The following is a 57,671-nucleotide window of genomic DNA, read 5'->3' on the forward strand; positions in this document are numbered from 1 at the left end:
TGACCCGGTAACAAACGGGCATATAGATGTAATCACCAGGGCAGCGGCTATAGTTGATGAGGTCATTATAGGGGTGCTTGTAAACAAGAAAAAGTCTCCTTTTTTTACTATGGAAGAAAGATTTGAGATGCTTAAAAAGGCGGTAGCAGATATACCGAATGTGACTGTAAAAACTTTTGAGGGCACCACCGTAGACTTTGCAAAGGCAAATAATGCAAGAATAATAGTAAGAGGCTTAAGGGCAGTTACAGATTATGAAAATGAAATGCAGATAGCACAGACAAACAGACAGATATGTGAGGAGATTGAGACGCTTTTTCTTATAACCTCACTTGAGTATGCATTTTTAAGCTCTACTATAGTAAAAGAAATCGCTTCCTTTGGGAAGGATGTATCTAACTGGGTACCTAAGGTGGTTGAAGATAAGCTAAAAGAAAAGTTTGGCACAAGCTTATTGTAAAAGAGTCGTAAAAGAAGTATACTGTAGGTAATAATAAAGGCAGGTTAACTAACGCAAAAAGGAGGAAGGTTATGAACAAAGTAATAACTATAAGCAGACAGTATGCAAGCGGAGGACGCGAAGTTGCGGAGAAGTTAGCTAAGGAGTATGGTATTCCGTTTTACGACAGGGCTCTTATAGCCAAAGCGGCGAAGGAAAGCGGATTTGCAGAAGCAGCCTTTGACAATGTAGAGATGAAGGCTACCAACAGCCTCCTCTATTCCATAGCAATGGGTATGAATGCTTACGGAAGTCCTGATTTGGGCTACACACATCTATCTCTTGACGACAGGATATACATAGCACAGTCTGATATTATAAGAAAGGTGGCTGATGAAGGGCCTTGTATCATAGTGGGACGCTGTGCCGACTATGTACTTAGAGAGAGAAAAGATACAGTTAATATTTTCATCTGGTCTTCTATGCCGTTTAGAATCAAGAGAGCAATCGAAAGAGACGGAGTCGAGCCGGATAAGGCAGAAGAGACAATAACCAGGATGGATAAGCGCAGGGCAAACTACTACAACTACCACGCTATCGAGAAGTGGGGCGTAGTTACCAATTATCATTTATCAATTCAGAATGATTTTAGAGGTGTGGACAAGACAGTTGAGGTTATCAAGCAGTTTATCAACAACCTTGACTAACATAATTTTACAGGTGATTTAAAAAAGGGGTTTCTCTAGTTGCATTAGGAGCCCCTTTTTTAGAACCAATTGTAAGGATAATTTAATAAAAAAGATACTCATGGCTTAAAAAATGGGTGTTATACTACGGGTATATGTAGCAAAGTAGTTAAATATAGGTATCAAGCGAGTTTGATACACGTATTAAAAGTATAGGAAAAAGAAAATCTGGTAAAATTATGGGAAAAATCATCGAATTGAAAAATGTGAAGAAAGTATATCACATGGGAAATGAGAGGATTAAGGCGGTAAATGGAGTCAGCTTTGAGATAAACAAAGGAGAGTTTTGTTGTCTCCTTGGTACCTCAGGCTCAGGAAAATCCACACTGCTTAACCTGATGGCGGGCATAGAAAAGGCGTCATCCGGTGAAATCCTCTTAAAAGGCTATGATATAAGGCATATGAGTGAGAAAAATCTAGCCGACTTCAGGCAGCATTATCTGGGATTTGTATTTCAGGCATACAACCTCATTGGTTCTATGAATGCTGTTGAAAATGTGGAATTGCCTCTTGTATTTAAGAGGGTGGATGCAAAGACCAGAAAAAGGCTTGCTGAGCAGATGCTAAAGCAGGTTGGACTTGGAAGCAGGCTTACTCACAAACCAAAGGAAATGAGTGGTGGTCAGCAGCAAAGAGTAGGTATTGCAAGAGCCTTTGTTGCAAAGCCCGAAATTGTATTTGCGGATGAACCCACAGGAAACCTTGATACCAAGACTACTATGGAGGTTATGGAGCTTATACACGCGATGGCAAGAAGAAACAGGCAGACCATTGTTATGGTAACTCACGATCCGAGACTTGCGAGCTACGGAGATAAGATAATCCACATTCTAGATGGAAACATTCAAAATGTTGAAGTGATTAAAACGGCTGAACAGATTGAAGAAGAGAGCAGGATAGAGATAGAGAAGTTTAAGGAACTTCAAAAGGAACAAAAGAAGGCAAGGGAAGAAAAACTTGCTAAACTAATGGGTAAAAAGACGGAGGAAATAAAAGATGAAGCCAACAAAGATAATTAAAAAAGGTGCAGCACTAGTCCTTGCGGCAGCCATGATACTTACCGGGGCTACAGGCTTTTCCGGAGGCATGAGTGTTGTGGAGGCATCAGAGATTGATTTTAACAACCTAAAGCCTTTAGTGCCAAAGGCGGTACTGGCAGATGTACTTAGGCCTTACAACGTAAAGCCCGGTGATGTGGTAAATGTTACCATACCTGTCAAGGCTTCAAACTACAATATAAGAAAGCCTGTGGTAAATGTTGACCTAAGCAAGACTCCGGGCTTTTCCCTTGCTTCAGATGTAACCATAACAGATGATAAGGGCAATAAGGTTGAAAGCATATTTGTAAGCAATACAGCCTATGTTAAGTTTGCGGTAAAGATTCCGCTTAATGCAAAGAAGGGCAGATATAATGACATCCCTGTTACCTTTATTACAACAGATAGTTACGACAACTATCAGGAAGTGGCTCTAGAGCAGTCAAGTAAGCTTACCTTCGTTGTTGACAGCCAGAAGAAGAATGCTAAGCTTTCCCTTTTTGACTCAGACTATCCAAGGAATGTAAGGGATAACGATGATGTAAACATTAAGCTTACCTTCCATAATGACGGAGAACTTAACGCAGATAATGTAACCGTAAGCCTTTCGGGATATGAGAGCACTCTTATACCTAACGACCAGCCTACAGCTAATATAGGGACCATTAAGGGTGGTGAGGATGGAACTGTTGATTTTGATTTTGATGCAATAGAGAATCTTGCTGCAGGAGTTACAAAGATAGACGTAACCGTAAAATACGATAACTCAGACGGCACAGCGGCAGATCCTCAGACCTTTACACTGTCTATGCAGACTATACCTAAGAAGACTGAAGCTGAGAAGCTTGAGGTAAGGCCTGTACTTCAGGTAACAAGTGTCAACTATCCTCATTATACTGTGAATGTAGGAGACCATTTTGATGTGGTTTATGAGTTTAAGAACATCGGTAAGGTTGACGCCAAGAATATAGTTGTGGATACAACAGGATATTCAGAGGCAGGCTTCAAGCCTGCTACAGCCTATGATAAATACAGACTTGCTTCACTTAAGGCAGGTGGGGTATTTAGAATCAGAAGAAGCTTTACGGCTATAGAGACAATTACAGACGGAATGAAGCCTATTACCGTAAACTACTCATATTATTCTGTTAAGGATAAGACTCTTGCAGCCCAGATTACTGATACAATGAGTATCTACATCGATACGAAGGGCAAGGAAGATTCAGGCGAAGTAGACAACAGTATGCCTAGACTTACCGTATCCAAGTATAGTACAGGTAAGGGTAAGATAAAGGCGGGAAAAGAATTTGTTTTCACCTTCGATGTGAAGAACCCACATCCTACAGCATCAGCAGACAACATAGTTGTTACCATATCATCAGCTGATAACAGCTTTGCTATAGTTGAAGGTAGTGCAAGTATGTTCATCAATTCCCTTAAGGCAGGGCAGAGTGAGACCTTAAGCATACCTCTTAAAGCAAAGGGAGATATAGCAACAAACGGATACGACCTTACAATTACCTTTGATTATGAATACCTAACCAAGGATGTTGCAAATAAAAACGCACTTATAAAGAAGCAGAATAAGATTGAAGAGAAGTTAAAGCTTCAGGTATACTCTGATGACAGGCCTATGGTCGCCAATATTTCGGTAGGTGCGGGAGATACGCCTGTGCTTAACGAAGCAACATCACTTTCATTTGACTTTAACAACATGGGTAAGTCTGTACTCTACAACGTGACTGCTAAGGTTAAGGGAGATTTTAAGTCTACAAACGAAGTCCTTATTATCGGTAATGTAAATGCCGGCGAGGGAAGATCCTGGTCTATGGATGTAACCCCTCAGGTGGATGGAATGGGAAAAGGAGTACTTACCATATCTTACGAGGATAGTAATGGCAATGTAAATTCCTATGATACAAATTTTGAAAGTATGGTAAGTGCCACAAACCCTGACGAAACTCCTGATACTCCTATTGACCAGTTGCCGGTTAACGAAGGACCAAAGGAGATAATTCCTCTTTGGGCTTTCATATGCGGGAATGTGATTATATTCATTGTCGGAGCATTGGTAGCAAGAAATGTTGCAATAAAGAAGTACAAGAAGAAAAAGATAGATGAAGCAATGCGTGAAGATGAAGAGTTATAATATAGGAAATTGAGGTGATTATATTGAGCGAGAATTTATTTATATTAAACGGAGTACTTACAGCTACTGCCGGTAGCGCAGCTACAGCTGAGCCACTTCCTGAAGCAAATGTGGATGCAAACGGCAAGGTTACAGTTGTGCAGCCGGGGGGAACAGGTAATGCTACATCTGCAACTGACAATACGCAGACAGACGCAGGAACCACGGCAGGTGATACAACAACTTCAGCAGGAGGTTCGACGGGCGCTTCACAGACAGGGATGACTTCAGGGACAGGAACTGAAACAGCTGGCTCCGCGGCTTCACAGACTTCTGGAAATACAGCGGTTGAAAGCGGTAATGAGGCAACAGGAGCCGATACCGGTATGGAGGGCGGAGACGTTGGCAATATGACTGGAGAAGCCGGTATGACCGGTGGTGGAGATGCTGCCATGGACGGTGCAGGCGGTATGGATGGCATGGGCACTGAAACAGGAGCCTCCTTCTCCGTGACAGAGAGTGTGCCCGCCATGATAGGTATAACTGCGGGAGTGCTTGCACTTTCTATATTAGCGGGAATAGTCCTTGCTAAGTTAAAGATAAAAAAGGGTATTAATTTATATGAAGATTAGTGATCTTATGAAGATGGGCCTTAGGAATCTGGGAAGAAGAAAGGCCAGAACTGCACTTACAGTTGTCGGCATTGTCATAGGAACCATATCTATAGTTGTAATGATATCCATCGGTATAGGCATGAACCAGAGCTTTAGAGAGAATCTTATGCAGTATGGAAGCTTTACCGTTATAAATATGGAAAAGAACCAGGTAAGCATTGATGACAAAGGAAACTACTCTGAAAAGAAGCAGAAGTTAGATGACAAGCTGATAGCAAAGCTAAGAGAGATTCCTCATGTAAAGACAGTGTCGCCAGTTATTACTTTTGCAGCAAAGCTAAAGTATGGAGTATATGAAAACACTGTTCAGGTTAATGTAATGGATTCGGACTCTTTTGAAGCCCTTGAATTTCCTAAGCTAAAAGACAACAAGACATATAAGAAAAGTACCAATAGAGCTAAAATCAAGCTTTGGGTAGGAGCAGAAGGCTTCCAGGGATTTTACAATCCCAATTCAACGTCATTCCAGCCAAAGACAGTTGATCCTCTAAAGGACAGGGTTACTCTTACTATAAATGAGGAGGAGTCTCTTCCTCGTGATGACAAAGGAAACCTAAAGATTCAGCTTAAGGACTATGCTACAGACCTTGCGGTATTTGACACGGAAGGCTACAGTGAATACTCTTTCGGTGTATATATGGATATGGGGCAGTTCTTAGAGATATATAAGGATTTTGTAAAACAGCTCCCTGCTGACAAGAGGAGGATAGCTGAAAAGAAGCTTAAAGAGTATGGCGGCATTAAGATAAATGCAGACAGTGTAGAGAATGTTCAGGATATTCAGGATACCATTAAGGAAATGGGCTATAAGTCAAGCAGTATGTCAGACTATACCCAGCAGATTGAAAACTTCTCAAAGACCATTCAGATGGTACTGGGCGGTGTAGGAGCCATATCTATGCTTGTTGCGGCGATATCTATTGCTAATACCATGATAATGTCCATCTATGAGCGTACCAAGGAAATTGGTGTAATGAAGGTACTTGGCTGCCAAATAGTTGACATCAAAAAGCTTTTCCTTTTTGAGGCTGCCATGATGGGACTAATCGGAGGCGTGATTGGAATAACGCTTAGCTACGGAGCTTCTTACCTGTTAAATACCTTTGGCGGAGCCTTAGGCAGTGCACTTAACATGATGGGCGGCGGTGATGAAGGCGCGGGTGGAAAACTTTCTGTTATCCCACTCTGGTTGCCATTACTTGCTTCAGGTTTTGCTATTTTAATAGGTATCATATCAGGATATTATCCTGCAAGCAGGGCTACTAAGATATCTGCTATAGAGGCAATGAAGAATGAGTAACTTTATTGGTTAAGAAGATATTGGTGTCAAATACTTTTGACACCCACATCATTTAATATCAGATTTGTATGCTAAAACTTCCTTTGGAGAATGAAACTCTGAAGGAAGTTTTTTTGATAGGAAATAGCTCCAAAATTCTCTATCAAACAAAAATTCTCCTATCGGAAAATATCTAGAAATCTTCTCTAATAAAACTTTCCTAAGTAACGAACTGTAGCTTAGAGAAAGTGAATTTTAATTGACAAACGATATTATATATTATATAATATACTATTATAACCAATAAATAAGGAGACAATTATTTATAGAAAGGAGATAACTATGACTTTTCAGGTAACTGCTCCACTGCTGGACGCCTGTGTGCTGGGTATATTGGAAAAGGAAGACTTCTATGGATATACACTTACACAGAAGGTGCAGGAAGTAATAGATATATCTGAATCCACTCTTTATCCGGTACTTAGAAGGCTTCAGAAAGAAGGAGAGCTTGCAACTTATGACAGTCCCGTACAGGGACGAAACCGCAGGTACTATAGGATAACAACGGAGGGGAAGGAAAAGCTTAAGTTCTACAAGAAGGAGTGGAAGTCCTATAAAGACGGGATAGACAGACTTCTAAGAGGAAAGCTTAATGTTGATTTTTCATTTTCAGTAAATATCAATAATGGCAAGGGGGACAAAGAGTAATGAATAAGAATGAATTTATGGAAAGCCTGAAAGCAAAGCTTGCCGGAATTAACCCTGAGGACAGGGAAGATGCCATCAATTACTATTGGGAATATTTTGAAGAGGCAGGCTTTGGAGAGGAAAGTGACGTAACTAGAAGTGTAGGCAACCCAGAAGATGTGGCAGCAAAGATAATAGGGGCATCTGCATATATGAAAGAAGACCAGGAAGTTAATGAAAAAGCTGAAAAAGCAGATAGTATAATAAAAGAAGATATTCCCCCAAAAGAGGCTTCAAGCACAAAGGATGACAATTCATCTTTTGCTGGCGCAGACTTTTCAAAGTCAGATGATGCCGATTCTTTTAAGAGTGATGCCAAAGTTGTATGTGAAAGTACAGCGGTGGAGCTATATAAGGATATTACACCAGATGCCTTTGATTCCATAGAGATAGATGTATCCTCCCTAGATATAATCATAAGAACAGGAGATGAGTTTGGCATATATCTTAATTGCAAGGAAACGGATCCTATCATCAAAAAAGAAGGCAATAGCCTGATTATAAGGGATAAGCGCAAATCAAAGGTATTTGAGTTTAATTTTAACTTCAATATATTTAACAAGAAAAAAGAGTTTGTTGAAATAGCAATCCCAAGAGATAAGAAGCTTTCAGAAGTGCGTGGTTCAACTGACATGGGTAAGTTATCTCTCTTTGCAATATCAGCTGATTACCTTAGGCTGGAAACCAATCTTGGCTCGCTTGAAGTCGTTGGTGTGACTACATCGGAGGCAAAAGTAAAGGCTGATATGGGACATGTTTCGGTTAAAGACGGAGATATAAAAAGGCTGATTGTAGACAGCTCTACAGGGGCGGTAAATGTGAACTGCTTAGAAAGTGAGTTTGCAGATATTTCCACAGATACAGGCTATATTTCTTCAGAGGATGTAAAGAGCAAAGACTTAAAGCTTAAATCAGCTACAGGCTATATAAAAGTTAAAAATGCCAAGGCTGAAAGACTGACAGCGAGAACCGATACGGGACTTGTAAAGCTTGATGGTGTGGATGCAGACTTCATAGACACAGGAAGTAATACAGGAAGCGTAAATGTTAGACTTTCAGGAACAAGGGATGATTATAGCCTTGACCTCACCAATGACCTTGGAGTCATAGTGGTAGACGGAATTAATAACGGAAGAGGAATCTTTAATAATAGCTTCAGAGAAGTTAGAGGAAGCAGGCAGTTAAGAGCTGATGTAGACACAGGAAAGATAAATGTTGACTTCTTTGGCAGATAATAAAAAAGATTCTCAATAAGTTTACGAAAAAAGTTTAAAATATCATTTGACAATTGTTCTCATTTATGGTATATTGTATATTATAATATTGTACGCAATCAAATCATTAAAAAGTAGTCGTACACTATAATTAACTCACAATTGAAAGGAGATTTTGAACATGTCATTAATTAACAAAGAAGTATCAGATTTTACAGTACAGGCTTTTGAGAATAATAACTTTAAAGAGGTAAGCAAGAAGGACATCTTAGGAAAGTGGAGCGTATTCTTCTTCTACCCAGCTGATTTTACATTTGTTTGCCCAACAGAGCTTGAGGACCTTCAGAATCTTTATCCAAAGTTTAAGGAAGTTGGCTGTGATATCTACAGCGTATCTACAGATACTCACTTCGTACACAAGGCATGGCATGACAGCTCAGAGAGAATTTCTAAGCTTACATATACAATGCTTGCAGATCCTACACACGTACTTTCAAAGGATTTTGAGGTATATATTGAGGAGAACGGTCTTGCTGAGAGAGGAACCTTCGTAGTTAACCCTGAAGGAAAGATTGTTGCTTACGAAGTAAATGCAGGTAACGTAGGACGTAATGCAGATGAGCTTTTCAGAAAGGTTCAGGCTCTTCAGTTCGTACACGAGCACGGCGATGAAGTTTGCCCAGCTAAGTGGACTCCAGGTGCAGAGACATTGAAGCCAAGCCTTGACCTTGTAGGACAGCTTTAATTCTAAGCATAGACTCTGAGGATTGTGATAAGTAAGCTCCAGTCCTATTCAAGTGTGTGACATATAATTTTGTCGCATACGAGTGTAATAAATGGTAATAATCAGGCTGTCGTATTAAGCGTACACTGCGAGATGTGGTGGCGAGATACGACAGCCTTTTATAGCGTAATGTACATTTGCCTGGTTTATCTTCGCCCTGCAAAAATATTCGCAATCTGCTTATTATTGCTAAAAAATAGCTGACTACGCTAGGTTTATGCTTTTGCCAGTTGCATTACAAAAAAACGGATTTTGATATTGAGATTTTTAGATAAAAAGGTTAGAATAGAAGAGATAGAGACAACTAACCAGATTTAATTATATAAAGAGGAGGATACATGGATAACAAGAACTTATATGATGTTGCAATCATCGGCGGCGGCCCGGCAGGACTCACTGCGGCTCTTTACCTTGCAAGAGCCTGCTATAGGGTAATAGTGCTTGAAAAGGAGAAATTTGGTGGACAGATTACCATTACTTCTGAGGTGGTAAACTATCCCGGCATTGAAATCACAGATGGAAAGACACTTACCGAGAAAATGCGTGTACAGGCACAGAACTTTGGAGCAGAGTTCAAGCTTGCCGAGGTAACATCTATAAATATGGATAATGATGTAAAGGAGATAGAAACCACAAAGGGCAAGATTCAGTGTCTTGGCGTACTTCTTGCTACAGGTGCTCACCCTAGGATGATTGGCTTTGAGGGAGAGGCAGAATACAAAGGTCATGGCGTGGCTTATTGTGCTACCTGTGACGGTGAGTTCTTTACAGGAAAGGACATCTTTGTAATAGGCGGTGGATTTGCGGCTGCGGAGGAAAGTGTATTCCTTACAAAGTACGCAAAGCATGTCACCATTCTCGTAAGGGAAGAGGACTTTACCTGTGCCAAGGCTACAGCAGATGAGACCAAGGCCAATAAGGATATAACCGTACTTTACAACAAAGAGGTTGTAAGGGTTGAGGGTGACGGAGTACTTAGAAGCATTACCTGGAAGGATTTGGTTTCAGGAGAAGAGACCACCCACAAGGTAGAAGATGATACCTTCGGTGTGTTTGTATTTGCAGGCTATGAACCTGAAACAAGCCTTGTAAAGGGACTTGCAGAGATTGATGAAAGAGGCTACATAATTACAGATAAATCTCAGATGACGACAAGAGAGGGACTTTTTGCAGCGGGAGATGTGTGTATCAAGCCTCTTAGACAGGTAGTAACTGCAGTTGGCGATGGAGCTCTTGCAGCTACCGAGCTTGAAAAATATGTAGTTAAGATGCATAAGAAGACAGGACTTGTGCCAGAGCAACCAGTAAGAGAGGGCAGTGCAAGCAATCACAATATCACTCCTGCAAGTATAAAGCCAGCCGCAGAGGACAATGGCAATGCACTCTTTACTTCAGATATGCTTGCTCAGTTAAATGCTGTATTTGGCAAAATGGAGAGCAAACTTGTGCTTAGTCTCGGGCTTGATAGCAGAGATTCATCAAATGAGCTGAAGCACTATATGGAGGAGCTTGTAAAACTTACAGATAAGCTAAGCGTAAGGCTTGAGGAAAATGTAGATGAAAAAGAAGCCCCTTATGTGAAGGTGTGCAGAGAGGATGGCAGTTACTCAGGACTTGCATTCCACGGTATACCTGGAGGACATGAGTTTACATCCTTCATCTTAGGTCTTTACAATGTGGCTGGACCGGGACAGCAGATAGAGGATGACATCAAGTCTAAGATAGAGGCAGTTGACAAGGAGACAAAGATTAGGCTCTTGGTTAGCCTTACCTGTACCATGTGTCCTGACCTTGTTGTTGCGGCTCAGAGAATTGCTTCTCTTAACCCTAAGGTAAGTACAGAGGTATATGATCTAAACCACTTCCCTGACCTTCGTGACAAATATCAGATTATGAGTGTGCCTTGCATGGTAATAGATGATGGCAAGCCTAATTTCGGTAAGAAGGACATAAGTCAGGTGCTGGATTTAATTTAAATATGCAAGTGTCAAAAGTATAAAAATTCGATTGGTGCTTGTTTGCAAGAGAATTTATTATCTCTTGGCACCTACATCATATAATTAATAAGTTTTAAAACATAAACTCCGTAAATCTTATATAATAGCATAAGGTTTACGGAGTGTACTTTTTAGAGGAAATTTAACATTTATTTCTTCTTTTTATTCCCCATTGAATAGGCATTTAGTATTAAGATACCGCCTATACCTATGAAGGCTGCGTACTGATTGTTGTTACCCTTGTAATACATATAGCCTGCAAATATCAGGATGATGGCACCTGCAATCAGCTTTATGTAAAAAGGCGAAAATTTCTTAGGCTTCATAATCCCTCCCCAAAGTGTTTTAAGATATTATAGTGCTTTTTTGCAGGAAGGTAAAGAGTGAAGTGAATGAAGTTTGGTGTGAAGTTTCGTGTGAAGTGGAGTGAAGTTTCGTGTGAAGTGGAGTGAAGTTTCGTGTGAGGTTAGGCAGGTCTTATCACACGAAACTCACTTGTATCAAGGTGAAATATACTCCATGACAGGAGTAATCTCTACTATAGTTCCTTCCGAAAAAGCAAACAGGATGAAGCTTACTATAAATAAGACTGCAATATATCTGATTCCTTCAAACTTCTTATACAGTCTTATAAGCATAAGTATGGCGGCGGTAAACATAACCAGGAGAAACCAGGCAGCTACCAGCCTCCTAGATGTAAAGCCATAGCTTGCCACATATAAGTAAAGCTTGAAATAATCAAGTATGGCAAAGCAGATACCTGTGGAGGCAAAAAGCGTGGCGAAAAACTTCACCCACTTGTCCTTAAATTCTACAAGGCTATCAGGTGCGAAGAAGAAAAATACACCGAAAACCGAGAAATTAAGCACAAGTATCTGGATAAGTTCATAAAAGCCTTTTACTGCAAGCCTTGAAGCCTCGGGAGCAGTAAAAGAATCAGAGCTTATAACCGGAATCATTGTACGAATCTGGAAGATAAAAAATATTATGTAAATGGTACTTAGGGCAGCAAACACTGTAATTACGGCAAACTTTGGTATGTGTCTGTAGTCTGTAAGCCCGTTAACTATATTTTCTTTCTTAAATTCAGGCTCATTTTTGATGGCTGAACCTCCGATAAGCCCCATAAGAAAGGCTCCTACAGGTATGGTAATAATGATTCTTGGCAGCATAGTCATAAAGAAATAGTTGTTAAACAAAGGATCAAATCCCGGCAGCAAGCGGGCAATTCCGCTCATTAAGTGAGCAAATCCGCTGTCTACATCAGAAAGCAGGGAAGAAGCAAATAATACAAGCAACAATGTTGAAGTTATTGTAAGAATTATAGGCAGATGCTTCTTCTTGCTAAACTTAAAGCTATGCCTTTTTATGGCATTTACAAAGACAATCACTCTTAAGCCTAAATTAGAAAAAGGGATGATGATAAAGGCTGAAAGTAAGTCAAAGAATACCATAGGACCGGTCTTAGCTTCTGCTGTCACACCCATCCTCATAATTACATAGTAGGCTGCATTGCAGTGAAGGAAGAGGAGCAAAAATGGCGAGAAGGAGCTTTCGCTTTCAAAAGTCCTCATACACCATAGGATGGAAAGCAGTATAAGGGTTATAAGCCAGAAAATGCTCTCTCTATTTCTTGCTTTATTGTATTTCACAGCGGTAAACTCCGTAATTCCAATGAAGACAAGTGTAAATATAAAAAATCTTAGGTTAAAGTCAAAGCCTCCAATATGAAGAATGATGGAGCGCTCGCCCATGATATCAGGATAAAAATAGGCAAGAACATAGGTAACAAAGGTTAACAGCAGTAAAAATGGTCTATATACAAATTTTTTCTCATTCATTTTCTTCATCCTCCCTGTATTCTATTATGTCGCCCGGTTGGCAGGAAAGTGCCTTGCAAAGCGCCTCAAGAGTAGAAAAGCGGATTGCCTTTGCCTTGTTGTTTTTAAGTATCGAGAGATTGGCGTTGGTAATGTCCACCTTCTCTGCAAGCTCAGAAAGGCCTATATTACGCTTTGCCATCATCACATTTAAGTTAATATGAATTCCCATAATCGTCCTTTCTTATATGGTTAAGTCAAGTTCTTCCTTCATTGCGAGAGCCTGTTCAAAGGCATTTTTAATCACCATCACAATGAGCATCATAAAGAGGGCTGCTAAAGTAAGCACAAGGAAATACTTGTCGTAGAGTACAGTTACAATAATTAGAAGTGAACCTGCTGCAAGACAGCCAAAGCTAATGTACCTTAGCCACTTTATATTCTCGGCGGTAAATACCTGGTCCTTTTCGAGGTTGCTAACCAGCCTGAACATACAAAATAGCGTGCATAGAGCAATTATGCCCAAAACATAGCTTATAAAGGTGATGATATAAAATGACAATTCTTTGCTTATATTTATCCTTGCTCCGCCAGTCATAGCTAAAAATCTTGTTATAAGATAGTTGCCAAAGAACATCATTACTACAGAAATAAGCATAAGTGCGATTATGCAAAACTTGGTTAGAATTATGCTCTTCTTACTGCTTATAAGTGAATCTTTCATACTGCCTCCTTAGGGATAATTGTTATAAGCGGATTATATCAGGGTGGGTATTGAATGTCAATAGAAATTTATCGAAAAACAATAAATTAATAATGATAAACGGTATGGAACCTTGACTGTATTTGAGGGAAACAAAATATAGAACTTTAATAAGCCAAGATATTGTATGTGTTTTAATAAAAGTATGGTCTATGATCGTGGATTCAGGCAAATATCTAAGACTTAGCGAATTTCATTAAAATAATCCGTATAAATCTTGAAAAAAAGCCTGAAATTGCTTATAGTATAAGTAAGAGCAATAATGTAAATCTAGTCACAGGAGGTGTGGTATGTTTTCAATAATTTCGGGAGTAGGGGCATTTTTAGCAGACCAGTTCTTAAAGGGACAGGTTGAAAAGGATAAGATAGAGACTGGAAGGCAGTATTTTGGAGACCTTATTACCATCAAAAAGTCTGTAAATAAGGGACTAATTATGAACAACCTTGAGGAAAAGCCTAGATGGGTGCTTTCTTGGGTGTCTGCAATGTTTGGTATGACTGCTTATATATATCTGCTTACCCTTGGCAAGAAGCATAGAAAGATAAAGAGACTGGGTCTAGCCCTAATGGTAGGTGCAGCAGCCTCCAATCTCTATGACAGAATCACAAAGGGCGGAGTCACTGATTATTTCGTAATCAAGGGAATTCCTAAGATTATCTTCAACCTTTCTGATTTGGTGATTATCCTTGGCGCTGTGATATCGGTGCTTGGTGAGATAGTTGGGAATGATGAGTAAAGGATGTGAAAAAAACAGGTGGAAATCCACCTGTTTTTTTTCGTACACAGGAAGGCGTGTATGTATAATGATTGAATTTTTGAGGTAAATTTGAATTTCTCATTCGGAGCTGATATCATAAATTCTGCAAAAAAAGTAGCAAATAAAGTAGCAAATAAAGTAGCAAATAAAGTAGCAAATAAGAAAAGAATGTCATAGAACGTAGGGGTGGCAATAAAGCCGGTAAGTGAATTATTATAATGCAAAATCGGGGTGAGACTTTGTAAGATAAATTGCACATTACTATCCGGTTTAATGGTAGTCAGAAGAAATCAGATCCTAATCTGCCTTAGTAGTAAGGGTATAACATAAGATAACTGCGCATAATCAAAAAAATCATATAATATTATCTTGCGCATAATCAAAAAGAGCGATATAATATGCGTATAATCAAAGAAATACCACATGATAATTCTGCGTATAATCAAAAGCTAAATATGAGGCTGATTGTGACTGATAAGGAGAACCAAATGATTCTAAAAAGAAAAATCTATAGCAAATTACTGGATTGGAAAAATGGCTGCGGGGGAACAAAAGCGATAATGGTGGAGGGAGCCAGACGTATCGGCAAGTCTACAATTGTAGAAGAATTTGCAAGAAAGGAATATGAGTCATATGTTCTTATAGATTTTGCAAAGAAGGATAAGGTTGTAGAAGAATACTTCAATCAATACCTGAACAAGCTTGATGATTTATTTATGCTGCTTAGTACCTACTATGGGGTTAATCTGGTTACAAGAAAATCTGTGCTGATTTTTGATGAAGTACAGATGTTTCCACAAGCAAGAGCAGCAATAAAGTATCTTGTTGCTGATGGCAGATACGACTATATAGAAACAGGTTCATTGATATCAATTAAGGAAAATGTTAAGGATATAGTAATCCCATCAGAGGAGAGAAGCATTACAATGTATCCGCTTGATTTTGAGGAGTTTGCCTGGGCGCTGGGAGAAGAACAGCTTGTAAATTATATAAACAGCTGTTTTGAAAAGCGGGAACCTTTGGAAAGAGGCATGCATAATAAGGCCATGATGCTTTTTAAGCAGTATATGCTGGTAGGTGGTATGCCAAAACCGGTTATTATTTACTTAGAGAATAAAAAAAATTTCAGCTTAGTGGATGCAGAAAAGCGGGATATTTTGAAGCTGTATCGTAATGATATTATGAAGATTAAGGCACAGTATCGTGGCAAAGTTTTGGCGATTTTTGATCAAATTCCGGGATTATTGTCGCAACATGAGAAGCGTGTAGTGTTCAAAAATATACAGGAAGGCAGTTATGCGGAGCAATATAGTGAAACATTTTTTTGGCTGTCTGACTCTATGATTTCAAACGAGTGTTTTTTGTGTAATGATCCAAATGTTGGTCTCTCGATAAATGAAGAACGAACTTATGTAAAGTGTTATATGGGAGATACAGGACTTTTGCTAAGCCATGCATTTGATGAAAACGAATTATTAGAGAGTGAGGTATATGCGCAGATTCTAAATGATAGGCTCTCTATTAACGAAGGAATGTTATATGAGAATGTAATAGCGCAAATGCTTGTGGCAAATGGACATAAATTATACTTTTATACTCACTATTCACGCGAAAAACACCGTAATGACATAGAAATTGATTTTATTATATCCAATAACAGTAAGCTGAAGTATAAAATGTATCCTATAGAGGTTAAATCAGGGAAAAAATACACCACAGCTTCACTAAATAGATTTAACGAAAAATATAAATCAAGAATAGGTGAGAGTTATATTATCCATACCAGAAATCTTGTAGTGAAAGACGGGATAGTGTGTATACCGGCATATATGACATTCTGTTTATAAAAGTGGGCTAAGTTGACGCTCGCTTAATAATATAAAATAGCACATTGCTATCCAGATTAATAGTGGTCAGAAGACATCTTAAACTAAAGGATATTGAAATTGTGCCGACACTGTCGGCACAATTGAGTAGCTTTAAAGATTTTTCGTGTTGTTGTTATAGTTAGTGTATGATTATAATTGACAATAACAAAAGAGGAGGACTTCTTAAATGAACATAAAAACAGAATTTTTAAAAATCATGGCAGAACAAACAGAAATAGCCTTAGCAACATCTGTAGATAATATTCCTAATGTGAGAATAGTAAATTTTTATTTTGAGCCAGCTGAAAATATACTTTACTTTTCTTCTTTTAAGGGAAACGATAAAATCAAGGAAATAAATTCAAATCCTTATGTGGCATTTACTACAATTCCTCACTCAGGAAATGAACATGTTAAAGCTAAGGGGATGGTTAAAAAAAGTTCCAAAACAATTTTTGATGTTGCTGACCGATTTATTGCTAAAATTCCAGGCTATAAAGATACTATAGAATACGGTGGGGAATCCTTGATTTTATTTGAAGTAAGATTTGAAACTGTTATAGTTACAAAAGATCTAAACACAATTAAAACATTAGAGCTATAATTTGTTTTCTCAAACAAAATAAAATGAGGCATTTCGGGAGGGGAAATTAGAACAAAATACCTTTTATCGCAGTGATATTGAATTTGAGGAAAAAAACTATCAAAGCCCTCTTTTATGGGCTACAGATGGTATTATTCAGACATTTACAAAAGAAAAATGCAGAACATTCCACAAAAATGTGGAGGGATATTTTGGAGAGGGCGACTGTGGAAAGTAGAGAGAAATTATTGGCTGTTGCATTGCAAAGCAGCTAAGCTTATGAGCAATATAAAGAGGTGGGAGCGTCAACCAGGTTAGTTTATATTATCCCTATATCTCTCAGCTAGCCTCCTAAATCCCTCATAAGACCTCTCAATCACCTTAGTATTCACGCAATAAGCTATCCTTGCATATCCCTGGCAGCCAAAGGCGGAGCCTGGAACTAAGAGGATTCTCTCCTTCTTAGCCTGCTCAGCGAAGACCTTATCATCCTCAGGCGTTTTCATAAAGAGGTAGAAAGCACCTTCAGGCTTTATGTAGGAAAAGCCGATTTCGTCAAACATCTTCATAAGTTTATTCCTGTTTTCTTCATACACACTTATATCAGCACCTTCATCCAGACACTCTGCGATAGCAAGCTGCATAAGGGACGGAGCATTTACAAAGCCAAGTATCCTTGTGGCAGTATTTGCGGCAGAGACCATGTCAGAAAAATCTTCAATCTCAGTAGGAATGACGAGGTAGCCTATACGCTCGCCGGGGAGGGAGAGTGACTTGCTGTAAGAGTAGCAGACTATGGTATTTTCATAGTACTTAGTAAGATAAGGCACAGTTACACCGCCGTAGACCAGCTCCCTGTAAGGCTCATCGGAGATAAGAAAGATAGCATGTCCTATTTCTGCGCTCTTTTCTCTAAGTACATTCACTATGCTTCTAATATCCTCCTCAGAATATACTACACCTGTAGGATTGTTAGGAGAATTTATTATTACAGCCTTGGTATTTGGAGTGATAGCCTTTCTAAGCTCGTCTGCATCAGGTCTAAAGCCGCCTTCCGTATTTGGCTTAAGGGCTACAAGCTTTCCGCTGGAGTTATCGGCGTAATGCCTGTATTCGCTAAAATAAGGTGAAAAGGTAATGACCTCATCACCAGGGTTTAATAAGGTCTTAAAAGCCACGTTGAGGCCTCCCGCGGCGCCCACAGTCATTATTATATTCATAAATGAAAAGTTTGTTCCAAATCTCTTGTTAAGTGAGGAGGCTATCTTTTCGCGGACAGCCTCATAGCCTGAATTATTCATATATCCGTGAAGAAAGGTAGGATTCGTCTCATCCACTAAGGACTTGATTACGGTCTTTAGTTTTTCGGGAGGGTAGGAGAAGGGGTTGCCAAGGCTGAAGTCATATACATTTTTACTTCCATACTCCTTAGCCAGTCTTTTACCATCTTCAAACATAGCCCTGATAACAGAGCTTCCTGCGAGTAAACCTTTCATCTTATCTGAAACCATAAGTACCTCACTTTCATAAAATTTTACAACATTTACATAGGATTTCACTAAAAAACCACACTTTCACATTTGACACTAATCTATCATTATGATAACATAAAATTTCAAAAGGTACACATTATTTCTTAACATACAAATATTTATTCTTGGAGGTAAAAATGAAGGTACTTATAGCAGAGGATGATTTCGCGAGTAGGAAGTTCATGCTTAGATTTTTTGAGAAATATGGGGAATGTGATGTAACAGTAGATGGTAAGGAAGCTGTTGAAGCGTATAAGATGGCCATTGAATGCGGTGAGCCTTACGACCTTATTTGTTTGGATATAATGATGCCCGAGATGGACGGACATCAGGCGCTTAAAACTATCAGAAAGATAGAAGAAGAGAGTGGTGTTGCTGAGGATGAGAGAGTTAAGATAGTTATGACTACTGCCCTTAGCGAGACGAGACACGTGACCAAGGCATTTGAAAATGGCTGTACTGCTTACGCTGGAAAGCCTATTAACCAGGATAAGCTTGAGGCTATGCTTAAGAAGTTCAAGCTTATAGAAGAGTAGATATGAAGAAAAACAGTGTTTTGGATGAAGAAGCCTACATCTACAGGCGCCATCCTGAAGAAAGTGAAGGCGAAAAGTGGAAGAAAATGAGCAGAAAGGAAAAGCTTGCTTATTTTAATGACTATTACAGGAATAAGGTGATTATAGGAATAATTGTCCTAGGTTTTATTGCGTCATTTTTGTACACCGTTCTTTCGCCAAAGGCAGATGTTGTCGTTTCTGTTGCTGTAGTAAACGACTACTGGGATGAGAATAAGGTTAATGAGCTTCAAAAGCAACTTATGGATATACTGGGGCTTAGAGAGGGTAAGCAGGAGATTCTTATCGATGACAGCTACTACCTTGATGAGTCAGGCATGGGCAATGCAGTTGCCAATACCCAGAAACTTGTAGCAAAGATTGCCGCAGGCGACATAAATGTAATCATAGCAGACAAGGCCAAATTTGATGACTTTGCCTCAAATGGGACCTTCCTCAAGATATCTGAGGTGATAAAGGATGACGCTTCATATAAGGATAGGCTTACATCAAACGGCTATGGTATCAGTCTTAAGAAAAGCAAGCTTTTAAGCGAAGTCTCCAGCACCAAAGAAGAAATGATTATAGGTATTGTAGCCAATGCAGACAAAGAAGATTACGAATATATATCAAAAATGGTTAATTATATTTTACAAAAATCTTAAAAAACAAAAATTAAGTGAAATACGCTTGACAATTGATATTGACAAACTTATACTCATTTTGCTGAGTGCTAAAAGTGCTTAGCTGTTGCAGATAAAATGTGATTTGAAATGAGGTAGGAATGAGCGGTAATTCATACAGAAACAACAGAAATGCATATAGAAGAAAAAGAAGAAACGAGAACAGAGGCCTGGTTGCCGTAGTTGTTGTTACGATTATGGCCGCAGGTATAATGGGAGCGTACGGATTTATAAGTCTTTTTACCGGAGATAGTGGGAATAATCCTAAAAGTGTGGCTGCTACAGGCTCTGCCGCAAATGTAGCTGAGAATGGAAGCTCCTCTTCTGCTAATGCCTTGGCGAGCAGCACCACAGCTTCAAGTCAGACGTCCTCCAATGCGTCAAACGGTGATGTTAGAAAAGAAAACAAAGATACAAAGACTACCCCATCCAAGACAGATAAAAAGGAGAAAACAGAGGAAAAGACCGATATCAAAAAGCTTGTTACTGCGTCTAAGGAAGCAGAGGAAGACTACTACAAGGATACGGTTTTTATTGGAGACTCAAGGACACAGGGGCTTCAGATAAATGCAGGTCTTACAAGCCCTGACTTCTTTGCGGGAAGAGGTTTAAATGTTAAGAATGCCCGTACCGAAAAGGTTGTAAAGAATGCAGCAGGTAAGGCAGTGACCGTGATTGATGCCTTAAAGGATAAGCAGTACAAAAAGGTATACATTTGCTTTGGTATAAATGAACTGGGATGGCCATATACCAATATCTTTGCAGATGAGTATCAAAAGACCATAGATGCAATTAAGAAAATCCAGCCAAATGCTGAGGTTGTAGTTCAGGGTATCTTACCTGTAACCGAGAAGAAGTCTAAGTCAGATAAGATATTCAATATGAAGAATGTGAAGAAGTTTAATAAGGTAATCAAGAAGATGGCTGAGGATAATGGGGAAACCTATGTGGACAATTCTCCTGCTGTAGCCAACGACAAAGGATACCTTCCAAGTGATGTAACTCCTGACGGAATACATATGAATAGGGAATATTGCAAGAGAATACTTGCTTATATCGTAAATATGAATTATTAAGAATGAGGTTAAGAAGATGAGAAAAACAACAAGCAAAATCAAAATGTTAGCTGCACTTTCCATAGTAACACTTACAGCTTCTGCTGTACTCTATGGTTGCGGAGGAAGCGGCGATGCAAAGAAGACAAGTTCTGCTGCAAGTACTGCACAGGCTTCATCAGCAAAGAGCAGTCAGGCTGCTGTTGACGTAACAAAGGTAGCTGACAGACTTCTAAATGAAATAAAGTATGATGATAAGCTTGCTGAGCCTGAAGCTGAGACAATTGATATCATTTATCCGGGACTTCCACAGGATAAGATAAAGGCTATGAAGATATATGTATCAAGTTCAGGTGGTACTGCTGAAGAGATAGCTGCTTTTGAGGCAAATGATGAAGAGGCCGCTAAGGAGATTGAGACTAAGCTTAATGAAAGAGTTGAAACTCAGAAGGCAAGCTTTAAGAACTATGTACCTGAAGAGCTTAAGCGTCTTGAGAATGCCTTTGTTATCCGCAAAGGAAACTATGTTTATCTTTCAGTATCAGCCGATCCTGACAAGGCAAAGAGCATCATAGAAGAAAATTAAACCCAAAATTTGTGGGGCAGGTTCGTGACGAAAGGAGCGTTCCTGTCCTCATTATTATATATTGGAGAGACTTATGATATTTGCAGTAGATATGGGAAACAGCAATATAGTTCTGGGCTGTCTTGAGGGAAAAGAGCTGATTTTTGAAGAGAGACTTGCTACCAATATGGGTAAAACAAGCCTTGAGTACGCCATTATGTTTAAGAATCTTTTTGAGCTCTATGGCAAAACTCCTACCGATGTGGAGGGATGTATCATCTCTTCAGTAGTTCCACAACTTACGGACACTATAGCTGAGGCGGTAAACAAGGTATGTGGCAAGGCTCCTCTCATAGTGGGACCTGGAGTAAAAAGCGGTATAAATATAGTTATTGACAATCCTGCACAGCTTGGTGCTGACCTCATAGCAGGCGCAGTTGCTGCCATTTACGAGTATAAGCCTCCTTTTATTATTATTGATATGGGTACTGCTACAACCTTTAGCTACGTAAATGAAAAGAAGCAGTTTATGGGCGGTGCCATTATGCCGGGAGTTGTGACAGCTCTTAATTCCCTTGTAAGCGGCACTTCACAGCTTATAAGAATCAGCCTTGAGGCTCCGAAGAAGGTAATTGGCAGCAATACCATAGACAGTATGAAGAGCGGAACCATATACGGCAATGCCGCTATGATAGACGGCATGATAGAGCGAATAGAAGAAGAGATGGGAAGAGAACTCCTAACTATAGCAACGGGAGGGCTTGCAAAACTGGTAGTGCCGTATTGTAAGAAGAAGATAGTAGTGGATGATTCACTGCTTATAAAGGGGCTTGGGCTTATCTACGAGAAGAACAGGGGTAAGAATTAGTGAAATAATTGTGTATTGCTTGCAATTAAAGCTCGACTTAGATATAATTGTATACAATGAAATTGTGTTAATGAGTTAGGGAAAGGAAGTTGAATGGACGAGAATAAGAATAAAAAACCTGGTGATAACAACTCGGGCGGAGGAATGAATAAAAAAGCCGGGATAATCACCATTATAGCAACAATTATTATATTTTTGACATTCATCTATGGAATGCAGCTTATAAAACAGGGAATCAACAAGGAGATAACCTACAATGAGTTTGTTAAGATGATAGATGACGGCAAGGTGGAGTCGGTTGTGCTTAAGCAGGGCAAGATTGAAATCACGCCTAAGGGTTCAGCCAATGATATATATGCGCCAACTTATTATACAGGTTATATAGGTGATAATGACCTCGCAGAGAGGCTCCTTAAGGCAAATGTGAAGGTAAGCTCGCCAGTAGCGGATGCTTCTCAGGGCATACTTGAGTTCTTTGCTATCTATATCCTTCCTCTTGTGGGGATTTGGGTGGTTATGTATCTACTTTACCGTTCATTCTCAAAGAATGCAGGCGGTATGATGGGAGTAGGCAAGAGCAATGCCAAGGTATATGTTGAGAAGCGTACAGGCATAACCTTTGCGGATGTGGCAGGCGAGGACGAGGCCAAGGACTCACTTCGAGAAATGGTTGACTTCCTTCACAATCCTAGAAAATACGCTGAGATAGGAGCTAAGCTTCCTAAGGGAGCCCTTCTTGTAGGACCTCCGGGAACCGGTAAGACCCTGCTTGCAAAAGCAGTTGCGGGAGAGGCCAATGTACCTTTCTTCTCGCTTTCAGGCTCCGATTTTGTGGAAATGTTCGTAGGTGTAGGTGCTTCAAGAGTAAGAGACTTATTTAAGCAGGCACACAGTATGGCGCCTTGTATCATATTCATAGACGAGATAGATGCCATAGGTAAGAGCAGGGATTCTAAGTATGGTGGCGGCAATGACGAGCGTGAGCAGACATTGAACCAGCTTCTTGCAGAGATGGACGGCTTTGATGCCAAATCAAAGGGAGTAGTTATACTTGCTGCGACAAACCGTCCTGACGTGCTTGATAAGGCTCTTCTTCGCCCGGGACGATTTGATAGAAGGGTTATAGTTGACCGCCCTGACCTTAAGGGAAGAATAGCTATACTTAAGGTACACAGCAAAGATGTACTTATGGATGACACGGTAGACTTGGATGCAATTGCGATGGCTACAGCAGGAGCTGTTGGTTCAGACCTTGCAAATATGATAAATGAAGCTGCCATTATGGCGGTAAAGGCAGGAAGAAAGAGCGTTGGACAGGCTGACCTTTTTGAAGCTGTTGAAGTTGTTATAGCCGGTAAAGAAAAGAAGGATAGGATACTTGGCAAGGAAGAAAAGCGTATAGTTGCCTTCCATGAGGTAGGACATGCTCTTATAACTGCATCTATGAAGAATGCTGATCCGGTACAGAAGATAACGATAGTGCCTAGAACAATGGGTTCACTTGGCTATACTATGCAGCTTCCTAAAGAGGAAAAATTCCTTCAGAGTAAGGAGGAGCTGGAGACAGATATTGTTACCTTCCTTGGAGGAAGAGCTGCTGAAGATGTTGTGTTTAACTCGGTGACGACTGGCGCAAGCAATGATATTGAGCGGGCTACAGCCATTCTTCGCTCTATGATTACTCAGTATGGTATGTCAGACAAATTCGGTATGGTAGGTCTTGAATCCATAGAGAACCGTTACCTTGACGGCAGGGCTGTACTTAACTGTGCGGACGAGACAGCAGCCAGGATAGACGAAGAAGTAGCAAGGCGTATGAAAGAATACTATGACAGGGCTGTGAACATCATCAAGGAAAATAGAGACGCACTTGAGAAGATAGCAGAGTACCTCATTGAGAAGGAGACTATCACAGGTAAGGAATTTATCAAGATGTACAGAGAGATAAAGGGACTTCCTGACCCTGAGGATGAAAAGGTGGATAAAGCTGAAGCTAACAAGACTGATGACAATAAGGCTGATGTGGCTGTGACAGAGGAGATAAAAACATATAATGCTGCCGCGGAAAATCCGGTAAAGGATGAAAGTACAGATAAAGTAGTCGAAAACACTACTGAAAATGCCGGTGATACAGAAAAGTAATACAAAAATAGTAATACAAAAAAGGACTGTTACAAAAGAAAAATACCTGATAGGTGGTCTGTAGGACCAGGTAACTTATTGGTGTATACTCATTCTGATGTAACAGTTTTTTTGTTGCAAAATTATAAACTTATACAAGAGTTAAAAGTATAATATTTCGATTGTGAAATGTTTTAAGGAGTATTTTAGAATCGCGGAAACTGATTATTGATATATCTGGTTTCACTATTGATAAGTGGGCAGAAAATGTGGTAAACTGATACTGGATTTTAGTGTCAAAATATTAGATTAAAGGTGAAAAGATTATGATAAAACTTGAGAGAACCTCCGTCCTCAACCTCGAGAATGCGATGAGGGGTGCTAGAAACCCTATGAATTCCTGGGATAGAACGGATAGCTATTATGATGAGAACAATAACTACATTTTAGGTGAGAATGACCTTAGTCTTGCTACAAAGCTTGCGAAAGCAGGTCCTGACCACAGGAAGTTTATAAGGCAGATATTTGTGTCGGTTGACATAACCGCACCGCTTTACTGGTGGAAGGAGTATGATACCTACAAAGTGGGCACTGTAGCCAACTCTACAAGTACCATGCATAAGATTCACTCTAAGGCATTTGAAGAAGCGGATTTTTCTACTGACCATATGACAGAGGAATCAAGAAAACACTTTTTCTCCTTTGTGGACTATATGGAAGAGGTAAGAAAGAAATACGTGGAATCAAAGGATAAGACCTACTGGTATGACCTTATCCAGATGCTTCCTTCAAGCTACAACCAGCTTAGAACCTGTACCCTAAACTATGAAACCCTCTCGAACATTTACTATGCGAGAAAGGCTCATAAGCTTGATGAATGGCATGTGCTTTGTGACTGGATCAAGACACTGCCTTATGCTGAGGAATTAATAATAAACAGACAATAAAATATTTAGGAGGACAAAATGAGTAATATCGATAACTTATCAGTAAATGCAATCAGAGTATTGTCGGCAGATGCTGTGCAGAAGGCGAATTCAGGACATCCGGGACTCCCTCTTGGTGCGGCTGCGATAGGATACGAGCTTTGGGCCAATCACATGAACCACAACCCAAAGAATCCTAGCTGGGAAAATAGAGACAGATTCGTACTTTCAGGCGGACATGGCTCTACTCTTCTTTACTCATTGCTCCATCTTTTTGGATATGGACTTACTCTTGACGACTTAAAGAATTTCCGTCAGTGGGGCTCTAAGACACCGGGACATCCTGAGTATGGGGTTACTACAGGAGTAGAAGCATCCACAGGTCCTCTTGGTGCGGGTATGGCTATGGCTGTGGGTATGGCTATGGCTGAGACTCATCTTGCAGCTAAGTTCAACAAGGAAGGCTATCCTGTAGTTGACCACTATACCTATGTACTTGGTGGTGACGGCTGTATGATGGAAGGCATCAACTATGAGGCATTTTCACTTGCCGGCACACTCAAGCTAAACAAGCTTATTGTGCTTTACGATTCAAACAAGATATCTATTGAAGGAAATACAGACATCGCCTTTACAGAGGATGTACCTGCCAGATTTAAGGCTATGGGCTTTAAGGTGTTTGAAGTAAAAGACGGAAATGACATATCTGAAATCGGAAAGGCTATAGAAGAGGCTAAGGAGGATAAGGAAAGCCCTTCATTTATCAAGATAAATACAAAAATAGGCTTTGGTTCTCCAAAAGAAGGTTCAGCAGATGTTCATGGAGCTCCACTTGGTGCCGATAATATTATTGCAATGAAAAAAACTCTCGGCTGGCCAAGTGAAGAGCCTTTCTTTGTACCTGACGAGGTATATGAGAACTATAAGGCAAAGGCAGAGAAATTAGCGAAGAAGGAAGAAGAGTGGAATAAGCTCTTTAAGGATTATTGTGAGAAATTCCCTGAGATGAAGACTCTTTGGGATGAATATAAGGATGAGACCAAGGCATGTAAGCTCTTAGATGATGAAGACTTCTGGAGTTATGATGAGAAGGCTGATGCAACCAGAAACCTTTCGGGAAAGGTGCTTAACAAGCTTTCCGCCAAACTCCCTACCCTGTTTGGAGGTTCAGCAGACCTCGCTCCGTCTAACAAGAGCTATGTTAACGGCGCAGGAGACTATTCTGCAGAGAATTATGCCGGAAGAAATGTACATTTTGGCGTAAGAGAACTAGCGATGACAGGTATAGGCAATGGTCTTGTGCTTCACGGACTTAAGGCATATGTATCCACCTTCTTTGTATTCAGTGACTATGTGAAGCCTATGGCACGACTTGCCTCACTTATGGAGATACCACTTACCTTCATACTTACACACGATTCTATCGGTGTAGGAGAGGACGGACCTACTCACGAGCCTATAGAGCAGCTTGCTGAGTTTAGAGCCATGCCTAATTTCAATGTATTCCGCCCTGCTGATGCAACTGAGACAATAGCGGCTTGGTATAGTGCGGTTACTTCAAAAGAGACACCTACAGCCCTTGTACTTACAAGACAGAATCTTCCACAGCTTGCAGGCTCATCAAAGGAAGCCCTTAAGGGAGGCTATATAGTAGCGGATTCTTCAAAAGAGACTCCTGATGCAATCATCATTGCAAGCGGTTCAGAGGTTAGTCTTTCTATCGAAGCTAAGGAAGCCCTCGCTAAGGAAGGTGTTGATGTAAGAGTTGTATCCATGCCTTGTATGGATATCTTTGAGAAGCAGCCCCAAGAATATAAGGAAAAGGTGTTGCCAAAGGCTGTAAGAGCCAGGGTAGCTGTTGAAGCCCTCTCAGAGTTTGGCTGGGGCAAGTATGTCGGACTTGACGGAAAGACAGTATGCCTCGACAGATTTGGTGCTTCCGCTCCTGCTGATGTGCTCTTTAAGGAATTCGGTTTTACGGTTGAGAATGTAGTAAAGGCCGTAAAAGAAGTATTATAAATACCTGATATAACTCGATTCGTGACTGATATAGACGAGAATCAGGGTGGTTAGAGAATTTAAGATATAAAGGATGAGAATATATGGTAAGAGAGTTAGTAAAGGATCAGTTTTTTTTGAGGCTCAAATCAGAGCCTATGACTAAGGATGATATGGCTGTAGTGGAGGATTTGAAGGATACCTTAAGGGCTTATTCAGATGAGTGCGTAGGTATGTCAGCCAACATGATAGGAGTAAATAAAGCTGTAATAGCCATTCAGCCTGAAAACAGTGATGAAATGGTTGTTATGATTAACCCTAAGATAATCAAGAAAAGCGGAGCTTATGAGACAGAAGAGGGATGTATGTGCCTTGATGGTGAGAGAAAAACAACCAGGCATAGAAATATCACAATTGAGTACCATGATGAGGAATTCAAGAAGCATATCAAGCTCTATAGCGGTTATATAGCCGAGATTATCGAGCACGAGTGTGACCACCTTGAAGGAATTATCATCTGATGATATCATAGATACAGGGGTGAAATCCGGAGAATGTATGCAGATGCCGGATTTCTTATCCTGTGGTGGTATATGGAATGAAGTAACGGGTATTATCTACAAAGTATGAATAAAAGAAGGAGGAATCAGGCGTGGAAGATAAATTAGAGGAGAACTATAGAGAAGAGCTTGAAAAACTGCTTCTTGCAAAGGACTATAGAACACTCAGAAAAAAGATGGAAGATATGAACGTGGTAGATATAGCCTTTGCCATGGATGAGATGGATGATGAGGACTCATTAAAGCTCTTTAGAATACTTCCAAAGGATATGGCTGCTGATGTATTTGCCGAACTGGAGCTTGACGACCAGCAATACATAATCGCTTCTATGTCTGATACTGAGGCATCACATATTATTGATAACCTCATGGCGGATGATGCGACTGACCTTCTTGAGGAAATGCCTGCCAACGTAGTAAAGAAGATTCTAGCAAAGGCAAGCCCTGAGACCAGGGCAGATATAAACCATCTTCTGCGTTATCCGGAGTATAGCGCGGGAAGTATAATGACTGTCGAGTTCATAGACCTAAGAGAAATGATGACGGTTGAAGATGCCATACTTAAGATAAAGCGAAGAGGACTTGACTCTGAAACAGTAAATATCTGTTATGTAGTTGATAACCAGCGTGTACTAAAGGGAACAGTAGCGCTTAGATACCTTCTCATAAGAGAACCTGATGAACTTATTGGCGACATTATGAATACCAAGGTCATCAGTATCAATACTCATACTGACCAGGAAGAGGCCGCGCTTACCATACAGAAGTACGGATTTACCGCGATGCCTGTGGTAGATAATGAAAACCGAATGGTTGGTATAATCACCGTGGATGACGTAGTAGACATCCTTCAGGAAGAGGCAACAGAGGATATTGAGAAGATGGCAGCTATTTTGCCATCAGATAAACCATATTACAAGATGACTACCTGGGAGACCTATAAGAAGAGGATGCCATGGCTTTTATTCCTTATGATATCGGCTACCTTTACCGGAGCTATTATAACGGGCTATGAAGATGCACTAGCCTCGTATGTTATACTTACTGCCTACATCCCTATGCTTATGGATACGGGTGGAAACGCGGGCTCACAGGCAAGCGTTTCGGTTATCCGTGGTCTTTCACTGGGAGAGATAGAATTCAGTGAAATATTTAAGGTCATTTGGAAAGAGATAAGAGTTGCAGTATTGTGTGGGGTGACGCTTGCAGGAGCTAACTTCATTAAGCTGCTTGTTATAGATAAATTAGCCCTTCCGGTAGCATTTGTAATATGTGCAACCCTTATTGTAGTTGTTATATTTGCAAAATTTATCGGCTGTGTACTCCCTCTGGTTGCTGAAAAAGTCGGCTTTGACCCTGCAGTTATGGCAAGCCCTTTGATTACAACCATAGTGGATGCAGTGTCGCTGACGGTATATTTTACAATTGCAGTATCAGTACTTCATATAAACGTTTGATAAGAAAGTGAGGAGATTTATGCGTAAGACTAAGATTATTTGCACCATCGGTCCTGCTAGCGAAAGCGAAGAGATGATAAGAGGACTTTGTAAGGCAGGTATGAACGTTGCGAGACTTAATTTCTCACACGGAAGTCACGAAGAGCACAAGGCAAGAGTGGAAAGAATAAAGAAGATAAGGGCAGAGCTGGACATTCCTATTGCTATTATGCTTGATACCAAAGGACCTGAGTACAGAATCGGTGTATTTGAAGATCATCAGGTGGAGCTTCATGAGGGTGACAAGTTTACATTTACCACAGATGACATAATCGGAGACAAGACTAAGGTTTCCGTAAGCTATAAAAATCTTGCAAAAGAGCTTAGAAAAGGTGACACAGTCCTTGTAAATAACGGACTGATCGAGCTTAGAGTAGTCAAGACAACAGCAGTAGAAATTGAGTGTGATGTAGTTACGGGAGGCATCCTTTCAGACAAAAAGAGCATGGCATTCCCTGGTAAGCACATCAAACAGGAATACTTATCTGAAAAGGATAAAGAAGACCTTTTATTTGCCATAGATAACGACCTTGATTTTATTGCCTGCTCTTTTGTTTCAGTTAAAAAAGACCTTGAGGCGGTTCATGAGTTCCTTGATGCAAACGGTGGAAATGGTATCAGCCTTATTGCAAAGATTGAGAATCAGTCAGGCTATGACAACATTGAGGATATATGTGAGCTTTGCAGCGGTATCATGGTTGCAAGAGGAGATATGGGTGTAGAGATTCCTTATGAAAGACTTCCTGCTATCCAGAAAGACCTTATAACCAAGTGCAGACTTCTTGGAAGAAGGGTTATTACAGCAACAGAGATGCTTGAGTCTATGATCAATAACCCACGTCCTACAAGAGCAGAGGCTTCAGACGTGGCCAATGCAGTGTATGATGGAACTTCTGCAATCATGCTATCCGGTGAGACAGCAGCAGGACATTATCCTATTCAGGCCGTTGAATCTATGTCTAAGATTGCAGAGAACACAGAGCAGAATATCAACTATAGAAAGAGATTTTACGGTGGCGACTTTATCATCAAAAATGAGCCTGATGCAATCTCACACGCTACCTGCGGTATGGCTATAGACATTGAGGCAAAGGCCATTGTTGCCTGCACCATCTCAGGTATGACTGCAAGACTGGTTTCAAGGTTTAGGGGACCTGTAGATATTATCGGCCTTACCACAGATGAGAAGACCTGGCGTAAGCTTGCTCTTTCGTGGGGTGTAATACCTAAGATGTGCGAGAGATTTGAGTCAACTGACGTTCTCTTCTATTCTGCAAAGAAGGTAGCAGAGGAAACTCTCCAATTATGCAAGGGCGATAAACTTGTAATCACAGGTGGAATTGCAAATGGTGTATCAGGAAGTACAAATCTTATAAAAGTTGAAAATATTTAACACAGACAAGACAGTAATACATGATGATGTGGGTGCCAAATATTTTGGCACCCTCGTCATTATGAGGATACTTTAATATGGAGATGTCTTATGGAACAGATGATTGTACTTATATCGAAGGTCTGTGTAATACTTGTACTAATACTTGTTTCAGTAGTCGTGGAGGAGTATATAAGCTTTAATAAAGATATAAAATCAGCCCTTGGAATGGGAACTCCCGGTGGTTACGGAAATGAATCTTCGTACAAAAAGACCTCAGTAATGATATTGACTCAGATTATACAGGGTGCTTTGTTTGCGTTTCTTATATATATTGACAGCACAATATCGTTCAAGGGCCTATCAGAGCCGGATATCATTTACGATGCAAGGGAGGTCATCCTCAATCTTTCTGTTATCTATGGACCTATAACAGCTACAATTACAGCAATTGCAAGTATAATTGCAAGAATTATGAGGAATCCTTATAATTCTATGGTGCCGGTTGTCTGTATTATGTGTACATACACAATGGAAATAAGTTATTTATATTACCTAAAGAAGAAGAGAAAGAAGCTTCGTGTTGTAGATTTTACTGTTATGGCTGTTGTTACGGGACTTATAAGTAATATTGGGATTTACCTTACTATCAGGGAAGATATAAAGACAGCAGCAACATCTGCATTTATGCTTATGTTTATATACCCTTTATTTTCTATATCCGTGTACAAGATTATAGATGCTATCAAAAAAAGCAACAATCTTGTTTTTGAACTGTATAAAAGTGACGAGAAGTTCAAAACGATGAATGCTGAACTTCAAAAGAGGTTAGATGAACTAAAAGAAAATGAAGCACACTTTAAGACCATGTTCTATTATTCAGGAGAAGCTATTTTTCTTATTAAAGATAATAAAATAGCTGATATCAACAAGTCTGGAATGAAGATGCTTGGATATCATAGCAGTGAAGAGGTAATAGGCAGGGAATTTTCTGACTTTGTCATGGAATTAAAGCGAAGTGGGGATGACAGAACAGAAGATATAGATGAGGTATTTGCAAGAGTTGCCGAGGGGGAGACTATCAAGAAGGAAATGCGCATTGAGACGAAGAATCTAACCAATGTACATATCGAAGCGTTTATGATAGACCTCAAGACTCCGAACAATGAGTTTATCTACATGTCTGCGAGAGATATAAGCATAAGAAAGGTACGTGAAAATGAAATACTTCAGAAGTCAAGATATGATGAGCTGACCAATGTAGCAAACAGGAAGTATTTTAATGAAGTTGTGGGTAAGATGATTCAAATACCTGAAAGCTATCCAATCTGTTATCTTATGGCTGATATCAATGGCCTCAAGCTAACCAATGATGTCTTTGGACACGCTAAAGGAGATGAACTTATAGTAAAGATAGCCTCTGTTCTTAGCAGCTGCTGCAGAAACAGTGATATAGTCGCAAGAATAGGAGGGGATGAGTTTGCCATATTGTTTACCAATACTGATGCAGGGATGGCGGCCTCTCTGGTTGACAGAATAAATAAAAAGCTTGACAGACAGGAGTATGACTCGGTTAAGCCTTCTGTGTCTATGGGATATGCAGTTAAGAAAAGTATTGAGGACGGTGTCAAATTTGACAACATAGTAAATAGCGCAGATGCTATGATGTATATAAATAAGTCTGCGTCAAGGGAACAAACAAGGAAGATTTTCCTTGATAATATGCTTGACAAGCTGTATGAAATCAGCCCTGACGAAGTAGTTAGGTACAAGGAGCTTCGTACTATGGCTGAAAAGATAGGGAAGATGTATAGCTTTGAACCTGTTGTAGTAAAGAAGATAAACAATCTGATAACTTATGTAAATGTTGGTAAGCTTATAACACCGCGGATTGAGTGGGAAATGAAGGGCGAAAACATATCTACACTTAGATTCTCAAGGAAGTTACTTGAAAATACAGCTGTTATCTTAAACATTATCAGCAACTCTATAAATAACATTGTAACCACGGAAGAACTATCTCTTCTTAATGAAAACTGGGACGGAAGCGGGGAGAAGTATAATACGTTAGGAGATGAGATTCCTCTTGAGGTTAGGGTATTTAGGATGATTTATGATATATACTACTTAAAAACTCATAAAGAAATAGTAGGAATACTGTCAAATGATGAAATAATTGCGCTTATAAGGTCGGAAAGCGGTAAACGCTATGATCCAAAACTTTGTGAGTTAAGATGGGAGGAGATTCTATAGTGAAAATAGATGGAGTACTGGATGCCATTAAAAAAGGTGGTCTTATACCCTATTCAAAAAGCATTTATAGAAAAAAGAAGAAGGAAATAACAAAGAAATTACTTGAGAACTCTAAAATTCTAATGATAGACCTAAACCTAAAGCCTGATGAGATAAACAGAAAGCTTAGTAAGGCAAGGGAAGAGTTTGTGGCATTTTATGATACAGATGCTGTGTTTGCTGAGGATTATTTTAAGGAATTACGGGATGAACTGAAGAAGAATCCAGATACAGGATATGCCACAGGTAGGTTAATTGCTAGAAATGGCGAGCCTGTTAATCACTTTGGAAGTATTAGCAAGGAGATATATAGGTATGACGTAAAGAAGGAAGTGATGGGAGCGCCTCTTCTTATCGGAACTCTTTGCAGAACTTATATAATTAAAAATAATAACATTAGATTCAATGAAGACATGGCTTATTGTAAGGCGGAGCTATTTGCCACAAAATATATGGAAAAGTCATCTAAGGGGCTTATAGTAAGTAAGCTTAGCTACACTACAGGCAGGGGACTTGATGAAAGCTCTGCTAAGATGGGGCAGAGCCACAACAAAAGCTGGTATTTTGCCACTACTAAGGGCTACTTAAACAACCTTATAAAGGATGGTAAGCTGTCTAAAATAGCCCAGTTTGGCTTTTTATACCTAAGCTGTACCAGATTTCTTTCAAATAAAAACGAGTATGTAAAGCTTGTATTTGACAGCGACGAGGAGAGAGAGGAATATCTTGCAGAAGTGGGTGCCGGAATGAGGTTTGTAAGTGATGACATACTCTTTATGAGGGCAAATGCACTTAAACTTGACAGAAACCTTAGAAGATACTTTGCAATGCTTAGATATCCTGAAAAAGAGACCGGGCTTGAGTATAAAAAGCTTGACAACAAGGGAGTAATAAGGCTTAAAGACTCAGAAGGCGGTATAGTAAATGAGATAAGCAGGTTACGTCCACTGATTAATACCTTGGAATACAGACATAAAGAGGGTAAGGACGGATTGTTTATCAAATTCAGTCTCCCTGACTATATGCCTTCAAAGGATTGTGACTTCTATTTTATACGAAGCAGTGAAGAAGGCAGAGTAAAGGTGGATGTAAAGAGAACTACTGAGCTTGCGGCCATTACAACCTTCTTTGATAAGGAAATATTTAGAAGGTATGCCTATGAAGCTTTTGTGCCAATTATTGATTCTAATAAGCAGGAGATTTCCCTTCATTTACTTATATCAGGTGATGAGTATGAGCTTAACCTCTTCTTTGAAGACGTATGGCAGAGTAAGCTTGAGAATGGAAATGTGGCTAAATACTGGTATTTTAATGGGTATATAGCAAGGAAGGAAAAAAAGAGCCTAATAGTCACTAAGGCCGATGAAAAGTCTAAGGAAGAAGCAGAGAAGAGATATATAAGCTATATTGAGGATAAGCTTAACGAAACGAAGCCTGAGTCAGAGGAAAGAGATATGTTAACAAACGTTCTTAGGTGGAGAAAGGCGTATTACGAAAAGTATGATGAGTTTTCTAAAAAGCGAATCTGGATATACTATGACAAGAGTTACAAGGCGGGGGACAACGGAGAATATGCTCTTAGATATGCGAGCACAGTAGATGATGGAATCGAAAAAGTATTTTACATAGAAAAGTCGTCTAAAGACGGAGAAAGACTTATAAAGGAAGGCTACAAGGTAATAGAGCCCGGCAGTGATGAAGGTGTTCTTTATGCACTGTTTGCCGAGGTCATATTTATGACTCACATACCTCCTTTCCACAAGCTTGGCTTCAAAAAGGAAAATCTGGTATATTTCAGGGATTTGTTAAAGCCTAAGATAATAAGGATGTACCATGGTTATCCGATTACAAGAAGCTCGTCTTATGCTCAGATGGGAAGTAATGCGGCTGCGGTGGTGATAGCCTCTAACTACGAGAGAGAGTTGTATACCAATGAAGATAACTGTTTTAGAGAAGATCAAATCATAGCTTCTGGTAATCCAAGGTATGATGATCTAATAGACGACAGTAGAAATCAGATACTGATAGCACCTACCTGGAGGCCTGCCCTTGTAGGCAAGACCTCACCAAATGGTAAGACAGAGTATAACCCTAAGTTTAAGGACAGCAGCTTCTATATGCTCTACAACAAAGTCCTCACCGACGAAAAATTGCTTGAGACTGCAAGGAGAAGGGGATACAAGATTAAACTCTTCTTCCATCCGAAGTTTGAGGCTCAGACAGTTGACTTTGAGACTACAGATGTAGTAGAAGCGCTTAGCCCTACAGAAGATATGGACTATGTTACCATAATGAAGCAAAGCAACCTTATGGTAACGGATTATAGCAGTGTTCAGTATGACTTTGCCTATATGAGAAAGCCTGTGGTATATTACCACGATCCTGTGCTTCCTTACTGGAGAATAACCAATTTTGACTATGAAAAGATAGGCTTTGGGGACATCTGCACCTCGGCTGATGAGCTGGCAGAAGTGCTGTGTAGCTACATTGAAAATGACTGCAAAATCAAAGAAGAATACAAAAACAGATATGAGAGCTTTTTTGTACAAAGTGATAGAAATTCAGGCAAGAGGCTGTATGAAGCAGTTAGAAAGCTTACGGAGGTAAAAGAGTGAAAAGAGTAATTACTTATGGGACTTTTGATTTGCTGCACTACGGTCACGTAAACCTGTTAAGGAGGGCAAAGGAGTATGGGGATTACCTCATAGTTGCCATATCTACAGATGAGTTCAACTGGAATGAAAAGCAGAAAAAATGCTACTTTTCCTATGAGCAGAGGAAGCAGCTGGTTGAGTCCATTCGCTATGTTGACCTCGTGATTCCTGAGGAGAGCTGGGAGCAGAAGCTAGAGGATGTGAAGCTCTACAAGGTGGACACCTTTGTTATGGGAGACGACTGGAAGGGAAAGTTTGATTTCCTAAAGGAGTACTGCGAAGTAGTCTACCTGCCCAGAACACCTGAGATATCTACAACTCAGATTAAGAATGATTTGCAGAGATAAGATGCATAGTTCTAATATCTATATTATTTAGCAATGCCTTAGATGATAAAACCAGACATTGAAAACGGACTTATCATTTAAGGCTGTTTTTAATAAATAAAGCTTAAAGTATATACAATATGGAGGTATAAAATGGCATATTTACAAGTTACTTATGTTGTATAGAGCACCTTGAACCTGCAATCAAATGGATGTTGGGGCTATAAAGATGCAGGTAGCTGTATGAAGAAACAAGTGAAGATTTATCATAAAGAGGAAGAATATGGTAAAAAAAGAAAATTATAATAAAAATACAAAAAAGCCTGATAAGGTGGATAAAAACGAAGAGAATGAAAAGATATCCTGGAAAGCCGGGAATATGCTATATCCCCTGCCTGCAGTTATGGTAAGTCTTACTGACAAAGAGGGAAGAAGCAATATCATCACCCTTGCCTGGGCAGGAACTATATGTACCAACCCACCTATGCTTTCAGTCTCCATAAGGCCCGAGCGGTATTCTTATGACATCATAAAGGAGACGGGAGAGTTTGTAGTCAATCTCACAACCAAAGCACTTACAAGGGCTACTGACTATTGTGGAGTAACATCTGGTAGAAATGTGGACAAATTCAAGGAAATGAAGCTAACCAAGCTTGAATCAGAAAAGGTAAAGGCAGTAGCCATAGCGGAAAGCCCTGTAAATATTGAGTGTAAGCTAAGGCAGGTAATGGAGCTTGGAAGCCACAGCCTTTTTATAGCAGATGTTGTAAATGTAAGAGTGGATGGGAAGTATATGGATGAGAAGGGAAGATTTAATCTTGCGAAAGCAGACCTTATTGCTTATTCCCATGGAAGATACTATGAGCTAGGGAAAGAACTTGGCTCATTTGGATACTCGATTAAAAAAACAAAATCTAAGACTAAAAAGGCGGAAAATGAAGAAAAAGGTGGTCTAAGAACCAAGGCTAATTTAGAAGGAAGTAAGAGAGATACTAAAAAGAGAGAAGATAAGAGTAAAACTACAGTAGGTAAAAAAGTGAAAGGTAGACGGAAAGCTGGCGGTGGAAAGAAATAAGACAGCCTTTATAGTAACAGCAGATAATATAGAAATTAATAAGCTATAAATAGTAAAATAAGAAATGTTTAGGAGTATTATAATTATGAAAAACAATATAACCCTCATAGGTATGCCTGGAGCAGGTAAGAGTACGGTAGGAGTTGTGCTTGCCAAGGTGATGGGATATAGATTTGTAGACAGTGACCTGGTTATACAGGAAAAAACAGGAAAGCTGCTTTCTGAGATTATTGCTGAAAAAGGTACAGAAGGCTTTCTTAAGGTGGAAGATGAGATAAATGCAGGCATAACCTGTGAGAAATCCGTTATCTCTACAGGTGGAAGTGCGGTCTACTGCAAAAATGCAATGGCTCACTTAAAGGAAATATCTACTGTAGTCTATCTCAAACTCCCTTACGAAAAGGTGGAAAAAAGGCTTGGCAATCTAAAGGACAGAGGAGTAGCCCTTAAGGAAGGTCAGACACTTAAAGACCTCTATGAAGAGCGCTGTCCGCTATACGAAAAATATGCAGATGTGGTTATTGATGCTGATACTACTTCTGTAGAAAGCTGTATGAGAAGGATTGTAGATGGAATTAAGTAAATAAATAAAAAAATTTTAATTTCCCTGCAACATTTTATGAGGAATATAACAGGAAATCAACAGACAAAGAGGATAACTCAGGCAATTACAACCCTTATGACTATGTGGGTGAGATCAGCGTAAATGATATCAAAGCAACTATAAAGGGAAGTGAGGAGTCACTAAACCTCGCTTTTGGGAATGATGGAGCCTATGAACATTCAATTTCTATTGATAATGCTGTAGATAGGGAAGTTTTCCTTAAGATGGTTGAAGAGGTTATGAATAATCAATAAGCTAAAAGGCGGCACACTAACTGGTTTAAGCGTTAGTGTACAGCCTTTTTTCTATGGGAAACTATTCTAATATATATTGTGTTATTTGATATTTAACTTATAGTCCTTACGAGCAGCAGGGTATTTACCGGTATCCCAGGTATGGTGGCCTTTTCTCATAGAGAGGTCGCCTTTTAGATAATAGTCTCTGGTATTGAAGTACTGATATTCATTCATCCAGCTTTTCTGACCACGGTTCCAGGTAGCATCCACATGATACCATTTTCCGTCTACCTTTACCATATTCCAAGCATGTAATGTAGTCTTATTTACATAGCCCGTTATGTAGATTGTATCAAGTCCTGCCTCAGTTGCCAGCCTGTAAAAGAGCTTAGCCTTGGCATCACATACGCCGCCCTTCTTATAGAGCAGGGCAAAAGAGCTATACACGGAGTATTTGCCTAGCTTTTCATCCTTTACACTTTTGCCTCTTGTGAGGTAGTTTCTGTTGTCACCAAAGGTATACCTGTACTGGGATACGATGTAGTCATTGATTGCCCTGACCTTTTCCTCATCGCTCATACCGTCTTTGATATGCTTATCTACCCAGTTCTCAACAAAGTCTTCCAGATGATTTACCTCTTTTTTGGTAATCTCATAATCAGTCTTTATTATCCACTTATAATAACCGTTGTAAGTGCTTTTTATGGAATTAAAATTCTTGTAATACCTGCTGATATCGTTAAATTCAGGTATTGCATAAAGCTTTTCCCAAAAAGCTGTGTACTTCTTTGTGTTATTTAAATCAAGGGCACTTTTATCCAGATTAATATGGAAATCTCTGTCCAGATTCTTTGCGTGAAGTAACATAAGGTCGGTAAGCTCTTTTTCTGTCTTTATTATAGGCTGTACATCATCCAGTATCTTCTTAGCCTCTGCCTTTGTTATATCATAGCTCACCCTCACCTGCCAGGTGAAGTATCCGTTATAATCATAGGTCAAAGTACGGTCTATATTGGCATGCTCTATTATATCGTTGTACTGAGGATATTTGGTAAGCTCCTCCCAGAAATCCTCAAAAGCCTTTGGCTCATTCTTAAGTGCCTGATTACCGATAACCAGGGTAAAATCCCTGTCAAGATCGGTTATGTGCTTAATAAAAGCATTTACTAGCTGCTTTCTTGTTAGTATGGCATTTTGATTAAGTGCTACGCTTCCTTCTATAGGTAAATTCTCTACAGTACCCGCATATACAGGCACATTTCCTGAAAATGTAAAAGTCGTACTTAAGTATAATAACGCCAAACCAACAAGCTTATGGTTTGTCTTTTTCATGTTTACCTCTTTATTCTTATATTATATTTAACGATATTATCTATATCGGCAGTAATACAAAAAAAGTAATATAGTTTCAATTAATATTTAAAAAAGCAATATAATGTTTAATTTGTTATCCGAAGGTCAATATCTAGTGGCTTGTAAAATGTAAGCAAATAGGCTAAAATAGAAACATATTTAAAGTGGATGGAGAGACGGTTATGGCAGGTAGAAGAAGGAGGTGTACCGGCAAGCTCGGGAAAGTGCTTTGCGCGGTGTTTGCTTGTTTGTTTCTGACTATCATCAGCATCAATAAGTTTATGCTGGAGGACAGGTTAGTACAGGCAAAGGTTAAGAATGAGGCTATGAAGGCCTATTTAGAGAGCGAAAAAGACAGGGCAGAGGAGCTTGAAGGTCTTAAGGCTGAGATGAAGACAAGGAAATTTGTTGAGGAAACCGCCAGAGATAAATTTGGTTTAGCCTACGAAAATGAAATAGTATTTGAACCGGAAAAATAAAAGGTCTGACAACCGCCAGGTAGTCAGGCCTTTGATTGTCGCTAAGGGGATGAAATGGACAGTATAGATAAAATCAAGGCAGTTATTAAAGACAATGAACTTATTAAAGAGGGCGAGAGAGTGGTAGTAGGCGTATCCGGAGGAGCAGATTCGGTATGCCTCCTTCTTGTACTTAAGGAGATAATGCCCCCTGAGTGTATAACCGCTGTACATATAAATCACGGAATCAGAGGGGATGAGGCCGCAAGGGATGAGGACTTTGTCTTACAGCTTTGCAAAAGACAGGATATCAGGCTTGAAATCAGACGGCTGGATGTTCCGCTCTTTGCAAGGGAGAATAAAATCTCGGAGGAAGAGGCGGGCCGTGTTCTTAGATACAGAGTATTTGAGGAAATCAGGCTCCTATACAAAGCTGATAAGATAGCTGTTGCCCACAACTTAAACGATGTGGCTGAGACCTTTCTTATGAATCTCTCAAGAGGAAGTGGAATAACAGGGCTTACAGGTATAAAGCTAAGAAACGGTGTACTAATCAGGCCTCTTATTAAGACAAGCAGGGAAGAGATTGAGGGAATAGTTACATACTTAGGTGAGAGCTTCATCACGGACAGCACCAATAACAGCCTCATTTATACCAGAAACAGGATAAGAAAGAGGGTAATTCCTGAGCTTGAAGAAGTGAATGAAAGGGCTGTAAGCCACATTAACGATGCCTGTGAGAGGCTTGAAAAGATTGAGGGCTACATTATAAAGGAAGCTGCGAATGCGTATAAGAGTTATGTGACCAAGGGCAAAGATATATTTGTTAGCAATGAAATATTGACACTTGATGAGGTAATAATAGAAGAAGTACTTCATAAAGCACTGTCAGAAGCGGCAGGAAGGGCAAGAGATATAGGAAGTGTACACATTTCGTACCTTCTTGAGCTTTTTAGCAAGCAGGTAGGCCGTGAAATTGACCTCCCATACAAGGTAAGAGCGTTTAGGGAGTATAAAGGAATAAGGCTTAAAGGGCGTGCCAACAAGTCTGACTCGGGAGAAAGCATACAGGTGCTGCCTGAGCTTTTGCTTCATACTGAAGATGTAGAAGGCATTTCTACGGTTGCATCAGAGGAAGATAATATAAGCCTCACATTTGAAGACGGAAGTGTAAAAAATCTTAGTCAAAACAGTTGTATCAGATGGTTTGATTATGATAAAATAGCTGAGAATGTAATGCTTCGATTCAAGGAAGAGGGTGATTACCTCGTTATTTCGCCTGAGGGAGATAAGAAGAAGCTAAAAAAATACTTTGCAGACAGCAAGATTCCTTCGGATATAAGAGGCGAAATCCCGCTTGTGGCTTCTGGAAACGAAGTTCTCTGGGTGGTAGGATATAGGACAGGTGAAGGCGCAAGGATCACAAGTAGTACAAGAAAGTTATTAAAAATGGAAATAAAAAGGAAGTAGTGGAGGAAAAAATGGAAGCTAAGATTACTACATTATTAAGCGAACAGCAGGTTTCATACCGCATAAAGGAGCTTGCAGAAGAGATTAACAGAGACTATGAGGGAAAGGCGGTGCATTTAATCTGTATTCTTAAAGGAAGTGTATTTTTCACTACAGAGCTTGCCAAACACATAACAGTGCCTCTAACCTTGGACTTTATGTCTGTATCAAGCTATGGCAACGCTACAGAGAGCAGCGGCAGGGTAAGAATAGTAAAGGACCTTGATGAAGGCATAGACGGAAAGGATGTGCTCCTTATTGAAGACATCATAGATTCAGGCAATACCTTATCTTTCCTTCAGGACATGCTATGGACAAAGAAGCCTAACTCACTTAAGCTTTGCACCCTCCTAGACAAGCCTGAGCGCAGGGTAGTAGAAGGAATCACGGTAGACTATGTGGGCTTTGAGATTCCTGATGAGTTTGTGGTTGGTTACGGTCTTGACTATGCTCAAAAATATAGAAATCTTCCATACATCGGAGTAGTGCATTTGGACTAAGGATTATTTTAAGCGAAACAGGAGAAAAAGGTGAGAAAACAAACCAGAGGAATTGGAACATATTTTATAGTATTGGCGATAGTTGTGATTGCTATGTTTTTATCTGAAAATCTTTATAAAATCAGCCACAACAATTATAACTATGAGAATTTTAAAGTGGATTTAGGCAAAAAGATTGTGGATTCTGTGGATATTTTCCAAAATCAGGCAACCCCAACAGGTGAAGTGGAAGTAATTATAGGTAAAGATAAGAATCAAAGGAATGAAAGCTTTTATGTTCCTGACGTAAATGAAGTAGTCAATCTGTTAAGGCAGGAGGGCTTTACCTCTTATGTAATGCACGATATAACCAAGCAGAGCTGGTTAGTCACCCTTATGCCTTATATGCTCATTGTTGTTATGTTTTTTATAATGATGATGATGATGATGAGCGCAGGCCCAGGCATAGGTGGAGGCGGCGGTGCAGGCAATGCCAAAATGGTGAATTTTGGTAAAAGCAGGGCAAGGATGTCGTCTGACAAAGATAAGAAGGTTACCTTTAATGATGTGGCAGGACTAAAGGAAGAAAAGGATGAGCTTGAAGAGATAGTGGATTTCCTTAAGAACCCTGCAAAGTACAACGGAATAGGCGCAAGGATACCAAAAGGCGTGATACTTACAGGCCCTCCGGGTACAGGTAAGACTCTGCTAGCCAAGGCAGTTGCTGGAGAAGCGGGAGTACCATTCTTTTCGATATCAGGCTCAGACTTCGTAGAGATGTTTGTTGGTGTGGGTGCTTCAAGAGTACGCGATTTATTTAGCGATGCGAAGAAAAATGCTCCTTGTATAGTATTTATAGACGAGATAGATGCTGTGGCAAGAAGAAGAGGTACGGGACTTGGAGGAGGACATGATGAGAGAGAACAGACACTTAACCAGATGCTTGTAGAGATGGATGGCTTTGGTATAAATGAGGGTATCATAGTGATGGCGGCTACCAACAGGGTAGACATCCTTGACCCGGCTATCCTTCGCCCTGGAAGATTTGACAGAAAGGTAGCAGTTGGCTATCCGGATGTAAAAGGAAGGGAAGAGATACTTAAGGTACATTCAAAGGGCAAGCCTCTTGGAGATGACGTAAATCTTGAGGAGGTTGCACGTACTACCGCAGGCTTTACAGGCGCTGACCTTGAGAATCTCTTAAACGAGGCTGCCATAAGGGCTGCTTCCGAGAATAGAAAATATATAGTTTCAGAAGATATCAAGAAATCATTTATCAAAGTAGGAATAGGAACTGAGAAAAAGAGCCATATTATATCAGAAAAGGAAAAGAGAATCACTGCTTATCATGAATCGGGACACGCTATCCTCTTTCATGTCCTTCCTGATGTAGGTCCTGTGTATACCATCTCTGTTATACCTACCGGAAATGGTGCAGCAGGTTACACCATGCCTCTTCCTGAGAAGGATGAAATGTTTAACACCAGAGGCAAGATGAGACAGGATATAATAGTAACCCTCGGAGGGCGTGTGGCTGAGGAGCTAATCCTCGATGATATCACCACAGGGGCTTCTGGTGACATCAAACACGCAACTAAGGTTGCAAGAGCCATGGTTACCCGCTTTGGTTTCACCAATGAAATAGGTCTTGTCAACTATGAGAATGATGATGATGAGGTATTCATAGGAAGAGACCTTGCACATACAAGGGCATACAGTGAAGAAACAGCAGGCAGGATAGATGAAGAGGTTAAGAAGATAATAGATGAGTGCTATGTGGAAGCAAAGCGTATAATATCCGAGCATATGGACGTGCTCCACGCAAGTGCAAAGCTTCTTATGGAAAAGGAAAGAATAACAAGGGAAGAGTTCGAAGCATTATTTAGCTAAAAGTACTTAGAAACCACGCTTATTAATGTTTATAAGGAAAAAGCGGCATTTATAGTTTAAAATGACAGATGAAAATATATAGTCTCTTTAAATACAAGGTAATTATTAATAGAAAAAACGTTAGAAAAAATTAAAGTTTGTGCAGACTTATTGCGTTTTTTCTGCTATACTAATAAGCGTAAACCCCAATACATTATATAGTTTTTGCTACACCCCATAAGTAACAAAAATACCTTCTCCGAAGAGGTCGGCTCCCCCAAGCCGGCCTCTTTACTTTTAAAATGTCTGGGGATTAAATATTTTTGACACCTGTAACCTATTGTGATAAAATCTTAAGGTTAACAAACAATCAGCATTTGGAATGAGGTAAAAAACGATGGCTTTAGCTAAAAGAAATGATATCAGAAACGTTGCAATCATAGCCCATGTAGACCACGGCAAGACTACGCTTGTGGATGAACTCTTAAAACAGAGCGGTGTGTTCAGGGCGAATCAGGAAGTTGCAGAGCGTGTTATGGATTCAAATGACATAGAGCGTGAAAGAGGAATTACCATACTAGCCAAGAATACAGCTGTTACATACGGAGATGTTAAGATAAACATAATTGATACGCCGGGACACGCAGACTTTGGTGGAGAGGTTGAGCGAGTCCTTAAAATGGTAGACGGGGTTATCCTTGTGGTAGATGCCTTTGAAGGTGCCATGCCTCAGACAAGATTCGTACTCACCAAGGCACTTGCACTTGACCTTCCTGTCATATGCTGTGTAAACAAGGTAGACAGACCTGAGGCACGTCCTCACGAGGTTGTAGACGAGGTGCTTGAGCTTCTCCTTGAGCTTGATGCTAGTGAAGAACAGCTTGACTGCCCATTCGTCTTTGCATCTGCAAAGGCAGGCTATGCTTCCCTTGATCCGGATGTGAAGGGTACTGACATGAAGCCTCTCTTTGAGACAATCCTGTCACACGTGCCTGCCCCAGAGGGAGACAGCGAGGCTCCACTCCAGGTTCTTATAAGCACAATAGATTATAACGAATATGTGGGACGTATCGGTATCGGTAAGGTAAGCAATGGTACTATCAGGGTAAACGGTGAGGTTATGCTTGTTAACCACCATGATGAGTCAAAGAAACAGAAGGTTAAGGTAACAAAGCTCTATGAATTTGACGGACTTAATAAGGTAGAAGTTGAATCTGCTACCATAGGAGCTATTGTGGCAATCTCAGGAATTGCCGATATACATATTGGAGATACTCTTTGCGATGTAAATAATCCGGAGGCTATCCCTTTCCAGAAGATATCAGAGCCTACCCTGGCCATGAACTTTATAGTAAATGACAGTCCTTTTGCAGGTACTGAGGGCAAGTTTGTCACATCAAGGCATCTCAGAGACAGACTCTACAGAGAGCTTAATACAGACGTGAGCCTTAGGGTAGAGGATACCAATACCACTGAGGCGTTTAAGGTATCAGGAAGAGGTGAGCTTCACCTTTCCGTACTTATTGAGAATATGCGTCGTGAGGGTTTTGAGTTTGCGGTAAGTAAGCCTGAGGTACTATACAAAGAGGATGAAAAGGGCGGAACCCTTGAGCCTGTTGAGCAGGCAATTATAGATGTACCAGATGAATTCTCGGGAGCAGTTATATCTAAGCTTTCAGAACGTAAGGGCGAGCTTAGAAATATGACTACAAACGCAAGCGGAACCACACGACTTGAGTTCATTATTCCATCCAGAGGGCTTATAGGCTACAGAGGAGAATTCCTCACAGATACCAAGGGAAATGGTGTCATCAATACAATATTTGAAGGCTATGTGCCTTATAAGGGAGAGATTAGCTACCGTGGACAGGGCTCACTTATTGCATATGAGACAGGTGTTAGCGTGACCTACGGACTCTTTAATGCGCAGGAAAGAGGAACCCTCTTTATCTCACCAGGTGAGAAGGTGTACAGTGGTATGATTATAGGACAGAATGGAAAGGCAGAGGATGTAGAGGTAAATGTGTGTAAGACCAAGCATCTTTCCAATACCCGATCATCAGGGTCAGATGACGCACTTAAGCTTTCGCCTCCAAGGGTACTAAGCCTTGAGCAGGCAATTGACTTTATAGAAACAGACGAACTGCTTGAGATTACACCGAAGACACTCAGAATAAGAAAGAAAATCCTTGATCCACTTGCACGAAAGAGAGCTTCAAGAAAGAACTAATCAGTCTTTGCTTTACCTGCCTCTTAGTTGGATTCAGGCTGGTGTATACGGTTTTTTGAGATTTGTATTTATGGTAGAAAAGGTGTATAATAAATCAGATAGGCGTTTTGCGAATATATTAGTTTTGCCTAAGGCGAAAACACAAGGAGATTTAAGATGGAAAGAGAAGAATTTTTACAGGTTTACCGCCATTCTTTAGCACACGTGCTTGCAAAGGCAGTGTTTGAGATATTTGGTGAAAGTGTTCAGATTGCTATAGGACCACAGATTGAAGATGGTTTTTACTATGACTTTGTACTTCCAAGGGCAGTGACAGAGGATGACTACAAGGTTATTGAAGATAAAATGCGTGAAATATTAAAGCGTAAAGAGACTTGGACAAGAAAAGAGCTTACAAAGGAAGAGGCCCTCGAGAAGTTCAAGGACCAGAAGTTTAAGGTTGAGATAATCAATGACCTCCCTGAGGATGCCATCATCTCTACCTACGACACAGGAGATGATTTCTGCGACCTATGCCGTGGACCTCATATTGAGAACTCAGCAGAGCTTCTAAATGTAGCCTTCCAGGTTAAATCCGCTTCAGGTGCTTACTGGAGGGGTGACGAGAAGAGAGACAGGCTTCAGAGAATCTATGTCTATGCCTTCCCTACAAAAGATGAGCTTAAGGCACATCTTAACCTTATTAAGGAGGCTCTTGAGAGAGACCACAAGAAGCTGGGACCAAAGCTTGACCTCTTTATGTTCAATGAGACTGCACCGGGTATGCCTTACTGGCTCCCAAGAGGCTGGAGGCTGTATCAGGAGCTTATAAAGTTCTGGAGAAAGATACATGTTAAACACGGTTATCAGGAGATATCAGCTCCTGTCATCAACAACCGTAAGCTCTGGCTTATAAGTGGCCACTGGGCTCATTATGTAAACAATATGTTCATCGTGCCGGGATTTGATGATGACCTTACACAGAGAACCTTACAGAGTATAGAGCTTGATTCAGATTCTACATATGCGGCAAAGCCTATGAACTGTCCTAATGCGATGCTTACCTACAAGAGAACAGTTCATTCCTACAAGGAGCTTCCTATCAGATATAACGAGATAGACGTTATTCACAGAAAAGAGAAGTCAGGCCAGCTTAACGGACTTTTCAGAGTTCAGGAGTTCAGACAGGATGATGACCACACCTTCGTAATGGAATCTCAGATAGAAGAAGAGATAGCAGACGTAATGGAGGTTGCTGACCAGATATATAACACCTTTGGCATCACATACAGAGCTGAGCTTTCAACACGTCCTGATGACTTTATGGGTGATATAGAAGTATGGAACCGTGCTGAGGCAGCCCTTAAGAAGATACTTGACAAGAAGTACGGTGAGGGTGGTTACGAGGTAAATGAAGGAGATGGGGCTTTCTACGGTCCTAAGATTGACCTTCAGATTAAGGATGCGCTTGGAAGAGAATGGCAGTGTGGTACTATTCAGCTTGACTTCCAGCTTCCACACAACTTCGAACTCACATATCAGGACAGCGATGGAACCATCAAGCAGCCTGTGGTTATACACAGAGCTATCTTTGGTTCATTTGAAAGATTCATCGGTATACTTATAGAGAACTACAAGGGAGATTTCCCGTTCTGGATATCTCCTTATCAGGTGGCTATCGTACCTATCAGAACAGAGCATAATGAGTATGCTAAGGAGATTGAGGATGCCCTCTTTGAGATGGGCATAAGGGTAGAAGCCAACTATGACGATAAGAACATGAATGAAAAGATTAAGGGCTTCAAGCTAATGAAGGATCCTTACATCATTGTAGTAGGAGACAAAGAGAAAGAAGAAAGGACAGTATCCATTACAGTCCGCGGACAAAAGCAGCAGATGCATGGAGTGCCTCTTGATACCTTCTATAAGATGGTCAAGAAACTTCAGGATACCAAGGCGGGCGAGCTTATTAAGGATATATCTGAAATCTAAAGACAATATAGGCAGTAATGCGATGAGTATTGCTGCCTAATGTTTAAGTTTGGATATTTGGTTTATAGCTCTTGTGACAGGCGTTAGGGGAAAAATATGAATATAGATAATTATATTTCATTAAGGGCAGAGAATATTCACAAACAGCTTATATCAGACATCTTGTTAAATGCAGAAGGGGCAAATGAGCTACTTGACAAACTTACGGAAACCATCAGATATGAGGAAGATTATGTCTGGCGTGCGAGCGTGGAAACAGCAAAGGTTTATCTGCTCATACGACGAGGGGATCCGTCAGAGGTTATTAAAAGAGGAAGCGGGCTTGTAGAAATAGCGGCTTTGCTTCAGGAATGGGAACTGCTTTCGTTTGACTATAATATGATAGGAAGTGCCTATTTTATGCTTGGTATGTATGAAAAGGCTATGGAATATTATTATAGCGCGATAAATAATGAAAGGGAACATGGATTAAGAAATATATTACCTGCGGCATATGGCAATATCGGAAGGATATTTCTGAATTTAGGAATATATGAAAAGGCGGTCGAGCATCTAAGGTCTGCTCTGATATACTTTGCTGACGCAGACAAAGATTACTTTAGGCTTGGCGAAAAAATAGTGCACATCTTGTCGGATATCATGTCATCAGTAACAATGCTTGAGAACCCGGACGTGGATGAGATTCAGGATATCTTAGAGCAGCTTGAGGCCATAGATGGTGATAAGCTTAGTGCAGATGTTGCCTATGTGTACTATCTTGGCCTTATGGCTTACTTTTTTTGGATAGAGGACTACATCAGGGCAAAAGAGGAATTCTCCAAAGCTTTGGCAAGAGCTAAAGAGAGGAGAATATATAAAATAGCCGTACTATATTCATTTGTGGAGGGCTGCCATGTACATGGCTTAGATCTTGATTTCTTTGCTGAGGAGCTTTTAGAGATTGAAGAGATGGCAACAGATGAAGAACCAATAAGTGAGCCGATGATTTATGACTATTTAAGGCATTATTATATAAAGCTTGGAGATACCTATAAGGCCGATAAAATACAGCGTAATTATAAAACTTTTCTTGAAAATAAATTTGAATTAAACAGGCAGAAAAAGGCTGAGTCACTTGAGATATTTGAGAGCTTGCTTAAGATTGGAGAAAGCCTTCGCTTTAATGTTGACAAAAATAAAGAGTTTGAGCTGGTTGCAAAGGAAGCAATACGCAATAAAAACGAGCTTCAGAGAACCTATGACAGATTCAAAATGATTCACGAAATAGGAATCAAGCTTACTTCCTCGACCAATCTAAACGAGGTGGTCAATCTCATCTACAAGAACATGCGTGAAAATATACCTGTAGACGCTTTTATAATCATGTCAGCAGAACCAGAGAATAATCAGTTGCGCTCCCTACTCTGCTACAATATGGGTAAGGAAAATGCTGAGTTCACAGTAAGTCTTGACAGTAAGGAAAGCGCCTTTGTAAGGTGTTGTATGACCAATAGCATAATAACCTCGGAGGATGAAGGATTTACTCCTCATTTCGACTATGAGACATATAGCACTGATGAGATTATAAAGGGAACCATGAAGTCTGCTCTATTTATACCACTGGCGGTAGGAGACAAGGTCATAGGAGCATACTCAGTTCAAAGCAGATATGAGAAGTCATACAGGCCTGAAACTATCGACTTTTTAAGGGAGCTAAAGCCTTATCTTGTGATAGCTCTTAACAATGCTGTTCATGCAAAAAAGCTTGAAACTGAGATAGAAAGAAATAAGGAGATTCAGGAAAAGCTAAGAGAAGCTAACAGTAGGCTTAGCAAGATGGCAGGAATAGATGCCCTTACACAGATAAGTAACAGAAGGGAGTTTACTGAGAAGTTCTATCAGCTTCGTATTGAGGCGGATAAGGCAGACAAGCCTGTCAGTGTCTTTATGTTTGACATAGATGACTTTAAGAAATTCAACGATACCTATGGCCATTTTGAGGGAGATGAGGCCCTTAAGAAGGTTGCGGGTGTTATAAACAATAATATTATCAAAAACGACGGAATCGCGGCCCGCTTTGGCGGTGAGGAGTTTATCAGTGCCTGTATGGGGCTATCTGAGGAAGAAAACCTTGCCCTGGGTGAAAAGATAAGGAATGAGGTGCTTGAACTGGGCATCAATAACATAGATACGAGGCTGGGTACATTAAGTATAAGCGTCGGAATAGCCATATCCAATCCGGGGAGAATAGTGGTCAAATCAGAGATTATGAGCCTTGCTGATGAAATGCTGTATGAGGCCAAGAAGTCCGGAAAGAATAAGGTTGTGATGAAGGTCGTGGAGTAATACGAAAAGGATGGCGTATGAAGAAATTATTAGTTTTAATTTGCTTAAGCCTGTCAATCAGCACCCTATGTGCTTGTGGCAGTAAAGGAACGCGTGGAGGAAAAAACGCAGAATTATCTAGTGAATTCACCTTGGAAGCAGGAAGTGTTGAAGGTGGCATAAAGCTAGATAATATATTGTTTGCAAAAGAAGTGACCAAGGCAAAAGTCGGCTCTCTTTCTGCTGATAAAAACGGAGTGGCTCTTGGATTTTCACTAGACGAAGAAGAGACCGAAAAGCTGATTAACCTTTTTCAGCTTGCGGATATCTCAGGAGTTGAGGCTGACCAAAGCGAGTATAACTTGACTGCCATGAGAGATAGCTATGGATATACGATTGACTTTGTAGACGGTACTGACAGGTTCTATATGGGGGTATCAAGGCTTACCTGCTTTACTACCGCTAAGGAGAACTATCTGGCTGTAAGAGAGGAAGGCGGAGGCACAAAGCTATACAGGATTGGGCTTTCAGATGACATAGTATCATTCTTAAATGATGTGGTTGCAAAGAACTACGACCCTTCTAAGGGAAGAACAGGCTGGTTTGACAAGGTGTTTAAATGATTCCGGGATTGTGTCATATAAAGCCCTGGGAGGCCATTCACCGATGATGTGTAAAATAGCAATCAAGTTATTATAACAATAAGGAGACAAGATGATTACAGGTATAATAGGTGCTATGGAAGAAGAGGTAGCCAAGCTTAAGACTGAGATGACCAGGGTCATAGAGAGCAAGAAGGCAGGTATGAACTTCTTAAAGGGCAAGCTCTTTGACAAGGATGTGGTTGTTGTTAGAAGTGGCATAGGTAAGGTAAATGCAGCCATCTGCACCCAGATACTTGTAGATGACTTTAAGATAGACAGGGTAATCAACACCGGAGTTGCAGGAGGCCTTTACAGCGAGCTTGAGGTGGGAGATATAGTGATATCAAGTGATGCCCTCTACCACGACTTTGATGTGACAGGCTTTGGCTACAAGGAAGGTGTGATACCTAGGATGGAGACCTCTACCTTTACAGCGGATATGAAGCTTGCTGCCAAGGCTAAGGACATCTGTAATAAGGTAAATCCTGATATCAAATGCTTCATAGGCAGGGTAGTAAGCGGTGATGAATTTGTAAGTACGAATGAAAAGAAAACCTGGCTGGTAGATAAGTTTAACGGCTACTGTACAGAGATGGAAGGCTGTGGAATAGCTCATGCTGCATATCTTAACCACATTCCCTTCATCATTGTAAGAGCTATTTCAGATAAGGCAGACGGTAGCGCCAAGGTAGACTACAGTGAATTTGAAATGAAGGCTATCGAGCATACAGTGAAGCTTATGAAGGAGCTTGTAAGGGAGTTTTAATAGGAAATGTCATCCAAAATGCCTAATTAAACAAATAATAAAGAATCCTTTTATGCGACACCACGGATGGTGAATCCCGCAAAAAAGGATTTTTTATTTTATCTTAGTCCTCTTCAATAACTTCAATCTCAAGGAAGTCAAAGTCAATTTCGTCTACAAAATTATACTTTGTGAATCTGGTTTTGCTGCTTTTTTTAAATTCACTTATATTTTTGTCCAGCCAAAGAGGCTTGCTAAGGTCATATGCATAGCAAGCCTCATCTATTGCATGAAAGATTTTTTTAGTTCTATTCAGGGAAGAATCACTGTTTTCAATTGTCATATTCTTAACTATCTTCCCTGAATCTATTATTTTTATCCAAAGTCTAAACATTGTTACCTACTTTATAGGCTTGATTCCCCAGATTTCATCAGCATACTTCTTAATAGCTGTATCAGCTGCAAATCTACCCGCAGAGGCAATATTTACAAGGGATTTCTTAGCCCATTCTCTCTGATTCTTATAGTCATTCAACATTTCATACCTTGCTCGGCAGTAGTCACCAAAATCAGCCAGACACATATATGGGTCAGCAATTCCGTGGTCGCCTACAAGGAGGTAGCGGTGGATATCGGAGAAGTCGTTACCGTTGATACCCTGTTTTAGGTAATCTACGGCTCTCTTAAGACGGTGGTTCTCCTCATAGTACTTATAAGGGTTATAACCGTCACGCCATCTCTCCTCGACCTCTTTATCTGTCATACCGAAGATATAGATATTATCCTTACCTACAGCCTCTGATATCTCCACATTTGCCCCGTCAAGAGTACCTAAAGTAATGGCACCATTTATCATAAGCTTCATATTGCCTGTGCCTGAAGCTTCCTTGCCGGCAAGGGAAATCTGCTCAGATATATCGCTGGCAGGCATAATCTGCTCAGCCATAGTTACCCTGTAGTTCTCAAGGAAAACCACCTGAAGCTTCTTGCTGATTACAGGATCCTTAGCTATCTCTTCACCGAGGTCAACGATGAGCCTGATGATGGACTTAGCCCTGTCATAGCCAGGAGCAGCCTTTGCAGCAAAAAGATAGGTCTGTGGGACTATATCCAGGGCAGGGTTGTCCTTTAAGTCAAGGTAGAGTGCAATAATCTGAAGTGCATTAAGAAGCTGTCTCTTAGACTCATGTAAGCGCTTAACCTGAACATCAAATACCGAGTCAGGATTTATTTTGATGCCTGAATCGTGATACAAAAGCTCGGCAAAATCCTTTTTATTGGCTGCCTTAATTTCTGTAAGCTTGTCAAGGATAGCATTGTCATTGCTAAATGCAAGCAGCTTTATAAGCTCAGGACCATTCTTCTTATATGAACCACCGATTGTCTTATCAAGAAGGGTGGCAAGTCTTGGATTTGACTGGCAGAGCCATCTTCTGTGAGCGATTCCATTGGTAACATTGGTAAATTTCTCAGGAGTGTCATCATAAAAATCCTTAAATACGGACTTCTTAAGTATTTCAGAATGCAGCTCAGACACACCGTTTACACTATGTGAGCCGATGATGGAAAGATTAGCCATGTGAACCAATCCACCCGATATAAGTGCCATGTGGGCACACTTATTCCAGTCACCTGAGAATTTGTCAAAGATTCTCTTGCAATGTCTTTCATTAAGTTCGTGGATAATCTGGTATATTCTAGGAAGGAGCCTCATCATCATGTCCTCAGGCCATTTCTCAAGAGCCTCGGCAAGTACGGTATGATTGGTATAAGCAAGGGTCTTGGTTATGATGGCAAAGGCATCGTCCCAAGAATAGTGATGTTCGTCCATAAATATACGCATAAGTTCAGGAACTATCATAGCAGGATGGGTATCATTGATATGTATAGCCACCTTATCTGCAAAGTTATCAAGGGTTGGATAGTATTTCATATGGTCCGCAATTATGTTCTGTGCAGAAGCAGACACAAGGAAATACTGCTGTTTCAAACGAAGCTCCTTGCCCTCGTAGTGGCTGTCTCTAGGGTAGAGAACCTTGGAGATGAGCTCAGCCTTGTTGTTGCCAAGGGTAGCCCTGGCATAATCACCCCTTGAAAAAGAATTCATATCAAAGGTATCTATATCACGGCTTCGCCATACTCTAAGTACACTTACACCCTTACTGTCCGCACCTGATATCATCATATCGTAAGGAACGGCTTCAACCTCTTCGCAGTCTACCTGCTCGGTAACAAGTCCCTCATCCGTCCAGGTTTCATTGATCCGTCCACCGAACTTTACTACGAAAGTCTTGTCTGTACGAGGCGAGAGCCATACTTCACCGCCCGGAAGCCATACATCAGGAAGCTCTATCTGCCAGCCTTCAACTATCTTCTGACGGAATAGTCCATACTCGTACAGGATGGAAAATCCGGTAGCAGGGTAGTTAAGAGAAGCAAGGGAGTCCATAAAGCAGGCTGCAAGCCTTCCGAGACCACCGTTGCCAAGTCCTGCATCAGGCTCCATTTCATAAAGCTCCTCTAAGTCATAGCCATGCTTTGCAAGAATCTTCTTGTACACATCGGTCAGACCTAAGTTGTAGAGGTTGTTCTTAAGTGAACGCCCAACAAGAAACTCCATACAGAGATAATATACCCTCTTACCGCCGGACTTGTTGTTAGCCTGCTTAAATTCACGCTTTTTGGCAAGTAAGATATCCTTAACAGTAATTGCTGTTGCCTTATACACCTGATCCTTTGTAGCCTCATCAAATGAAGCTCCAAAATGTCTGGATAGTTTGTCTACAATCGCCTCTTCCACTTTTAAGGCGTTTGTAGACGAAGCTGCCTTGGTTTTTGTCACAGGAGCGGCAACTTCTTTCTTAGTAGTACGTTTTTTATTAGTTTTATTAGACACAGTGACCTCATTTCTTAGGGACTATCCCTATGTATATTAATTCATAATGCGCTAACCATAATTATCACATAGATTTGGCATAAAAGCAAGTTATTATGAAAAATCATCACTTTTACCTTGTCTATAATATATTGATACAAGTGCCAAAAGTATAAAAATTCGATTTGAACTTGTTCGCAAGATAATCTATTATCTTTTTACACCCATATCATATAATCAATATAAGAGGCAGCTTAGCAAGCAAAACACCTCATCATACAGCTTACACTATATGAATAAGGTGTTTTGAAAGGAAGGCATAAGCCTTTATACATCAAACTTTAATTAATCGGATATTTCCATAAATCTCTAAAAGGATATCCGCTCATCTGCCTTAGCTTCTTATCTTCCTAAAAGCCAGCTATACATTTCATCATACTTATCAGCGGACTTAGCCCAGCTAAAGTCAATGGTAGAAATGTACTTACGAAGCTTGTCCCAGCCCTCAGGATTGTTGTAGTATAGGTCGATTGCACGGTAGATAGCATTTGCCATGTCATCAGGATTGTAGTCAGCAAAGGTGAATCCGTTGCCTTCACCGTAGCTACAGTCAACTATCGAATCCCTAAGGCCACCGGTCTCCCTTACGATAGGCACTGTACCGTAGCGGCAGGCTATCATCTGTGATAGTCCACAAGGCTCAGCCTTGCTAGGCATAAGGAACATATCTGCACCAGCATATACCTTTCTTGAAAGGTCTTTGTTGTATGTAATCATTGCAGATACCTTGCCGTTATACTGATTCTGCAGCCAGATGAAGTAGTCTTCGTACTTTCTGTCGCCCTTACCGAGCACAACAAGCTGTACCTCGCAGTTTCTTACGATATTTTCCATAGCCTTGGTAATAAGGTCAAGGCCCTTATGAGCAACAAGCCTTGATATGATGGCTATTACAGGCACTCCTGCATCCTCCCTAAGCCCTGCAAGCCTCTGAAGCTCAAGCTTGTCCTGAACCTTACCGGAGAAATCAGTAGAAGTAAAGTTATGGGCAATAGCTATATCTGTAGCAGGATTATAGCCCTCTGTATCTATACCGTTAAGTATACCTCTGGTCTTCCAATTATTTTTCTTAATCATATCCTGAAGGCCGTGAGCATATGCCGGATCTTCAAGCTCCTTTGCATAGGACTCGCTGACTGTTGTCACACAGTCACTTGTCTCAATCGCACCCTTTACAAGGTTTATACAGCCTTCATACTCTACATAAGCACCTGCTTCAGGTGGAAGGTCAAATACGGTAGGAAGTATCTTTAAGTCATACTGTCCCTGATACTCAATATTGTGTATAGTAAATATCAGCTTAATGTCATAGTGATATTTGCTGTTGTTGTATATAGGTATGAGGGCTGTCTGCCAGTCATTTGCGTGAATGATATCAGGCATAAAGTCTATGAAGTAGAAACTGTCCATTACAGCCTTACAGAAGAAAGCGTATCTCTCGCCGTCATCATAGAAGCCATAAAGTCCATCACGGTGGAAGTAGTATTCGTTGTCGATGAAGTAGTAGGTCACGTTATCCTGCTTTAACTCAAAAAGTCCGCAGTAGAGATTTCTCCAGGAAAGTCCTACATTGTAGTTGCAGAGATACTTAGCAGAGTTCCTATACTGTTCACCGATATCACTGTAATAAGGCATCATAACTCTTACGTCATAGTCGCCTCTGGCTGCAAGTGCCTTAGGAAGACTTCCAAGAACCTCTCCGAGTCCGCCTGTGGCAGCAAATGGAAGAACCTCAGAGCCTACAAAAAGTATCTTTTTCTTTTCAGGAGCAGCCTTTTTAGACTTTTTAACCTCTTTGGTGATTTCTTTATTAATCATAGCAGCCACCTGTTCCACATTATCCTTTGTTTCTTTTACCTCAGCTTTCTTGCGGCCTCTCTTAGCAGGCTCTTTTGCCTCAGCCTTCTTTCGTCCTCTCTTGGCAGGCTCTTTTGCTTCAGCCTTTTTTCGTCCTCTCTTGGCAGGCTCTTTTACCTCTGCCTTAGAAGCAGCCGTAGAAGTTTTTTTAGCCTTCTTCTCAGCCTTGACTTCCGTATCCTTGGCTTCTTTTTTAGCTGCCTTCTTTTCTTTATCCTCAGCCTTTTTTCGTCCCCTCTTAGCAGGCTTAGTGTTATCTTCAGCCTTTTTTCGTCCTCTCTTTACTGGCTTAACAGTTTCCAAAGTCTCACTTTCTTTTTCAGAGGAAGCTTTAACTTCGGCCACAGGCTTGGTTTCTTTTGCCGGAGCATCCGCCTCAGCAGCCTTTGGTTCTTCCTTTTTGTCAGGCAAAACCATTACTTCAGCCTGTTCTTTAACTTCTTTTTCGGCAGTCTTTGCAGCCTTCTTGTCTGTTTCTTTATCCTTAAGCTTCTTTCCAGCCATATTGACCTCCCTTTATATATGGTTACAGAGCCCGAAATAAAACCTATCGGACTCTTTAAGTTATTTAGAGTACGGAGTTCTTATCAATAAAGAACGGATGTCCCTCACAGCCACTCAAGTATCTTCCACCACGAACTACTACACGCTTGTCCATAACAAGGTAGTCGATGGCTGAGTTTCTTTCAAGGACACAGTCCTGCATAACTACACTGTTACGGATAACTGCACCCTGAGCTACACTTACATCTCTAAAGAGTATGGAATTTTCAACTATACCGTCTATACGGCAGCCATCTGCGATTATAGAGTTTTTAACTCTTGCATTTGGACCGTACTTGGTAGGAGCGGAGTCCTTAACCTTGGTATACACAGGATAGCTTGCACTGTGGAAGAGCTGCTGGCGGGCGTCCCTGTCAAGAAGAGCCATATTAGCCTCAAAGTAACCGGCAAGTGTATCTATACAGGTAAGATGTCCTGTATATTCATAGCCCATTACCTTAAACTTCTCAAGACGAGGTGCAATTATATCTCTTGAAAGGCTTACTGTACCGTAAATAATTGAGTCACGCACAAGATCCTTAAGCAGCTGACTGTTAAATACCCATACATTAAGGGAGAAATTCTTCTTACCGCTTATGGATTTCTGAACCTTAAGATCGGTGATTCTCCCCTCTGCGTCTATTTCAAATATGCTGCTAGGACGCTCTATATTCCTTGTTGATTTGTTCTCTGCATATACGCCGGTTATATCCGCACCTGAACTCTTGTGGAATTCAAGGATCTGGTCAAAAGGAAGGTTACATACTATGTCACAGTCCGACATTATAAAATAATCCTCATCACAATGCTCTATGAATGTAACTGAATTCTGAAGAGCCTCAAGCCTGTTGGTATAAAGTGGTCCACTGCTTGCCTCACCAAAAGGAGAAAGGATGATGACACCTTCATTCTTTCTTGCAAGATCCCAGTCCTTACCTGAGCCCACGTGTTTCATAAGACTCTGGTAGTTTGACTTGGTAATAACGCCTACCTTGGTTATGCCGGCATTTACCATATTGG

48 protein-coding genes and 1 pseudogene (2 of these 49 cut by a window edge) are annotated in these 57,671 nt (G+C 40.4%); 39 read left to right on the forward strand and 10 right to left on the reverse strand.

The annotated features are described in order from the left end of the window. From coaD to ACO6HM_RS03955, 10 genes are all read left to right on the forward strand, one after another. Nucleotides 1–460, forward strand: partial view of a pantetheine-phosphate adenylyltransferase gene (coaD, locus tag ACO6HM_RS03910; protein WP_485389865.1) — the 3' portion only. Its footprint begins 29 nt before the window's first position; 460 of the gene's 489 nt are visible here — the last part of the coding sequence; its start codon lies off the left edge, out of view; it ends in the stop codon at nucleotides 458–460. Between the two features lie 71 nt (nucleotides 461–531). Further along, nucleotides 532–1,146: a cytidylate kinase-like family protein gene (locus ACO6HM_RS03915; RefSeq protein WP_485389866.1), complete on the forward strand. Its 615-nt coding sequence runs from the start codon at nucleotides 532–534 to the stop codon at nucleotides 1,144–1,146. Between the two features lie 218 nt (nucleotides 1,147–1,364). After that, nucleotides 1,365–2,204 carry an ABC transporter ATP-binding protein gene (locus ACO6HM_RS03920; RefSeq protein ID WP_485389867.1) on the forward strand — a complete coding sequence of 280 codons (840 nt, stop codon included), beginning with the start codon at nucleotides 1,365–1,367 and terminating at the stop codon, nucleotides 2,202–2,204. After that, entirely contained in the window at nucleotides 2,182–4,371 is a 2,190-nt protein-coding gene (locus ACO6HM_RS03925; protein WP_485389868.1) for a COG1361 S-layer family protein, read from the forward strand. The genes ACO6HM_RS03920 and ACO6HM_RS03925 overlap by 23 nt, the downstream gene beginning before the upstream one ends. A 23-nt stretch (nucleotides 4,372–4,394) precedes the next feature. After that, entirely contained in the window at nucleotides 4,395–4,982 is a 588-nt protein-coding gene (locus ACO6HM_RS03930; RefSeq protein ID WP_485389869.1) for a hypothetical protein, read from the forward strand. Next, the gene (locus tag ACO6HM_RS03935) at nucleotides 4,972–6,324 is read left to right on the forward strand and encodes an ABC transporter permease (RefSeq protein WP_485389870.1); all 1,353 of its coding nucleotides are present in this window, start codon (nucleotides 4,972–4,974) and stop codon (nucleotides 6,322–6,324) included. Before ACO6HM_RS03930 ends, ACO6HM_RS03935 begins: the two co-directional genes overlap by 11 nt. Before the next feature lie 321 nt (nucleotides 6,325–6,645). Then, nucleotides 6,646–7,011, forward strand: a complete 366-nt coding sequence (locus tag ACO6HM_RS03940) for a PadR family transcriptional regulator (protein WP_485389871.1) — start codon at nucleotides 6,646–6,648, stop codon at nucleotides 7,009–7,011. Further along, nucleotides 7,011–8,285, forward strand: coding sequence for a DUF4097 family beta strand repeat-containing protein (locus tag ACO6HM_RS03945; protein ID WP_485389872.1), 1,275 nt, complete (start codon nucleotides 7,011–7,013; stop codon nucleotides 8,283–8,285). The genes ACO6HM_RS03940 and ACO6HM_RS03945 overlap by 1 nt, the downstream gene beginning before the upstream one ends. Nucleotides 8,286–8,445: 160 nt before the next feature. Continuing rightward, entirely contained in the window at nucleotides 8,446–9,009 is a 564-nt protein-coding gene (gene ahpC, locus ACO6HM_RS03950) for an alkyl hydroperoxide reductase subunit C (protein ID WP_485389873.1), read from the forward strand. Nucleotides 9,010–9,386: 377 nt separating this feature from the next. Further along, a complete protein-coding gene (locus ACO6HM_RS03955) occupies nucleotides 9,387–11,024 on the forward strand; it encodes an FAD-dependent oxidoreductase (protein ID WP_485389874.1) in 1,638 nt (545 codons plus the stop codon). A gap of 170 nt (nucleotides 11,025–11,194) precedes the next feature. On the opposite strand, the gene ACO6HM_RS03960 is transcribed toward ACO6HM_RS03955, so the two are convergent. The 4 genes from ACO6HM_RS03960 to ACO6HM_RS03975 all read right to left on the reverse strand — a co-directional run bounded on the left by ACO6HM_RS03960 (nucleotide 11,195) and on the right by ACO6HM_RS03975 (nucleotide 13,589). Beyond that, nucleotides 11,195–11,371, reverse strand: a complete 177-nt coding sequence (locus ACO6HM_RS03960) for a hypothetical protein (RefSeq protein WP_208427821.1) — start codon at nucleotides 11,369–11,371, stop codon at nucleotides 11,195–11,197. Between the two features lie 174 nt (nucleotides 11,372–11,545). Further along, the gene (locus ACO6HM_RS03965; protein WP_485389875.1) at nucleotides 11,546–12,886 is read right to left on the reverse strand and encodes a DUF4153 domain-containing protein; all 1,341 of its coding nucleotides are present in this window, start codon (nucleotides 12,884–12,886) and stop codon (nucleotides 11,546–11,548) included. Further along, complete coding sequence (locus ACO6HM_RS03970; protein WP_208427824.1) at nucleotides 12,879–13,097, reverse strand: helix-turn-helix domain-containing protein; 219 nt, start codon at nucleotides 13,095–13,097, stop codon at nucleotides 12,879–12,881. The genes ACO6HM_RS03965 and ACO6HM_RS03970 overlap by 8 nt, the downstream gene beginning before the upstream one ends. 12 nt (nucleotides 13,098–13,109) lie before the next feature. Next, the gene (locus ACO6HM_RS03975; protein WP_485389876.1) at nucleotides 13,110–13,589 is read right to left on the reverse strand and encodes a DUF2975 domain-containing protein; all 480 of its coding nucleotides are present in this window, start codon (nucleotides 13,587–13,589) and stop codon (nucleotides 13,110–13,112) included. A gap of 329 nt (nucleotides 13,590–13,918) precedes the next feature. Here ACO6HM_RS03975 and ACO6HM_RS03980 point away from each other — a divergent pair, with 329 nt between their 5' ends. The 3 genes from ACO6HM_RS03980 (at nucleotide 13,919) to ACO6HM_RS03990 (ending at nucleotide 16,858) form a co-directional block, all read left to right on the forward strand. Continuing rightward, a complete protein-coding gene (locus ACO6HM_RS03980; protein ID WP_485389877.1) occupies nucleotides 13,919–14,365 on the forward strand; it encodes a signal peptidase II in 447 nt (148 codons plus the stop codon). Nucleotides 14,366–14,874: 509 nt separating this feature from the next. Continuing rightward, the gene (locus ACO6HM_RS03985; RefSeq protein WP_485389878.1) at nucleotides 14,875–16,233 is read left to right on the forward strand and encodes an ATP-binding protein; all 1,359 of its coding nucleotides are present in this window, start codon (nucleotides 14,875–14,877) and stop codon (nucleotides 16,231–16,233) included. A 208-nt stretch (nucleotides 16,234–16,441) separates the two neighbouring features. Continuing rightward, entirely contained in the window at nucleotides 16,442–16,858 is a 417-nt protein-coding gene (locus ACO6HM_RS03990; RefSeq protein WP_485389879.1) for a pyridoxamine 5'-phosphate oxidase family protein, read from the forward strand. A 293-nt stretch (nucleotides 16,859–17,151) separates the two neighbouring features. On the opposite strand, the gene ACO6HM_RS03995 is transcribed toward ACO6HM_RS03990, so the two are convergent. Further along, nucleotides 17,152–18,348, reverse strand: coding sequence for a pyridoxal phosphate-dependent aminotransferase (locus ACO6HM_RS03995; protein ID WP_485389880.1), 1,197 nt, complete (start codon nucleotides 18,346–18,348; stop codon nucleotides 17,152–17,154). Between the two features lie 158 nt (nucleotides 18,349–18,506). Here ACO6HM_RS03995 and ACO6HM_RS04000 point away from each other — a divergent pair, with 158 nt between their 5' ends. The 17 genes and pseudogenes from ACO6HM_RS04000 to ACO6HM_RS04080 all read left to right on the forward strand — a co-directional run bounded on the left by ACO6HM_RS04000 (nucleotide 18,507) and on the right by ACO6HM_RS04080 (nucleotide 37,772). Beyond that, nucleotides 18,507–18,905: a response regulator gene (locus ACO6HM_RS04000; RefSeq protein WP_485389881.1), complete on the forward strand. Its 399-nt coding sequence runs from the start codon at nucleotides 18,507–18,509 to the stop codon at nucleotides 18,903–18,905. Between the two features lie 2 nt (nucleotides 18,906–18,907). After that, entirely contained in the window at nucleotides 18,908–19,588 is a 681-nt protein-coding gene (locus ACO6HM_RS04005) for a hypothetical protein (protein WP_485389882.1), read from the forward strand. A 119-nt stretch (nucleotides 19,589–19,707) separates the two neighbouring features. Further along, the gene (locus ACO6HM_RS04010) at nucleotides 19,708–20,682 is read left to right on the forward strand and encodes a GDSL-type esterase/lipase family protein (protein ID WP_485389883.1); all 975 of its coding nucleotides are present in this window, start codon (nucleotides 19,708–19,710) and stop codon (nucleotides 20,680–20,682) included. Between the two features lie 16 nt (nucleotides 20,683–20,698). Next, nucleotides 20,699–21,247, forward strand: coding sequence for a DUF4358 domain-containing protein (locus ACO6HM_RS04015; protein WP_485389884.1), 549 nt, complete (start codon nucleotides 20,699–20,701; stop codon nucleotides 21,245–21,247). Between the two features lie 73 nt (nucleotides 21,248–21,320). After that, the gene (locus ACO6HM_RS04020; protein ID WP_485389885.1) at nucleotides 21,321–22,094 is read left to right on the forward strand and encodes a type III pantothenate kinase; all 774 of its coding nucleotides are present in this window, start codon (nucleotides 21,321–21,323) and stop codon (nucleotides 22,092–22,094) included. A 93-nt stretch (nucleotides 22,095–22,187) separates the two neighbouring features. After that, complete coding sequence (ftsH, locus tag ACO6HM_RS04025; RefSeq protein ID WP_485389886.1) at nucleotides 22,188–24,236, forward strand: ATP-dependent zinc metalloprotease FtsH; 2,049 nt, start codon at nucleotides 22,188–22,190, stop codon at nucleotides 24,234–24,236. A gap of 305 nt (nucleotides 24,237–24,541) precedes the next feature. Beyond that, nucleotides 24,542–25,162, forward strand: a complete 621-nt coding sequence (locus ACO6HM_RS04030) for a hypothetical protein (RefSeq protein ID WP_485389887.1) — start codon at nucleotides 24,542–24,544, stop codon at nucleotides 25,160–25,162. A gap of 18 nt (nucleotides 25,163–25,180) precedes the next feature. Further along, nucleotides 25,181–27,160, forward strand: coding sequence for a transketolase (gene tkt, locus ACO6HM_RS04035; RefSeq protein ID WP_485389888.1), 1,980 nt, complete (start codon nucleotides 25,181–25,183; stop codon nucleotides 27,158–27,160). Nucleotides 27,161–27,243: 83 nt separating this feature from the next. Beyond that, a complete protein-coding gene (locus tag ACO6HM_RS04040; protein ID WP_208427845.1) occupies nucleotides 27,244–27,660 on the forward strand; it encodes a peptide deformylase in 417 nt (138 codons plus the stop codon). 131 nt (nucleotides 27,661–27,791) lie between these two features. Further along, the gene (gene mgtE, locus ACO6HM_RS04045; protein WP_208427846.1) at nucleotides 27,792–29,156 is read left to right on the forward strand and encodes a magnesium transporter; all 1,365 of its coding nucleotides are present in this window, start codon (nucleotides 27,792–27,794) and stop codon (nucleotides 29,154–29,156) included. Between the two features lie 19 nt (nucleotides 29,157–29,175). Beyond that, the gene (pyk, locus tag ACO6HM_RS04050; RefSeq protein WP_485389889.1) at nucleotides 29,176–30,588 is read left to right on the forward strand and encodes a pyruvate kinase; all 1,413 of its coding nucleotides are present in this window, start codon (nucleotides 29,176–29,178) and stop codon (nucleotides 30,586–30,588) included. Nucleotides 30,589–30,678: 90 nt separating this feature from the next. Next, entirely contained in the window at nucleotides 30,679–32,820 is a 2,142-nt protein-coding gene (locus ACO6HM_RS04055; RefSeq protein WP_485389890.1) for a sensor domain-containing diguanylate cyclase, read from the forward strand. Next, nucleotides 32,820–35,474, forward strand: a complete 2,655-nt coding sequence (locus tag ACO6HM_RS04060) for a CDP-glycerol glycerophosphotransferase family protein (protein WP_485389891.1) — start codon at nucleotides 32,820–32,822, stop codon at nucleotides 35,472–35,474. Before ACO6HM_RS04055 ends, ACO6HM_RS04060 begins: the two co-directional genes overlap by 1 nt. After that, the gene (gene tagD, locus ACO6HM_RS04065) at nucleotides 35,471–35,860 is read left to right on the forward strand and encodes a glycerol-3-phosphate cytidylyltransferase (protein ID WP_208427850.1); all 390 of its coding nucleotides are present in this window, start codon (nucleotides 35,471–35,473) and stop codon (nucleotides 35,858–35,860) included. The genes ACO6HM_RS04060 and tagD overlap by 4 nt, the downstream gene beginning before the upstream one ends. A gap of 358 nt (nucleotides 35,861–36,218) precedes the next feature. Next, nucleotides 36,219–36,767: pseudogene (locus ACO6HM_RS04070) on the forward strand (flavin reductase family protein); the annotation flags it as partial. 232 nt (nucleotides 36,768–36,999) lie between these two features. Continuing rightward, on the forward strand, nucleotides 37,000–37,497 hold the full coding sequence (locus tag ACO6HM_RS04075) for a shikimate kinase (protein WP_485389892.1): 498 nt from the start codon (nucleotides 37,000–37,002) through the stop codon (nucleotides 37,495–37,497). Nucleotides 37,498–37,601: 104 nt separating this feature from the next. Next, nucleotides 37,602–37,772 (forward strand): hypothetical protein, encoded by a 171-nt coding sequence (locus ACO6HM_RS04080; protein WP_485389893.1) that lies wholly within the window; start codon nucleotides 37,602–37,604, stop codon nucleotides 37,770–37,772. Nucleotides 37,773–37,853: 81 nt separating this feature from the next. On the opposite strand, the gene ACO6HM_RS04085 is transcribed toward ACO6HM_RS04080, so the two are convergent. Further along, nucleotides 37,854–39,086 (reverse strand): transglutaminase domain-containing protein, encoded by a 1,233-nt coding sequence (locus tag ACO6HM_RS04085; RefSeq protein WP_485389894.1) that lies wholly within the window; start codon nucleotides 39,084–39,086, stop codon nucleotides 37,854–37,856. Nucleotides 39,087–39,289: 203 nt separating this feature from the next. Here ACO6HM_RS04085 and ACO6HM_RS04090 point away from each other — a divergent pair, with 203 nt between their 5' ends. From ACO6HM_RS04090 to ACO6HM_RS04130, 9 genes are all read left to right on the forward strand, one after another. Beyond that, nucleotides 39,290–39,586 carry a septum formation initiator family protein gene (locus ACO6HM_RS04090; RefSeq protein ID WP_485389895.1) on the forward strand — a complete coding sequence of 99 codons (297 nt, stop codon included), beginning with the start codon at nucleotides 39,290–39,292 and terminating at the stop codon, nucleotides 39,584–39,586. Between the two features lie 54 nt (nucleotides 39,587–39,640). After that, nucleotides 39,641–41,035: a tRNA lysidine(34) synthetase TilS gene (tilS, locus tag ACO6HM_RS04095; RefSeq protein WP_485389896.1), complete on the forward strand. Its 1,395-nt coding sequence runs from the start codon at nucleotides 39,641–39,643 to the stop codon at nucleotides 41,033–41,035. A gap of 11 nt (nucleotides 41,036–41,046) precedes the next feature. Next, the gene (hpt, locus tag ACO6HM_RS04100) at nucleotides 41,047–41,574 is read left to right on the forward strand and encodes a hypoxanthine phosphoribosyltransferase (protein WP_485389897.1); all 528 of its coding nucleotides are present in this window, start codon (nucleotides 41,047–41,049) and stop codon (nucleotides 41,572–41,574) included. A 30-nt stretch (nucleotides 41,575–41,604) separates the two neighbouring features. Continuing rightward, a complete protein-coding gene (gene ftsH, locus ACO6HM_RS04105) occupies nucleotides 41,605–43,443 on the forward strand; it encodes an ATP-dependent zinc metalloprotease FtsH (RefSeq protein ID WP_485389898.1) in 1,839 nt (612 codons plus the stop codon). A 376-nt stretch (nucleotides 43,444–43,819) separates the two neighbouring features. Beyond that, entirely contained in the window at nucleotides 43,820–45,652 is a 1,833-nt protein-coding gene (gene typA / locus ACO6HM_RS04110; RefSeq protein WP_485389899.1) for a translational GTPase TypA, read from the forward strand. Nucleotides 45,653–45,808: 156 nt separating this feature from the next. Continuing rightward, on the forward strand, nucleotides 45,809–47,623 hold the full coding sequence (gene thrS, locus ACO6HM_RS04115; protein ID WP_485389900.1) for a threonine--tRNA ligase: 1,815 nt from the start codon (nucleotides 45,809–45,811) through the stop codon (nucleotides 47,621–47,623). A 96-nt stretch (nucleotides 47,624–47,719) separates the two neighbouring features. Beyond that, a complete protein-coding gene (locus ACO6HM_RS04120; RefSeq protein WP_485389901.1) occupies nucleotides 47,720–49,948 on the forward strand; it encodes a diguanylate cyclase in 2,229 nt (742 codons plus the stop codon). Nucleotides 49,949–49,965: 17 nt separating this feature from the next. Continuing rightward, nucleotides 49,966–50,550, forward strand: a complete 585-nt coding sequence (locus ACO6HM_RS04125) for an LptM family lipoprotein (protein WP_485389902.1) — start codon at nucleotides 49,966–49,968, stop codon at nucleotides 50,548–50,550. Nucleotides 50,551–50,644: 94 nt separating this feature from the next. Next, nucleotides 50,645–51,337: a 5'-methylthioadenosine/adenosylhomocysteine nucleosidase gene (locus ACO6HM_RS04130; protein WP_485389938.1), complete on the forward strand. Its 693-nt coding sequence runs from the start codon at nucleotides 50,645–50,647 to the stop codon at nucleotides 51,335–51,337. A gap of 103 nt (nucleotides 51,338–51,440) precedes the next feature. On the opposite strand, the gene ACO6HM_RS04135 is transcribed toward ACO6HM_RS04130, so the two are convergent. The 4 genes from ACO6HM_RS04135 to glgD all read right to left on the reverse strand — a co-directional run. Further along, nucleotides 51,441–51,710, reverse strand: a complete 270-nt coding sequence (locus ACO6HM_RS04135) for a hypothetical protein (protein ID WP_485389903.1) — start codon at nucleotides 51,708–51,710, stop codon at nucleotides 51,441–51,443. Nucleotides 51,711–51,716: 6 nt separating this feature from the next. After that, entirely contained in the window at nucleotides 51,717–54,212 is a 2,496-nt protein-coding gene (locus tag ACO6HM_RS04140; protein ID WP_485389904.1) for a glycogen/starch/alpha-glucan phosphorylase, read from the reverse strand. A 381-nt stretch (nucleotides 54,213–54,593) separates the two neighbouring features. Continuing rightward, on the reverse strand, nucleotides 54,594–56,612 hold the full coding sequence (locus tag ACO6HM_RS04145) for a glycogen synthase (RefSeq protein ID WP_485389905.1): 2,019 nt from the start codon (nucleotides 56,610–56,612) through the stop codon (nucleotides 54,594–54,596). 64 nt (nucleotides 56,613–56,676) lie between these two features. Beyond that, on the reverse strand, nucleotides 56,677–57,671 hold the 3' portion of the coding sequence (glgD, locus tag ACO6HM_RS04150) for a glucose-1-phosphate adenylyltransferase subunit GlgD (protein WP_485389906.1). It continues 124 nt past the right edge of the window; only the last 995 of its 1,119 coding nucleotides appear in the window; the start codon falls outside the window, past its right edge; it ends in the stop codon at nucleotides 56,677–56,679.

The organism is Catonella sp. (genome assembly GCF_057250765.1).

What these genes read in the sequence shown, in the direction of transcription:
- ACO6HM_RS03915 (WP_485389866.1), top strand. Translation starts at nt 532, where the DNA reads ATGAACAAAGTAATAACTATAAGCAGACAGTATGCAAGCGGAGGACGC.
- ACO6HM_RS03920 (WP_485389867.1), top strand. Translation starts at nt 1,365, where the DNA reads ATGGGAAAAATCATCGAATTGAAAAATGTGAAGAAAGTATATCACATG.
- ACO6HM_RS03925 (WP_485389868.1), top strand. Translation starts at nt 2,182, where the DNA reads ATGAAGCCAACAAAGATAATTAAAAAAGGTGCAGCACTAGTCCTTGCG.
- ACO6HM_RS03935 (WP_485389870.1), top strand. Translation starts at nt 4,972, where the DNA reads ATGAAGATTAGTGATCTTATGAAGATGGGCCTTAGGAATCTGGGAAGA.
- ACO6HM_RS03940 (WP_485389871.1), top strand. Translation starts at nt 6,646, where the DNA reads ATGACTTTTCAGGTAACTGCTCCACTGCTGGACGCCTGTGTGCTGGGT.
- ACO6HM_RS03945 (WP_485389872.1), top strand. Translation starts at nt 7,011, where the DNA reads ATGAATAAGAATGAATTTATGGAAAGCCTGAAAGCAAAGCTTGCCGGA.
- ahpC (WP_485389873.1), top strand. Translation starts at nt 8,446, where the DNA reads ATGTCATTAATTAACAAAGAAGTATCAGATTTTACAGTACAGGCTTTT.
- ACO6HM_RS03955 (WP_485389874.1), top strand. Translation starts at nt 9,387, where the DNA reads ATGGATAACAAGAACTTATATGATGTTGCAATCATCGGCGGCGGCCCG.
- ACO6HM_RS03960 (WP_208427821.1), bottom strand. Translation starts at nt 11,371, where the DNA reads ATGAAGCCTAAGAAATTTTCGCCTTTTTACATAAAGCTGATTGCAGGT.
- ACO6HM_RS03965 (WP_485389875.1), bottom strand. Translation starts at nt 12,886, where the DNA reads ATGAATGAGAAAAAATTTGTATATAGACCATTTTTACTGCTGTTAACC.
- ACO6HM_RS03970 (WP_208427824.1), bottom strand. Translation starts at nt 13,097, where the DNA reads ATGGGAATTCATATTAACTTAAATGTGATGATGGCAAAGCGTAATATA.
- ACO6HM_RS03975 (WP_485389876.1), bottom strand. Translation starts at nt 13,589, where the DNA reads ATGAAAGATTCACTTATAAGCAGTAAGAAGAGCATAATTCTAACCAAG.
- ACO6HM_RS03980 (WP_485389877.1), top strand. Translation starts at nt 13,919, where the DNA reads ATGTTTTCAATAATTTCGGGAGTAGGGGCATTTTTAGCAGACCAGTTC.
- ACO6HM_RS03985 (WP_485389878.1), top strand. Translation starts at nt 14,875, where the DNA reads ATGATTCTAAAAAGAAAAATCTATAGCAAATTACTGGATTGGAAAAAT.
- ACO6HM_RS03990 (WP_485389879.1), top strand. Translation starts at nt 16,442, where the DNA reads ATGAACATAAAAACAGAATTTTTAAAAATCATGGCAGAACAAACAGAA.
- ACO6HM_RS03995 (WP_485389880.1), bottom strand. Translation starts at nt 18,348, where the DNA reads ATGGTTTCAGATAAGATGAAAGGTTTACTCGCAGGAAGCTCTGTTATC.
- ACO6HM_RS04000 (WP_485389881.1), top strand. Translation starts at nt 18,507, where the DNA reads ATGAAGGTACTTATAGCAGAGGATGATTTCGCGAGTAGGAAGTTCATG.
- ACO6HM_RS04005 (WP_485389882.1), top strand. Translation starts at nt 18,908, where the DNA reads ATGAAGAAAAACAGTGTTTTGGATGAAGAAGCCTACATCTACAGGCGC.
- ACO6HM_RS04010 (WP_485389883.1), top strand. Translation starts at nt 19,708, where the DNA reads ATGAGCGGTAATTCATACAGAAACAACAGAAATGCATATAGAAGAAAA.
- ACO6HM_RS04015 (WP_485389884.1), top strand. Translation starts at nt 20,699, where the DNA reads ATGAGAAAAACAACAAGCAAAATCAAAATGTTAGCTGCACTTTCCATA.
- ACO6HM_RS04020 (WP_485389885.1), top strand. Translation starts at nt 21,321, where the DNA reads ATGATATTTGCAGTAGATATGGGAAACAGCAATATAGTTCTGGGCTGT.
- ftsH (WP_485389886.1), top strand. Translation starts at nt 22,188, where the DNA reads ATGGACGAGAATAAGAATAAAAAACCTGGTGATAACAACTCGGGCGGA.
- ACO6HM_RS04030 (WP_485389887.1), top strand. Translation starts at nt 24,542, where the DNA reads ATGATAAAACTTGAGAGAACCTCCGTCCTCAACCTCGAGAATGCGATG.
- tkt (WP_485389888.1), top strand. Translation starts at nt 25,181, where the DNA reads ATGAGTAATATCGATAACTTATCAGTAAATGCAATCAGAGTATTGTCG.
- ACO6HM_RS04040 (WP_208427845.1), top strand. Translation starts at nt 27,244, where the DNA reads ATGGTAAGAGAGTTAGTAAAGGATCAGTTTTTTTTGAGGCTCAAATCA.
- pyk (WP_485389889.1), top strand. Translation starts at nt 29,176, where the DNA reads ATGCGTAAGACTAAGATTATTTGCACCATCGGTCCTGCTAGCGAAAGC.
- ACO6HM_RS04055 (WP_485389890.1), top strand. Translation starts at nt 30,679, where the DNA reads ATGGAACAGATGATTGTACTTATATCGAAGGTCTGTGTAATACTTGTA.
- ACO6HM_RS04075 (WP_485389892.1), top strand. Translation starts at nt 37,000, where the DNA reads ATGAAAAACAATATAACCCTCATAGGTATGCCTGGAGCAGGTAAGAGT.
- ACO6HM_RS04085 (WP_485389894.1), bottom strand. Translation starts at nt 39,086, where the DNA reads ATGAAAAAGACAAACCATAAGCTTGTTGGTTTGGCGTTATTATACTTA.
- ACO6HM_RS04090 (WP_485389895.1), top strand. Translation starts at nt 39,290, where the DNA reads ATGGCAGGTAGAAGAAGGAGGTGTACCGGCAAGCTCGGGAAAGTGCTT.
- tilS (WP_485389896.1), top strand. Translation starts at nt 39,641, where the DNA reads ATGGACAGTATAGATAAAATCAAGGCAGTTATTAAAGACAATGAACTT.
- hpt (WP_485389897.1), top strand. Translation starts at nt 41,047, where the DNA reads ATGGAAGCTAAGATTACTACATTATTAAGCGAACAGCAGGTTTCATAC.
- typA (WP_485389899.1), top strand. Translation starts at nt 43,820, where the DNA reads ATGGCTTTAGCTAAAAGAAATGATATCAGAAACGTTGCAATCATAGCC.
- thrS (WP_485389900.1), top strand. Translation starts at nt 45,809, where the DNA reads ATGGAAAGAGAAGAATTTTTACAGGTTTACCGCCATTCTTTAGCACAC.
- ACO6HM_RS04120 (WP_485389901.1), top strand. Translation starts at nt 47,720, where the DNA reads ATGAATATAGATAATTATATTTCATTAAGGGCAGAGAATATTCACAAA.
- ACO6HM_RS04125 (WP_485389902.1), top strand. Translation starts at nt 49,966, where the DNA reads ATGAAGAAATTATTAGTTTTAATTTGCTTAAGCCTGTCAATCAGCACC.
- ACO6HM_RS04135 (WP_485389903.1), bottom strand. Translation starts at nt 51,710, where the DNA reads ATGTTTAGACTTTGGATAAAAATAATAGATTCAGGGAAGATAGTTAAG.
- ACO6HM_RS04145 (WP_485389905.1), bottom strand. Translation starts at nt 56,612, where the DNA reads ATGGCTGGAAAGAAGCTTAAGGATAAAGAAACAGACAAGAAGGCTGCA.